53 protein-coding genes (2 of these 53 running past the window's edge) are annotated in these 57,022 nt (G+C 69.9%); 39 read left to right on the top strand and 14 right to left on the bottom strand.

What is annotated here, in order from left to right; translation table 11 throughout:
- The 4 genes from uvrB to ACIQD6_RS24765 form a co-directional block, all read left to right on the top strand.
- On the top strand, positions 1-1,474 hold the 3' portion of the coding sequence (gene uvrB / locus ACIQD6_RS24750) for an excinuclease ABC subunit UvrB (RefSeq protein ID WP_401885829.1). 656 nt of this gene lie to the left of the window's left edge; 1,474 of the gene's 2,130 nt are visible here — the last part of the coding sequence; its start codon lies off the left edge, out of view; the stop codon is at positions 1,472-1,474.
- Positions 1,475-1,625: 151 nt separating this feature from the next.
- A complete protein-coding gene (locus tag ACIQD6_RS24755) occupies positions 1,626-2,240 on the top strand; it encodes a TerD family protein (protein WP_401885832.1) in 615 nt (204 codons plus the stop codon).
- A gap of 269 nt (positions 2,241-2,509) precedes the next feature.
- Positions 2,510-4,474: a TerD family protein gene (locus tag ACIQD6_RS24760; protein ID WP_401885833.1), complete on the top strand. Its 1,965-nt coding sequence runs from the start codon at positions 2,510-2,512 to the stop codon at positions 4,472-4,474.
- Between the two features lie 222 nt (positions 4,475-4,696).
- Positions 4,697-5,683, top strand: a complete 987-nt coding sequence (locus ACIQD6_RS24765) for a TerC family protein (RefSeq protein WP_401885835.1) — start codon at positions 4,697-4,699, stop codon at positions 5,681-5,683.
- A 137-nt stretch (positions 5,684-5,820) separates the two neighbouring features.
- Here the strand turns inward: ACIQD6_RS24765 and ACIQD6_RS24770 are convergent, their stop codons facing one another.
- On the bottom strand, positions 5,821-6,474 hold the full coding sequence (locus tag ACIQD6_RS24770; RefSeq protein ID WP_401885838.1) for an MBL fold metallo-hydrolase: 654 nt from the start codon (positions 6,472-6,474) through the stop codon (positions 5,821-5,823).
- A 43-nt stretch (positions 6,475-6,517) separates the two neighbouring features.
- The gene (locus ACIQD6_RS24775) at positions 6,518-7,219 is read right to left on the bottom strand and encodes a maleylpyruvate isomerase family mycothiol-dependent enzyme (RefSeq protein ID WP_401885840.1); all 702 of its coding nucleotides are present in this window, start codon (positions 7,217-7,219) and stop codon (positions 6,518-6,520) included.
- Between the two features lie 230 nt (positions 7,220-7,449).
- Between ACIQD6_RS24775 and uvrA the strand changes: the two genes are divergently transcribed.
- Together uvrA and ACIQD6_RS24785 are read left to right on the top strand one after the other, a co-directional pair.
- A complete protein-coding gene (gene uvrA, locus ACIQD6_RS24780; RefSeq protein WP_401885842.1) occupies positions 7,450-10,440 on the top strand; it encodes an excinuclease ABC subunit UvrA in 2,991 nt (996 codons plus the stop codon).
- 55 nt (positions 10,441-10,495) lie between these two features.
- Complete coding sequence (locus tag ACIQD6_RS24785; RefSeq protein WP_401885844.1) at positions 10,496-11,380, top strand: alpha/beta fold hydrolase; 885 nt, start codon at positions 10,496-10,498, stop codon at positions 11,378-11,380.
- 94 nt (positions 11,381-11,474) lie between these two features.
- Here the strand turns inward: ACIQD6_RS24785 and ACIQD6_RS24790 are convergent, their stop codons facing one another.
- The gene (locus ACIQD6_RS24790; RefSeq protein WP_401885847.1) at positions 11,475-12,692 is read right to left on the bottom strand and encodes a cytochrome P450; all 1,218 of its coding nucleotides are present in this window, start codon (positions 12,690-12,692) and stop codon (positions 11,475-11,477) included.
- Between the two features lie 45 nt (positions 12,693-12,737).
- Positions 12,738-12,935 carry a ferredoxin gene (locus ACIQD6_RS24795; RefSeq protein WP_401885848.1) on the bottom strand — a complete coding sequence of 66 codons (198 nt, stop codon included), beginning with the start codon at positions 12,933-12,935 and terminating at the stop codon, positions 12,738-12,740.
- 174 nt (positions 12,936-13,109) lie between these two features.
- On the opposite strand from ACIQD6_RS24795, the gene ACIQD6_RS24800 reads away from it, so the two are divergent.
- The 15 genes from ACIQD6_RS24800 (at position 13,110) to ACIQD6_RS24870 (ending at position 30,954) form a co-directional block, all read left to right on the top strand.
- Positions 13,110-13,595 carry a MarR family winged helix-turn-helix transcriptional regulator gene (locus tag ACIQD6_RS24800; protein WP_401885850.1) on the top strand — a complete coding sequence of 162 codons (486 nt, stop codon included), beginning with the start codon at positions 13,110-13,112 and terminating at the stop codon, positions 13,593-13,595.
- A gap of 233 nt (positions 13,596-13,828) precedes the next feature.
- A complete protein-coding gene (locus tag ACIQD6_RS24805) occupies positions 13,829-14,257 on the top strand; it encodes a Rieske (2Fe-2S) protein (protein WP_401885853.1) in 429 nt (142 codons plus the stop codon).
- A gap of 115 nt (positions 14,258-14,372) precedes the next feature.
- A complete protein-coding gene (gene uvrC / locus ACIQD6_RS24810; protein ID WP_401885855.1) occupies positions 14,373-16,442 on the top strand; it encodes an excinuclease ABC subunit UvrC in 2,070 nt (689 codons plus the stop codon).
- A complete protein-coding gene (gene rapZ / locus ACIQD6_RS24815; protein ID WP_401885858.1) occupies positions 16,435-17,391 on the top strand; it encodes an RNase adapter RapZ in 957 nt (318 codons plus the stop codon). Before uvrC ends, rapZ begins: the two co-directional genes overlap by 8 nt.
- Positions 17,388-18,422, top strand: coding sequence for a uridine diphosphate-N-acetylglucosamine-binding protein YvcK (yvcK, locus tag ACIQD6_RS24820; protein ID WP_401885861.1), 1,035 nt, complete (start codon positions 17,388-17,390; stop codon positions 18,420-18,422). Before rapZ ends, yvcK begins: the two co-directional genes overlap by 4 nt.
- Positions 18,413-19,402 (top strand): DNA-binding protein WhiA, encoded by a 990-nt coding sequence (whiA, locus tag ACIQD6_RS24825; RefSeq protein ID WP_401885863.1) that lies wholly within the window; start codon positions 18,413-18,415, stop codon positions 19,400-19,402. The genes yvcK and whiA overlap by 10 nt, the downstream gene beginning before the upstream one ends.
- A gap of 252 nt (positions 19,403-19,654) precedes the next feature.
- A complete protein-coding gene (locus ACIQD6_RS24830) occupies positions 19,655-22,645 on the top strand; it encodes a M14 family zinc carboxypeptidase (protein WP_401885865.1) in 2,991 nt (996 codons plus the stop codon).
- Between the two features lie 263 nt (positions 22,646-22,908).
- The gene (gene gap / locus ACIQD6_RS24835) at positions 22,909-23,913 is read left to right on the top strand and encodes a type I glyceraldehyde-3-phosphate dehydrogenase (RefSeq protein WP_401885868.1); all 1,005 of its coding nucleotides are present in this window, start codon (positions 22,909-22,911) and stop codon (positions 23,911-23,913) included.
- 124 nt (positions 23,914-24,037) lie between these two features.
- Complete coding sequence (locus ACIQD6_RS24840) at positions 24,038-25,249, top strand: phosphoglycerate kinase (protein WP_401885870.1); 1,212 nt, start codon at positions 24,038-24,040, stop codon at positions 25,247-25,249.
- Between the two features lie 7 nt (positions 25,250-25,256).
- A complete protein-coding gene (tpiA, locus tag ACIQD6_RS24845; RefSeq protein WP_401885871.1) occupies positions 25,257-26,051 on the top strand; it encodes a triose-phosphate isomerase in 795 nt (264 codons plus the stop codon).
- A gap of 197 nt (positions 26,052-26,248) precedes the next feature.
- Positions 26,249-26,485 carry a preprotein translocase subunit SecG gene (gene secG / locus ACIQD6_RS24850; RefSeq protein WP_401885872.1) on the top strand — a complete coding sequence of 79 codons (237 nt, stop codon included), beginning with the start codon at positions 26,249-26,251 and terminating at the stop codon, positions 26,483-26,485.
- Positions 26,486-26,656: 171 nt separating this feature from the next.
- Positions 26,657-26,992, top strand: a complete 336-nt coding sequence (locus ACIQD6_RS24855) for an RNA polymerase-binding protein RbpA (RefSeq protein ID WP_401885875.1) — start codon at positions 26,657-26,659, stop codon at positions 26,990-26,992.
- Positions 26,993-27,204: 212 nt separating this feature from the next.
- Complete coding sequence (pgi, locus tag ACIQD6_RS24860) at positions 27,205-28,857, top strand: glucose-6-phosphate isomerase (RefSeq protein ID WP_401885877.1); 1,653 nt, start codon at positions 27,205-27,207, stop codon at positions 28,855-28,857.
- Positions 28,858-28,861: 4 nt separating this feature from the next.
- The gene (locus tag ACIQD6_RS24865) at positions 28,862-29,359 is read left to right on the top strand and encodes a PH domain-containing protein (protein WP_401885879.1); all 498 of its coding nucleotides are present in this window, start codon (positions 28,862-28,864) and stop codon (positions 29,357-29,359) included.
- A complete protein-coding gene (locus ACIQD6_RS24870; RefSeq protein ID WP_401885882.1) occupies positions 29,356-30,954 on the top strand; it encodes a PH domain-containing protein in 1,599 nt (532 codons plus the stop codon). The genes ACIQD6_RS24865 and ACIQD6_RS24870 overlap by 4 nt, the downstream gene beginning before the upstream one ends.
- A 201-nt stretch (positions 30,955-31,155) precedes the next feature.
- Here the strand turns inward: ACIQD6_RS24870 and pgl are convergent, their stop codons facing one another.
- From pgl to tkt, 5 genes are read right to left on the bottom strand one after another with little or no spacing between them, the layout of a single operon-like run.
- Positions 31,156-31,938 (bottom strand): 6-phosphogluconolactonase, encoded by a 783-nt coding sequence (gene pgl / locus ACIQD6_RS24875; protein WP_401885884.1) that lies wholly within the window; start codon positions 31,936-31,938, stop codon positions 31,156-31,158.
- Positions 31,935-33,095 (bottom strand): glucose-6-phosphate dehydrogenase assembly protein OpcA, encoded by a 1,161-nt coding sequence (gene opcA, locus ACIQD6_RS24880; protein ID WP_401885886.1) that lies wholly within the window; start codon positions 33,093-33,095, stop codon positions 31,935-31,937. The genes pgl and opcA overlap by 4 nt, the downstream gene beginning before the upstream one ends.
- Positions 33,092-34,624 carry a glucose-6-phosphate dehydrogenase gene (zwf, locus tag ACIQD6_RS24885; RefSeq protein WP_401885888.1) on the bottom strand — a complete coding sequence of 511 codons (1,533 nt, stop codon included), beginning with the start codon at positions 34,622-34,624 and terminating at the stop codon, positions 33,092-33,094. The genes opcA and zwf overlap by 4 nt, the downstream gene beginning before the upstream one ends.
- A gap of 4 nt (positions 34,625-34,628) precedes the next feature.
- Positions 34,629-35,747 (bottom strand): transaldolase, encoded by a 1,119-nt coding sequence (tal, locus tag ACIQD6_RS24890; protein WP_401885890.1) that lies wholly within the window; start codon positions 35,745-35,747, stop codon positions 34,629-34,631.
- Positions 35,748-35,781: 34 nt separating this feature from the next.
- Positions 35,782-37,857 carry a transketolase gene (gene tkt, locus ACIQD6_RS24895; protein ID WP_401885892.1) on the bottom strand — a complete coding sequence of 692 codons (2,076 nt, stop codon included), beginning with the start codon at positions 37,855-37,857 and terminating at the stop codon, positions 35,782-35,784.
- A 297-nt stretch (positions 37,858-38,154) separates the two neighbouring features.
- On the opposite strand from tkt, the gene ACIQD6_RS24900 reads away from it, so the two are divergent.
- The 3 genes from ACIQD6_RS24900 to ACIQD6_RS24910 all read left to right on the top strand — a co-directional run bounded on the left by ACIQD6_RS24900 (position 38,155) and on the right by ACIQD6_RS24910 (position 40,852).
- Positions 38,155-39,108, top strand: coding sequence for a heme o synthase (locus tag ACIQD6_RS24900; protein ID WP_401885894.1), 954 nt, complete (start codon positions 38,155-38,157; stop codon positions 39,106-39,108).
- Between the two features lie 102 nt (positions 39,109-39,210).
- Positions 39,211-39,576, top strand: a complete 366-nt coding sequence (locus ACIQD6_RS24905; RefSeq protein WP_401885895.1) for a hypothetical protein — start codon at positions 39,211-39,213, stop codon at positions 39,574-39,576.
- Between the two features lie 103 nt (positions 39,577-39,679).
- Complete coding sequence (locus tag ACIQD6_RS24910) at positions 39,680-40,852, top strand: amidohydrolase family protein (protein WP_401885896.1); 1,173 nt, start codon at positions 39,680-39,682, stop codon at positions 40,850-40,852.
- Here the strand turns inward: ACIQD6_RS24910 and ACIQD6_RS24915 are convergent.
- The 3 genes from ACIQD6_RS24915 to ACIQD6_RS24925 form a co-directional block, all read right to left on the bottom strand.
- The gene (locus tag ACIQD6_RS24915) at positions 40,841-41,827 is read right to left on the bottom strand and encodes a heme A synthase (protein WP_401885899.1); all 987 of its coding nucleotides are present in this window, start codon (positions 41,825-41,827) and stop codon (positions 40,841-40,843) included. The two genes, ACIQD6_RS24910 and ACIQD6_RS24915, sit on opposite strands and share 12 nt — an antisense overlap.
- 119 nt (positions 41,828-41,946) lie before the next feature.
- Positions 41,947-42,765 (bottom strand): ABC transporter permease, encoded by an 819-nt coding sequence (locus ACIQD6_RS24920; RefSeq protein WP_401885901.1) that lies wholly within the window; start codon positions 42,763-42,765, stop codon positions 41,947-41,949.
- Positions 42,762-43,745: an ABC transporter ATP-binding protein gene (locus ACIQD6_RS24925; protein WP_401885904.1), complete on the bottom strand. Its 984-nt coding sequence runs from the start codon at positions 43,743-43,745 to the stop codon at positions 42,762-42,764. The genes ACIQD6_RS24920 and ACIQD6_RS24925 overlap by 4 nt, the downstream gene beginning before the upstream one ends.
- A gap of 297 nt (positions 43,746-44,042) precedes the next feature.
- Between ACIQD6_RS24925 and ACIQD6_RS24930 the strand changes: the two genes are divergently transcribed.
- The 8 genes from ACIQD6_RS24930 to ACIQD6_RS24965 all read left to right on the top strand — a co-directional run bounded on the left by ACIQD6_RS24930 (position 44,043) and on the right by ACIQD6_RS24965 (position 50,741).
- Complete coding sequence (locus ACIQD6_RS24930) at positions 44,043-44,786, top strand: helix-turn-helix transcriptional regulator (protein WP_401885907.1); 744 nt, start codon at positions 44,043-44,045, stop codon at positions 44,784-44,786.
- Positions 44,783-46,204: a Fe-S cluster assembly protein SufB gene (sufB, locus tag ACIQD6_RS24935; protein ID WP_401885909.1), complete on the top strand. Its 1,422-nt coding sequence runs from the start codon at positions 44,783-44,785 to the stop codon at positions 46,202-46,204. Before ACIQD6_RS24930 ends, sufB begins: the two co-directional genes overlap by 4 nt.
- A gap of 116 nt (positions 46,205-46,320) precedes the next feature.
- On the top strand, positions 46,321-47,502 hold the full coding sequence (gene sufD / locus ACIQD6_RS24940; protein WP_401885912.1) for a Fe-S cluster assembly protein SufD: 1,182 nt from the start codon (positions 46,321-46,323) through the stop codon (positions 47,500-47,502).
- Positions 47,499-47,828: a non-heme iron oxygenase ferredoxin subunit gene (locus ACIQD6_RS24945; protein ID WP_401885914.1), complete on the top strand. Its 330-nt coding sequence runs from the start codon at positions 47,499-47,501 to the stop codon at positions 47,826-47,828. The genes sufD and ACIQD6_RS24945 overlap by 4 nt, the downstream gene beginning before the upstream one ends.
- A 7-nt stretch (positions 47,829-47,835) precedes the next feature.
- Positions 47,836-48,627, top strand: coding sequence for a Fe-S cluster assembly ATPase SufC (sufC, locus tag ACIQD6_RS24950; protein ID WP_401885915.1), 792 nt, complete (start codon positions 47,836-47,838; stop codon positions 48,625-48,627).
- On the top strand, positions 48,624-49,895 hold the full coding sequence (locus ACIQD6_RS24955; RefSeq protein ID WP_401885917.1) for a cysteine desulfurase: 1,272 nt from the start codon (positions 48,624-48,626) through the stop codon (positions 49,893-49,895). The genes sufC and ACIQD6_RS24955 overlap by 4 nt, the downstream gene beginning before the upstream one ends.
- A gap of 31 nt (positions 49,896-49,926) precedes the next feature.
- Complete coding sequence (sufU, locus tag ACIQD6_RS24960) at positions 49,927-50,406, top strand: Fe-S cluster assembly sulfur transfer protein SufU (RefSeq protein ID WP_401885920.1); 480 nt, start codon at positions 49,927-49,929, stop codon at positions 50,404-50,406.
- On the top strand, positions 50,403-50,741 hold the full coding sequence (locus tag ACIQD6_RS24965; protein WP_401885923.1) for a metal-sulfur cluster assembly factor: 339 nt from the start codon (positions 50,403-50,405) through the stop codon (positions 50,739-50,741). Before sufU ends, ACIQD6_RS24965 begins: the two co-directional genes overlap by 4 nt.
- Positions 50,742-50,858: 117 nt before the next feature.
- Here the strand turns inward: ACIQD6_RS24965 and ACIQD6_RS24970 are convergent, their stop codons facing one another.
- Positions 50,859-51,965 carry an oxidoreductase gene (locus ACIQD6_RS24970; protein WP_401885926.1) on the bottom strand — a complete coding sequence of 369 codons (1,107 nt, stop codon included), beginning with the start codon at positions 51,963-51,965 and terminating at the stop codon, positions 50,859-50,861.
- Between the two features lie 182 nt (positions 51,966-52,147).
- Here ACIQD6_RS24970 and ACIQD6_RS24975 point away from each other — a divergent pair, with 182 nt between their 5' ends.
- The 7 genes from ACIQD6_RS24975 (at position 52,148) to ACIQD6_RS25005 (ending at position 56,393) form a co-directional block, all read left to right on the top strand.
- Complete coding sequence (locus ACIQD6_RS24975) at positions 52,148-52,468, top strand: DMT family transporter (RefSeq protein ID WP_401885928.1); 321 nt, start codon at positions 52,148-52,150, stop codon at positions 52,466-52,468.
- Positions 52,468-53,004, top strand: coding sequence for a TetR/AcrR family transcriptional regulator (locus tag ACIQD6_RS24980; RefSeq protein ID WP_401885931.1), 537 nt, complete (start codon positions 52,468-52,470; stop codon positions 53,002-53,004). The genes ACIQD6_RS24975 and ACIQD6_RS24980 overlap by 1 nt, the downstream gene beginning before the upstream one ends.
- A 105-nt stretch (positions 53,005-53,109) precedes the next feature.
- On the top strand, positions 53,110-53,313 hold the full coding sequence (locus ACIQD6_RS24985) for a hypothetical protein (RefSeq protein WP_401885934.1): 204 nt from the start codon (positions 53,110-53,112) through the stop codon (positions 53,311-53,313).
- A 138-nt stretch (positions 53,314-53,451) separates the two neighbouring features.
- A complete protein-coding gene (gene dapD, locus ACIQD6_RS24990) occupies positions 53,452-54,441 on the top strand; it encodes a 2,3,4,5-tetrahydropyridine-2,6-dicarboxylate N-succinyltransferase (RefSeq protein WP_401885936.1) in 990 nt (329 codons plus the stop codon).
- A complete protein-coding gene (locus tag ACIQD6_RS24995) occupies positions 54,419-54,616 on the top strand; it encodes a hypothetical protein (RefSeq protein ID WP_401885938.1) in 198 nt (65 codons plus the stop codon). The genes dapD and ACIQD6_RS24995 overlap by 23 nt, the downstream gene beginning before the upstream one ends.
- Positions 54,617-54,807: 191 nt before the next feature.
- Positions 54,808-55,458, top strand: coding sequence for an SMI1/KNR4 family protein (locus tag ACIQD6_RS25000; RefSeq protein WP_401885941.1), 651 nt, complete (start codon positions 54,808-54,810; stop codon positions 55,456-55,458).
- A gap of 236 nt (positions 55,459-55,694) precedes the next feature.
- Positions 55,695-56,393, top strand: coding sequence for an antibiotic biosynthesis monooxygenase (locus ACIQD6_RS25005; RefSeq protein WP_401885943.1), 699 nt, complete (start codon positions 55,695-55,697; stop codon positions 56,391-56,393).
- Between the two features lie 153 nt (positions 56,394-56,546).
- Here ACIQD6_RS25005 and ACIQD6_RS25010 read toward each other — a convergent pair whose 3' ends face one another.
- Positions 56,547-57,022 carry the 3' end of an endonuclease/exonuclease/phosphatase family protein gene (locus tag ACIQD6_RS25010; protein WP_401885946.1) on the bottom strand. Its footprint extends 1,357 nt past the window's final position, so the window shows 476 of its 1,833 coding nt (coding positions 1,358-1,833); its start codon lies off the right edge, out of view; its stop codon occupies positions 56,547-56,549.

Here is a 57,022-nt window from a genome sequence, read left to right on the forward strand (position 1 = left end):
CGTCCGCATCGAGATGTTCGGCGACGAGATCGAGGCCCTCTCCACGCTGCACCCGCTCACCGGCGAGGTCATCAGCGACGACCAGGAGCTCTACATCTTCCCCGCCAGCCACTACGTGGCGGGCCCCGAGCGCATGGAGAAGGCGGTCAACGGCATCGAGCGGGAGCTGGAGTCCCGCCTGGCCGAGCTCGACAAGCAGGGCAAGCTGCTGGAGTCCCAGCGGCTGCGCATGCGCACGACGTACGACATCGAGATGATGCGCCAGATCGGCTCCTGCTCCGGTATCGAGAACTACTCGATGCACTTCGACGACCGTGACCCCGGCTCCGCGCCCAACACCCTCCTGGATTACTTCCCCGAAGACTTTCTGCTGGTCATCGACGAGTCGCATGTCACGGTGCCGCAGATCGGCGCGATGTACGAGGGCGACGCGTCCCGCAAGCGGACGCTGGTCGACCACGGCTTCCGGCTGCCGTCCGCGCTCGACAACCGCCCGCTGAAGTGGGAGGAGTTCCAGGGACGCATCGGCCAGACCGTCTACCTCTCCGCCACCCCGGGCACCTACGAACTCTCCCGCTCCGACGGCTTCGTGGAGCAGATCATCCGCCCCACCGGCCTCATCGACCCGGAGGTCGTCGTCAAGCCCACGGAGGGCCAGATCGACGACCTGGTGCACGAGATCCGCGAGCGCACCGAGAAGGACGAGCGCGTCCTGGTCACCACGCTCACCAAGAAGATGGCCGAGGACCTCACCGACTACTTCCTGGAGCTGGGCATCCAGGTGCGGTACCTGCACAGCGACGTGGACACCCTGCGCCGTGTCGAGCTGCTGCGCGAACTGCGCGCCGGGGAGTACGACGTCCTCGTCGGCATCAACCTGCTCCGTGAGGGCCTGGACCTCCCGGAGGTCTCGCTGGTGGCGATCCTCGACGCGGACAAGCAGGGCTTCCTGCGTTCCGGGACATCGCTGATCCAGACCATCGGCCGGGCCGCGCGCAACGTGTCGGGCCAGGTCCATATGTACGCGGACACGGTCACTCCGGCGATGGAGAGGGCCATCGACGAGACGAACCGCCGCCGGGAGAAGCAGATCGCGTACAACACCGAGCGCGGAATCGATCCGCAGCCGCTCCGTAAGAAGATCAACGACATCGTCGCGACCATCGCGCGCGAGGAGGTCGACACCGAAGCCCTGCTCGGTACGGGCTACCGGCAGACCAAGGACGGCAAGCCGGCCAAGGCCCCGGTGCCCGCACTCGGCGGGAAGGCCCCGAAGGCCGGCAAGGCGGGCGCGAAGGGCGCGGTGCTCACCGACCGCCCCGCCGCCGAACTGGCCGGAATCATCGAGGAGATGACCGACCGGATGCGGGCCGCCGCCGCCGAGCTCCAGTTCGAGGTGGCCGCGCGGCTGCGTGACGAAGTGAGCGAACTGAAGAAGGAATTGCGGCAGATGAGGGAGGCGGGACTCGCCTGACACACCGGGGCACCTGGTGTGTTGCAAGACCGACACAGAATCGGGCGTACCCTCCTGCGCCGTCGGCGCGACTGCGTAGGGTGCTGCGCAACCGCATTTGCGCAACCGCGTACGGACGGTTGCGGGGGAACCATTCGAGAGGGGACAGCGCGTGGCGGACGTATCCAAGGGCAGTACGCCCGGGGGCCCTGGGGTCAATCTGACCAAGGGACAGGCCATCAGCCTGGAGAAGAAGGACGGCGGCACTCTGACCGCCGTGCGCATGGGGCTCGGCTGGCAGGCCGCGCCGCGTCGCGGCCTGTTCGGCTCGCGCACCCGTGAGATCGACCTGGACGCCTCGGCGGTGCTGTTCGCCGACAAGCAGCCGGTCGACGTGGTCTTCTTCCGCCACCTCGTCAGCGACGACGGCTCGGTGCGGCACACCGGCGACAACCTGGTGGGTGGCGTGGGGCAGGGCGGCGACGACGAGGCGATCCTCGTCGATCTCCAGCGGGTCCCGGTCCATATCGACCAGATCGTCTTCACGGTGAACTCCTTCACCGGCCAGACGTTCCAGGAGGTGCAGAACGCCTTCTGCCGCATCGTGGACGAGACCAACAGCCAGGAACTGGCGCGCTACACGCTCGACGGCGGTGGCCAGTACACGGCGCAGATCATGGCGAAGGTGCACCGGGCGGGCGCGGGCTGGCAGATGACGGCCCTGGGCAACCCGGCCAACGGCCGTACGTTCCAGGACCTGATGCCGTCGATCCTGCCGCAGCTGTAGAGACGGCGTTTCGTTCCCGCGGACGTTCCGCGGGAACGCTCCGGCTCCCGGAGCCCGGACACGGCCGCACCAGGCCTTGGCCGCGCCCCGGCCCGGCCCAAGGCCGGTCGGGGCCGCCGGGAGCCGGAGCAGCGCGTCGTCGCCCGTCCGCGTCGTCCACCCCCTGACGTCACCGAACCCCGCGCCTCAGTGCCAGGGCTCCACCGGCATCTGAACACCGGCATCTGAACACCGACACGCTTGACCGAAGAGACGAGGGGACAGAGGCGATGACGGCCGAGCTGGTCCGGGGGCAGAATCACCCCTTGCCCCAGACCCGACTGGAGATCCGGGTGACGGCCGGGGCGCCGGTCATGGCCTGTGCCACGCTCGGTGACGCGCAGGGCGCCGTACGCGGCACCGAGTGGATCGCGCACCCCGGTTCTCCCGCCCTCCCGGGCATCGAGGTGTCCCGCCAGGCCGCGGTCCGTCTGCGCTTCCATGTCGATCTGGACGCCCTGCCCGAGCAGGTGCACCTGGTGCACGTGCTGCTCGCCCTCCCGGAGGGGAGCGGCGGACCCGACCGCTTCGGCACCACCGCGGCCCCCTTCGCCGCCGTCACCTCCACCGACGGCACAGAGATCGCCGGCTTCACCCTCACCGGTCTGGACGCCGAGTCGGCCGTCATCGCGCTGGAGCTGTACCGCAGGCAGGGCGGCTGGAAGGTCCGGGCCGTCGGCCAGGGCTACGCGGGCGGCCTCGCCGAGCTGTTCGGCGACCAGGGCCTGCCGCAGGCCCGCGCGCTCGCCGCCGGCATCCAGGACGCGGTGACCCGTCCCCTGGCCGGCCCGGCGCAGGTGCCCCCGCCGGGCGGGCCGGACAGCGCGCGGGGCAGGCCCGACGGCCTCCCGTCGTCCGCCGCCACCGCCTCCGCACCGTCCGCCGCCGCCGACCCCGTCCCGCAGTCACGGTCCCCCGAACCGGAACCCGCCGACGCGGTATCCGTACCGCGGTCGGCCGACGGATCCCGAGGAGCGGTCAACTACACGCACCCGGGCCGGCAGACGTCCGCACCCCCGACACCGCCCCCGGCCACGCCGCCCGCCAGGCCGGGTGAGCCGGCCCGTCCGGTCGCCGGCGACGCCACGGGCTGGTCCATGGACGAGCGCCTCTACAACCAGGTCTGGGGCATGTTCGAGGACCTGGCCCGCAGCGTCGCCGCGTACCGCAGCGCGAAGGACTTCGCCGAGTCCCGGATGGACCAGGAGCTGGACCGCGTCCTCTCCGATCCCCGTAACCGCGTCGGCGGAGCGGGCGACGCCGCGCGTGAGGCGGCCCGCGCCAAACACGACCAACTGGTCGGCCAGGCCCGTGAGGTCCTCGACCGTGACCTCGCGCAGCTCATGGCCGAGTCCGAGGTCGTCGAGCCCGCTCTGCCGCCCGCCTACGCCCGCTGGGACCACCCCGTCTGGCACGCCTACCGCGTCCCCGGGGAGGTCCCGATGGCGCTGCGCCTCGGTGACGTCCATCTCCCCGAAGGCCCGGATCTGCGGATCCCGATGCTGGTACGGCTGCCGCTGGAGCGCGGACTGTGGGTCGACAGCGGCCGGTCCGGCTCCGATGACGCCCTGATGATGGACGACGATCAGCTGCGCGCCCTGGCCATGGACGCCGCCGTCGCCCACGCCGGGCGCCTCCTCGCGGTCTATCCGCCCGGGGAGTTCACCGTCCAGGTGATCGACCCGGCCGGTTCCGCGGCCACCGCACTGGCCCCGCTGACCGCGTCCGGAATGCTCGACGAACCGCCCGCGGCCGGCGCGGGGGGAGTGGCGGCCGTCCTCGCGAAGCTCACCCAGCGGGTGGATCTGGTGCAGATGGCGGTGCGCGGCGGCGCCGCCGAATCGCTTCCGCCGGATCTGGACATCGCCGAACAGCTGCTGATCGTCAACGACTTCCCGCACGGCTTCGACGACCGCGCGGTGACACAGCTGCGCTACCTCGCCGACGAGGGACCGGCGGTCGGCGTGCACCTGCTGATGGTCGCCGACCGCGAGGACGCGCGCGCGTACGGACCGGTGCTGGACCCTCTCTGGCGGTCCCTGCTGCGTATCACTCCGGTCCCGGACGACCATCTGGCCGACCCCTGGGTCGGCCATCTCTGGACGTACGAGCCCCCGATGGTGCCGCGGGGCAGCCGGGTGCTGCGCCAGGTCCTGGAGCAGGCGGCGTCCGCTCGCCGCTCCTGGCGGCGCTGACATGCATACTCGGCAGCGCTTTACCTCTCTCTTTACCTTTCTTTGGTGTTTCCTGTACTGTTCCTTTTAGCGGAGGGGAGTATTCCCACATCGCGACGTGCCCGTCAATACGGACCGCCATCGGTCCCGGGGCGTCGACCCGTGAGCGGCAGAGCCGCCCGGGTGGAAGAGACCTCCGGCAGCGACGACGCTGATCAGTAGCCGTACGAAGCCGGAGGAACAGTGGACGTCTCCTTGAACCTGTGGGTGCTGACCATTCTTGGTCTCAGCGCCCTCATCGCCGTCGACTTCTTCATCGGGCGCAAGCCCCATGACGTGTCGACGAAGGAAGCCGGCATCTGGACGGTCGTCTGGATCGCCCTCGCCGCGCTGTTCGGCCTCGGCCTGATGCTGTTCGGGTCGGGCCAGGCGTCCGGCGAGTTCTTCGCCGGCTTCGTCACCGAGAAGTCGCTCAGTGTCGACAATCTCTTCGTCTTCATCCTGATCATGGCGAAGTTCTCGGTGCCCTCACACCTTCAGCAGCGCGTGCTGCTCATCGGTGTGCTGATAGCGCTGGTGCTCCGCGCGGCCTTCATCGCGGCCGGCGCCGCGATCATCTCCAGCTTCTCGTGGGTCTTCTTCATCTTCGGCGCGTTCCTGATCTACACCGCCTGGAAGCTCATCCAGGAGGCGCGCTCGGACGACGACGAGGAATGGGAGAAGGACCGTCTGCTCAAGTCCGTCGAGCAGCGCTTCGGTGTCGCCGACAAGTACCACGGCACCAAGCTCTTCATCCGTGAGAACGGCAAGCGGATCCTGACCCCGCTCATGGTGGTCATGATCGCCATCGGCACCACCGATGTGCTGTTCGCACTGGACTCCATCCCCGCGATCTTCGGCCTGACCCAGGACCCGTACATCGTCTTCACCGCCAACGCCTTCGCCCTGATGGGGCTGCGGCAGCTCTACTTCCTCATCGGCGGACTGCTGAAGAAGCTGGTGCACCTCAGCTACGGCCTGTCGGTCATCCTGGGCTTCATCGGTGTGAAGCTCGTGCTCCACGCGCTGCACGAGACCGGGGTGCCCGTGCCCGAGATCTCGATTCCGGTCTCGCTCGCGGTCATCTGCGGCGTCCTGATCGTCACCACGATCACCAGCCTGGTCGCGTCCAAGAAGCAGGCGGAGCGCGAGGCGGCCGAGAAGGACGAGAAGAGCAGCATCGAAGTCTGATCGGAGCGGTACCCGCGTGCGGGGCGAGTGGCAGCGTGCCACCCGCCCCGCACGTGTGTGTCCGGACCCGTTCGCGCCTCAGGTGTCCGCTCCGGCCGCGTACGAGGCAGGTGCGAGGCAACGGGGAAGTCTGCGGGTCACCAGCCTCGGGCGCGCCACTCCGCGAGGTGCGGGCGCTCGGCGCCGATGGTGGAGTCGTTGCCATGGCCCGGATAGATCCAGGCCTCGTCCGGCAGGGCCCCGAAGATCTTGGTTTCGAGTCCGTCCATCAGGCTGGCGAAGTCCGCCGGACCCGCTGTCTTCCCGGGGCCGCCGGGGAAGAGGCAGTCGCCGGTGAAGACATGCGCGTGGTCGTGCGGGTCCTCGTAGACCAGGGCGATCGAGCCCGGGGTGTGGCCCACCAGGTGCAGGGCGGTGAGCTCGATCTCTCCGACCCGGACGATGTCCCCGTCCTCGACCAGGACATCGGTCGCGACGGGGATGCCCTCGGCGTCGTACCGGCCCGCGTACGTACGGGCGCCGGTGGCCGCCACGACCTCGGCCAGGGCCTGCCAGTGGTCGCCGTGGCGGTGGGTGGTGACGACGGACGCGAGGCCGTCGTCACCGACCAGGGTCAGGAGGGTCGAGGCGTCGTTCGCCGCGTCGATCAGCAGCTGCTCGCCGGTGGCCCGGCAGCGCAACAAGTAGGCGTTGTTCTCCATCGGCCCGACGGCGACCTTGGAGATCATCAGGGCAGGTAGCTCGTGCACATCCGCCGGTCCGTCGACCTTCACCGCTCCGCTGTACGTCATGCGGTTCAGCCTATAGCGGGGGCAGTACGGGCAAGGCGTACGCCTAGAGCGCGGGCAGTACGGGCAGAGGTCCGCCGCCGGAGCACTCCAGGGCGGTCCCCTCGCGGCGGCCCGCGAGCCAGCCCATCAGGTCCGCCGCCGGGCCCGTGACCGAGAGCCGCGTGCCCTCCTCAGTGCCCTCCGCGCGCCCGGTGTGCCATACACGTCCGTCCGGTGTGCCGAGGGTCAGCGACGGGATGTCGGGGTTGCCGGAGAAGCGCTCCGCGAGGAAGGCGATCTCGCGGAGTGTGAACTCCTCGGACAGATCCTCGAGGTCGCGGTCGAGCCCCAGATCGACATGGTGCAGCTCGACCTCGATCAGCCGCCGGAACGGAAGCCGCGCCGCCACATCCGTGACGCCGTTGCGCATCGTGACGACACGGTTCCAGTCGGCGGGCACGGCCGCGGAATGCTGGAAGCGGTCGGCGGTGTTACGTACATCGGCGAGGTGGACATCGAGGCCGCGGGGAGCGTCCCGCTCGATGTCGGCGTCGCGGGTCGCGGCGTCCGGATACATCGGCCGGCCTTCGAGGACATTGACCAGAGCGTCCGCGTTCCGGGCGATATGGGCCAGCACGTGGCCCCTGCTCCAGCCCGGAAGCCGTGACGGCGCGGCGACGGCCGCGTTGTCCAGCAGGGCGGCCGCGCCGAGAAGCCGATCCGTCGCCTCACGTACAGATGCCAGGTCGTGCACATGGTCGATCATGACGCCGACGATAGCCCCGCCACTCGTTCGGGTGAAGGCGGCAGAGGGCCGCCGTAAATCGAATGTGCGTGCTATAGGGTCGGGAGAGGCATCCTGGCATGTAGGCAAAGTTGGCCCGGCAAGACCGGGCCGGGCAATCCACCGCTTGGCAATCCATCGCTCTGGCGACCCCCCTGGTCTGGTGAAGGGGGCTCCGCCCCTGCTTCTCTTTCAGAAAGGTGCGGACCGGCGTGGCCGACCGTCTCATCGTCCGTGGCGCGCGCGAGCACAATCTCAAGAACGTCTCGCTCGACCTCCCCCGTGACTCCCTCATCGTCTTCACCGGGCTTTCCGGGTCGGGCAAGTCCTCTCTCGCGTTCGACACGATCTTCGCCGAGGGCCAGCGCCGGTACGTGGAGTCGCTCTCCTCGTACGCCCGGCAGTTCCTCGGCCAGATGGACAAGCCGGACGTCGACTTCATCGAAGGTCTCTCCCCGGCTGTCTCCATCGACCAGAAGTCGACCTCGCGCAACCCGCGCTCGACGGTCGGCACGATCACCGAGGTGTACGACTACCTCCGGCTGCTCTTCGCCCGGATCGGCAAGCCCCACTGCCCCGAGTGCGGCCGGCCGATCTCCCGGCAGTCGCCGCAGGCCATCGTCGACAAGGTGCTGGATCTGCCCGAGGGCAGCCGCTTCCAGGTCCTCTCGCCGCTGGTCCGCGAGCGCAAGGGCGAGTTCGTCGACCTCTTCTCCGATCTTCAGACCAAGGGCTACAGCAGGGCCAGGGTCGACGGGCAGACCATCCAGCTCAGCGAGCCGCCCACGCTCAAGAAGCAGGAGAAGCACACCATCGAGGTGGTCGTCGACCGCCTCACGGTGAAGGACAGCGCCAAGCGCCGGCTGACCGACTCGGTCGAGACCGCTCTGGGGCTCTCCGGCGGCATGGTCGTGCTCGACTTCGTCGATCTCCCCGAGGACGACCCCGAGCGCGAGCGGATGTACTCGGAGCATCTGTACTGCCCGTACGACGACCTCTCCTTCGAGGAGCTGGAGCCCCGCTCCTTCTCCTTCAACTCGCCCTTCGGTGCCTGCCCCGACTGCACGGGTATCGGTACGCGCATGGAGGTCGACCCGGAGCTGATCGTTCCGGACGAGGAGAAGTCCCTGGACGAAGGCGCGATCCACCCCTGGTCCCACGGCCACACCAAGGAGTACTTCGGACGGCTGATCGGCGGCCTCGCCCAGGCCCTCGGGTTCCGTACGGACATCCCCTGGGCCGGGCTGCCGCAGCGCGCCAGGAAGGCCCTGCTCCACGGCCACAAGACCCAGGTCGAGGTCCGCTACCGGAACAGGTACGGGCGGGAGCGCGCCTACACCACCCCCGCCTTCGAGGGGGCCGTCTCCTTCGTCAAGCGGCGTCACACGGAGGCCGAGAGCGACGCCAGCCGGGAGCGCTTCGAGGGCTATATGCGTGAGGTGCCCTGCCCGACCTGTGAGGGCACCCGCCTCAAGCCGATCGTCCTCGCGGTCACGGTCATGGAGAGGTCCATCGCCGAGGTCTCCGCTATGTCGATCAGCGACTGCGCCGACTTCCTCGCCGAACTCCGGCTGAACGCCCGGGACAAGAAGATCGCCGAGCGGGTCCTCAAGGAGGTCAACGAGCGGCTGAAGTTCCTGGTCGACGTCGGCCTGGACTACCTGTCGCTGAACCGCGCGGCGGGCACCCTCTCCGGCGGTGAGGCGCAGCGCATCCGGCTCGCCACCCAGATCGGTTCGGGCCTGGTCGGTGTGCTCTACGTCCTGGACGAGCCGTCCATCGGCCTGCACCAGCGGGACAACCACCGGCTCATCGAGACCCTGGTCCGGCTGCGGGACATGGGGAACACCCTCATCGTCGTGGAGCACGACGAGGACACGATCAAGGTGGCCGACTGGGTGGTCGACATCGGCCCCGGCGCGGGTGAGCACGGCGGCAAGGTCGTGCACTCCGGCCCCTTGAAGGGCCTGCTGGCCAACAAGGAATCGCTGACCGGCCAGTATCTCGCCGGCAAGAGGAACATCCCGACGCCGGACATCCGCCGGCCCGCCGACCCGGCACGGCAGCTCACCGTGCACGGCGCCCGGGAGAACAACCTGCGCGACATCGACGTGTCGTTCCCGCTGGGTATGTTCACGGCGATCACAGGCGTCTCGGGCTCCGGCAAGTCGACGCTGGTCAACGACATCCTCTACACGCACCTGGCGCGCGAGTTGAACGGTGCGAAGTCGGTGCCGGGACGGCACACCCGGGTCGACGGCGACGACCTGGTCGACAAGGTGGTCCATGTCGACCAGTCGCCCATCGGCCGTACGCCCCGGTCCAACCCGGCCACGTACACCGGGGTCTTCGACCATGTCCGCCGGCTCTTCGCCGAGACGATGGAGGCGAAGGTCCGCGGCTACCTCCCCGGGCGCTTCTCCTTCAACGTCAAGGGCGGCCGCTGCGAGAACTGCTCGGGCGACGGCACCATCAAGATCGAGATGAACTTCCTGCCGGACGTCTACGTCCCGTGCGAGGTCTGCCACGGAGCGCGCTACAACCGGGAGACCCTGGAGGTCCACTACAAGGGCAAGTCCATCGCCGAAGTGCTGGACATGCCGATCGAGGAGGCCCTGGACTTCTTCGAGGCCGTCCCGACGATCTCGCGCCACCTCAAGACCCTCAACGAGGTCGGCCTGGGGTATGTCCGGCTCGGTCAGTCGGCGCCGACCCTCTCGGGCGGCGAGGCACAGCGCGTGAAGCTGTCGAGCGAACTCCAGAAGCGCTCCACGGGCCGTACGGTCTACGTCCTGGACGAGCCCACGACTGGTCTGCACTTCGAGGACATCAGCAAGCTGATCAACGTGCTGTCGGGGCTGGTCGAAAAGGGCAACACGGTGATCGTCATCGAGCACAACCTGGACGTCATCAAGACGGCGGACTGGGTGATCGATATGGGTCCCGAGGGGGGTAACGGAGGCGGTCTGGTCATCGCGGAAGGCACCCCGGAGCAGGTCGCCGGGGTCCCGGCCAGCCACACCGGGAAGTTCCTGCGGGACATTCTCGACGTCGAGCGGATCAGCGACGCGACGCCGGCGAAGAAGGCCACGACCCGGAAGACGGCGGCCAAGAAGGCAGCCACGACGGCCGTGGCGAAGACGGCCGTGAAGAAGACCACGGCGAAGACGGTGGCGAAGAAGACAGCGGCGCGCCGGTCCTGAGCCGACGCCCCGTCAGGGGCTGTCCCGTCCGTCCCGGGCCCGGCACAATTCCGGGATGGACGAGACAGCCGAGGCGGCGAAGACGGGCACGACGGCCGAGACGGTGCTGACGGACGACGGGATACGGCTCTGGGCCGCCCGGACGGCCGCCGGGGCGGGCGAGCCCGTGGTCTTCTGCCACGGCGGGCCGGGCGTCTGGGACACCCTGGAGGAGCCGGCCGCCCTGCTGCCGGGCAGCCAGGTGTTCCGCTGGGATCAGCGCGGCTGCGGCCGTTCCCAGCGCTCCGGGCCGTACGGTGTCGACCGCTCGGTGGCCGATCTCGACGCCGTACGGCGTCACTTCGGCCTGGACCGGATGGCGCTGCTCGGCCACTCCTGGGGCGCGCGGCTGGCCCTGAGTTGTGCCCTGGCCCACCCCGGCCGCGTCAGCCGGCTGATCTATGTCTCCGGTACGGGCATCGACACCGACGCCACCTGGCACCCGGTGTACAAGGACGCCTTCCTGCGGCAGCTGGGCGGACACCGCGAACGCTGGGAGGAACTCCGTGCCCGGGGTGACGACCGTACGGAGGCGGAGAACCGGGAGCTGGCGGTCCTTCAGTGGTCGGTGGATTTCAGCGACCGGGACCGCGCCCTGGAGTACGCCGAGGCCATGGCGACCCCGTGGTTCGGCGTCAACTACGAGTGCAACGCCACCATCGGCGCGGAGTTGAGGCGGAGCCCGGCCGCCGACGGGATACGGGACCGGTGCGCGGCGCTGCGCGTACCCGTGCTGATCGTGGACGGGGAGCGTGACATCCGGCCCCGGTGGGCGGTGGACTCGCTGGAGAGGGCGCTTCCCGACGTGACCAGGACGACCCTGGCCGGTGCCGGGCACTTGCCGTGGACGGAGGACCCGGAGGGCTTCCGCGCGGCGACAGGTGCTTTTCTGATGTCCTGATGCCCCACGCCTCATGGGAGCGGTGCGGCGGGAAACGGGTGCCGGTCGTCTCCCACCGCACCGGATCCGGCGCCGTGACTACGACGTGCCGCGGCTACCAGGCGACGGGCAGTTCGTGGACGCCGTAGACGAGCATGTCCTCCTTGAAGCGGAGTTGGTCGTCGGGGACCGTGGTGTGCAGCTTCGGGAAGCGGCGCAGCAGGGCCGGATAGGCGAGTTGGAGCTCGGCACGGGCCAGGTTCTGGCCCAGGCACTGGTGGGTGCCGTGGCCGAAGGCCATATGGCGCCGCGCCTCGGGCCGGTCGATGTCGAGACGGTCGGGGTCGTCGAAGACGCTCTCGTCACGGTTCGCCGCGTCGTTGGCCAGAATGACCCCCTCACCCGCGTGGATGACGGTTCCCGCGATCTCGGCGTCCTCGATGGCCACCCGGCGGCGCCCGCTGTGGGTGATGGTGAGATAGCGCAGCAGTTCTTCCACGGCGGTGGCGATGCGCGCGGGGTCGTCGCTGTCCCGGACGACGGCGAGCTGCTCGGGGTGGTGCAGGAGGGCGAGTGTGCCCAGGGCGGTCATGTTCGCGGTGGTCTCGTGTCCCGCGACGAGCAGCAGGACCGCGTTCTCCACCAGTTGCCTCCGGCTGAGTTCGCCGGTGCGCATACGTTCCACGACCAGCGCGCTGAGCAGGTCGTCGGCCGGATCGCTGTCCTTGACGGTGATCAGGGCGCTGAGGTAATCGGCCAGTTCCCCGGCGGCGTCCCTGCTCTGCTCCGGGGTGCTGTCCAGGGTGACAAGCGCGCGGGCGGCGCGCTGGAAGAGGCCGTGATCCTTGTCGGGGACTCCGAGAAGCTCGCTGATGACGAGCGAGGGCATGGGCAGGGCGAAGGCCCGGACCAGGTCGGCCGGAGGCCCGGCCGCTTCCATGTCGTCGAGGAGGATGTCGATGATCTGCTGGATGCGGGGCTTCATCGCGGCGATGCGCTTGACCGTGAAGTGGGCGGTGAACATACGCCGGTTGCGGTTGTGATCGGGATCGTCCTGCGTGATGAAGGGCGGAGTCGCGGTGCGCCGCGTCGCGCTGACCCCCGCACTCTGGCTGGGGTGGCCGGGGCGGGTGGCGTCGGCGCTGAACCGCGTGTCGGCGAGCACGGCGCGCTGGTCCTCGTACCGGGTGAGGATCCAGGCCACCTGCCCGTTCCACAGCCGGATCGGCGAGACCGGCGCTTCCTTGCGCATCGTCGCGTACTGCGGGGGCGGATCGAAGGGGCAGCCGGACGCCCGGCTGAGGGGAAAGGTGGGGATGGCCGTCTCGGTCATGAAGCGTCCTCCAGACAGCGGTGAGGGGGTGTGTGGCCGCGCGGGTCAGGCGTCGTGCACGTCGATCGCCGCCGCGGGGCAGAGGGCGGCGGCCTCACGCGCACGGTCCAGGGCGTCGGCGGGCGGCGTGGCGTCGAGCAGCACGACGACGCCGTCCTCGTCCCGCTGGTCGAAAAGGTCGTCGGCCGCCAGTACGCACTGACCGGCTCCGCAGCACTTGTCCTCGTCGATCGCGATACGCATAGAGCTCTCCCAACGGGATCGGTTCCGTGTCGAGGATATTAGTTACCTTAAGTACTTTTTAGCCTGGGTGGGTGTATGAGGCAAGTACTTCTTCGGCCATCTCGCCATCTCGCCATCCCGCCATCTCTCCACGCGGCCGACGGCGGCGGGGGAGCGGTCGGGCATGATGGGCCGGTGGACGATTCACCTGCTCGCGAAGCCGACGGCATCGCCGAATTGCAGGCCCTGCTGAGCGCGCTCGCCTATGACCTCACCCGGCCCCGGTCCCACGAACTGCTCGTCGCGATGGCCGGGATGCCCGTCGACCGCGCGGGTCTCGCCCTGCTGCGGGTGCTGGTGGACGAGGGTGAGCCGATGCGTATCGGGCGGATCGCGGAGCGACTGGGGGTCCGTACCCCGCACGTCACGCGACAGGTCCGGGAGCTCGAACGGCAGGGCCTCGTCGTCCGCGTCGAGGAGGCGGCGGACCGGAGGGCGCAGCGGATCACCCCCACGGTCCGGGGGCTCGACACCCTCGCGCGGGTCGACCGGGCGGCCCAGGCCATGCTCACGGAGAGCCTCGCCGGGGTGACCGCGCATCAGATCGGCGACGCGATCGAAGTGCTGCGCCGGATATCCGGTCATCGCCGGGGGAGGCAGGCCGGGGAGCCGCCGGACTGATCAGGCGGACCGATCCGGCGGATGATCAGGCGGGCTGATCAGGCGGGCCGCCGAGGTCTGCCGGCCGCCCAAGGCTCCGCTTCTCCGGGACGGCGGCCCCGTAAGGCATCCGAAGACTGCCTCGAAGGCTTACCGGCACCCTCGGCGGGCCGCCGGAAAGCCGCCGGAACGGCCCCGGTATCGTCACGTATGTCACCGACGCTCCAGCGACACCTCTGACCCGTGGAGACACCATGCCCGGTCCGTCCGCCCCTCGCCGTACCGTGCTGAAGGGGGCCGCGCTCGCCGGTGCGGCAGGACTGGGAGCGGCGGCCTGCTCCACCGAATCCAAGCTGGGCCACGCCGACACCCCCACACCCACCGCCTCGGTCGACCTCGGTCCCTCGGACGCGGTCCCGGTCGGCGGCGCCAAGCTCTACCGGGAACAGCGTCTGGTGGTGAGCTGCCCGGCGAAGGGGGAGTACAAGGCCTTCAGCGCGCAGTGCACCCACGCGGGCTGCCTCCTGGAGAAGCTGGAGGGCACCGTGGGTGACTGCCCGTGTCACGGCAGCAAGTTCGATGTCACCACCGGCAAGGCGCTCCACGGCCCGGCCACCGTCCCGCTGCCCGAGGTACCGGTCACCGCCGAGGACGGCAAGCTCGTCGCGGGGCCCAAGAGCTGAGTGCCGGTCCCAAGGTCCGAGCGCCGAGCGCCCAGCCCCTGAGTGCCGGTCCCGGGACCTGAGGGGTGGGATCCGCGGGGCCGCACTGTCGGTCCTCGACAGTAGGGTGGACGGCATGGCCGACCCCTCCAGTTACCGCCCCAAGCCGGGACAGATCCCCGACTCGCCGGGGGTCTACAAGTTCCGCGACGATCACCGCCGGGTGATCTACGTCGGAAAGGCGAAAAGCCTGCGTCAGCGGCTCGCCAACTACTTCCAGGACCTGGCGGGTCTGCATCCGCGTACCCGCTCCATGGTCACCACGGCGGCCTCCGTCGAGTGGACCGTCGTCTCCACCGAGGTCGAGGCGCTTCAGCTGGAGTATTCCTGGATCAAGGAGTTCGACCCCCGCTTCAACGTCAAGTACCGCGACGACAAGAGCTATCCGTCGCTCGCGGTGACGATGAACGAGGAGTTCCCGCGCGTCCAGGTCATGCGCGGCGCCAAGAAGAAGGGCGTGCGCTACTTCGGCCCGTACGGACAGGCCTGGGCCATCCGCGAGACCGTCGATCTGATGCTCCGTGTGTTTCCTGTACGGACGTGCTCCGCCGGGGTGTTCAAGAACGCGGTACGGACCGGCCGTCCCTGCCTCCTCGGCTACATCGGCAAGTGCTCGGCCCCCTGCGTCGGCCGGGTCACCCCGGAGGAGCACCGCGAACTGGCCGAGGAATTCTGCGACTTCATGGCCGGCCGCACCGGTACGTACATCCGCCGCCTGGAGCGGGAGATGAAGGCGGCGGCCGAGGAGATGGAGTACGAGAAGGCGGGCCGGCTGCGTGACGACATAGGCGCGTTGCGCCGCGCGATGGAGAAGAACGCCGTCGTGCTCGCCGACGCCACCGACGCCGACCTGATCGCCGTCGCCGAGGACGAGTTGGAGGCCGCCGTACAGATCTTCCATGTCCGTGGCGGCCGGGTCCGCGGCCAGCGCGGCTGGGTCACCGACAAGGTCGAGGCCGTGGAGACGGCGGGCCTGGTCGAGCACGCGCTTCAGCAGCTGTACGGGGAGGAGCGCGGCGACGCCGTCCCCAAGGAGGTGCTCGTCCCCGCCCTGCCGGAGGACACGGACGCCGTCACACAGTGGCTGAGTGAGCGTCGCGGCTCCCAGGTCTCCCTGCGGATTCCGCAGCGCGGCGACAAGAAGGACCTGATGGCGACGGTCGGGCGCAACGCCCAGCAGTCCCTGGTCCTGCACAAGACCAAGCGCGCCAGCGATCTCACCACCCGCTCCCGCGCGCTGGAGGAGATCGCGGAGGCCCTCGACCTGGACAGCGCGCCGCTGCGGATCGAGTGCTTCGACATCTCGCACCTCCAGGGCGACGACGTCGTGGCGTCCATGGTGGTCTTCGAGGACGGCCTCGCCCGTAAGAGCGAATACCGCCGCTTCCAGATCAAGACCTTCGAGGGCCAGGACGACGTACGGTCGATGCACGAAGTGATCAACCGGCGCTTCCGGCGCTATCTCCAGGAGAAGGAGAACACCGGGGAGTGGTCGGAGGAGGCCCGGCAGCAGGAACCGCGGGACCAGTCGCAAGAGCTGGACCAGCAGGACCAGCCGCAGGAACAACTGGAACAGCCCCGGCCGCTGCTCCCCGGCGAGTCCCCCCTGGAGGACGACGGCCGGCCCAAGCGCTTCGCCTACCCGCCCCAGCTGGTCGTCGTGGACGGCGGACAGCCCCAGGTCGCGGCCGCCAAGCGCGCTCTCGACGAACTGGGCATAGACGATGTCGCCGTCTGCGGTCTCGCCAAGCGCCTCGAAGAGGTCTGGCTTCCCGAGGACGACGACCCGGTGGTCCTGCCCCGCTCCAGCGAGGGCCTCTACCTCCTCCAGCGCGTACGCGACGAGGCGCACCGCTTCGCCATCACCTACCAGCGCTCCAAGCGGGCCAAGCGCGTCAGGAGCAGTCCACTGGACGAGGTCCCCGGGCTCGGCGAGACCCGGAAACAGGCACTCATCAAGCATTTCGGCTCGGTGAAGCGGCTGCGGCAGGCGACAATCGAGCAGATCTGCGAGGTTCCGGGCCTGGGCCGCAAGACGGCCGAGTCCGTCGTCGTGGCCCTGGCCGAGGCGGCCCCGGCCACACCCGCCGTGAACACGGCAACAGGAGAGATCATGGAAGACAACGGGGGCACCAGGCATGACTGAGCACGACCGGGACGGAGCAGGGCACGTGAGTACGGGCAGTACGGGCACCACCAAGGAGACCGGTGAGGCCGGTGAGACCGGCGAGGCGGCCATCCCCGAGCTGGTGATCATCTCCGGCATGTCGGGCGCGGGCCGCAGTACGGCGGCGAAGTGCCTGGAGGACCTCGGCTGGTTCGTCGTGGACAACCTGCCGCCCGCGCTGATCCCCACCATGGTGGAGCTCGGCGCCCGCTCGCAGGGCAACGTGGCGCGGATCGCCGTCGTGGTCGACGTACGGGGCCGGCGGTTCTTCGACAACCTCCGCGAGTCCCTCGCCGACCTCGACGCCAAGCAGGTCACCCGGCGGATCGTCTTCCTGGAGTCGTCCGACGAGGCGCTGGTCCGCCGGTTCGAATCCGTACGGCGCCCGCACCCGCTCCAGGGCGACGGCCGGATCGTCGACGGCATCGAGGCCGAGCGCGATCTGCTGCGCGAGCTGCGCGGCGACGCCGATCTGGTGATCGACACCTCCAGCCTCAACGTCCATGAGCTGCGCGCCAAGATGGACGCCCAGTTCGCCGGCGACGAGAAGCCGGAGCTGCGCGCCACGGTCATGTCCTTCGGCTACAAGTACGGCCTGCCGGTCGACGCCGACCTGGTCGTCGACTGCCGCTTCCTGCCCAACCCGCACTGGGTCCCGGAGCTGCGCCCCTTCACCGGGCTCAACGAGGAGGTGTCGGCGTACGTCTTCAACCAGCCGGGCGCCAAGGAGTTCCTCGACCGCTACACGGAACTGCTCCAGCTGATCGCCGCCGGATACCGCCGCGAGGGCAAGCGCTACGTCACGGTCGCCGTCGGCTGTACGGGCGGCAAGCACCGTTCGGTCGCCATGTCCGAGAAGCTCACCGCGCGCCTCGCCGCCGCGGGCATCGAGACCGTCATCGTCCACCGGGACATGGGGCGCGAGTGACCGGACGCACCTTCCGCATGCGCAGGCTGCGCCGGGGCGGCCCCGTACTGTCGGCGCGGGGTCGCGGCGCCCAGCCGAAGGTCGTCGCCCTCGGCGGCGGCATGGGGCTGTCCGCCTCCCTCGCGGCGCTGCGCCGGATCACCGGGGATCTGACCGCCGTGGTCACCGTCGCCGACGACGGCGGCTCCAGCGGCCGGCTCCGGGACGAGCTCGGAGTGCTGCCGCCCGGCGACCTGCGCAAGGCCCTGGCGGCGCTCTGCGGCGACGACGACTGGGGCCAGACCTGGGCGCGGGTGATCCAGCACCGGTTCCAGTCCCAGGGCGAGCTCCACGAGCACGCGGTCGGCAATCTGCTGATCGTCGCCCTGTGGGAGCAGCTCGGCGACCATGTCCAGGCCCTGGACCTGGTCGGCAAGCTCCTCGGCGCGCACGGCCGGGTGCTGCCCATGTCCGCCGTACCGCTGGAGCTCCAGGCGCTCGTACGGGGCCATGACCCGGCGCGCCCCGACGACGTGGAGACGGTGCGCGGCCAGGCGACGGTCGCGCTCACCCGCGGCGAGGTGCAGTCCGTACATCTCGTACCGAACGACCCGCCGGCGGTCCCCGAGGCCGTCGCCGCCGTGATGGACGCCGACTGGGTGGTGCTCGGCCCCGGCTCCTGGTTCTCCTCCGTGATCCCGCACCTGCTGGTGCCCGAACTGCTCGACGCGCTCCTCCAGACCAAGGCCCGCCGGGTCCTCTCCCTGAACCTCGCGCCGCAACCCGGCGAAACCAGTGGCTTCTCACCGCAGCGTCATTTGGAGGTTTTGGGGCGACACGCCCCTAAACTCGCCCTGGACGTGGTGCTGGCCGATGAGGCCGCCGTGCCCGACAGCGAGTCACTCGCCGATGCCGCCAAGCGGTTCGGTGCCGCGGTCGAGCTGGCGCCGGTGGCAGCGCCCGACAGTTCCCCGGTCCATGATCCGGAGCTGTTGGCAGCCGCGTACGACCGTATTTTTCGGATGCATGGAAGGATCGGCCCATGGCGATGACGCCAGCGGTGAAGGACGAGATCGCCCGCCTCCCCGTCACCCGGACGTGCTGCAGGAAGGCCGAGGTCTCGGCGATTCTTCGGTTCGCGGGCGGGCTGCACCTGGTCAGCGGCCGCATCGTGATCGAGGCGGAGCTGGACACCAGCGTCGCCGCGCGCCGGCTTCGCAAGGACATCCTGGAGATCTTCGGGCACAACTCGGAGCTGGTGGTGATGGCCCCCGGCGGGCTGCGCCGCGGCAGCCGTTACGTCGTACGGGTGATTACCGGCGGCGATCAGCTGGCCCGGCAGACCGGTCTGGTCGACGGCCGGGGGCGCCCGATCCGCGGCCTGCCCCCGCAGGTCGTCTCCGGTGCCACCTGCGACGCGGAGGCGGCCTGGCGGGGCGCGTTCCTGGCGCACGGCTCGCTCACCGAGCCCGGCCGGTCCTCCTCGCTGGAGGTGACCTGCCCGGGTCCCGAGGCCGCCCTCGCGCTGGTCGGCGCGGCCCGCAGACTCCAGATCGCCGCCAAGGCCCGTGAGGTGCGCGGGGTGGACCGCGTGGTCGTACGGGACGGGGACGCCATCGGCGCCCTGCTGACCCGGCTCGGCGCGCACGATTCGGTGCTGGCCTGGGAGGAGCGGCGGATGCGCCGCGAGGTCCGCGCCACCGCCAACCGCCTCGCCAACTTCGACGACGCGAACCTGCGCCGCTCCGCCCGTGCCGCGGTCGCCGCCGGAGCCCGGGTGCAGCGCGCGCTGGAGATCCTCGGCGAGGAGGTGCCCGAGCATCTCGCCGCCGCGGGCCGGCTGCGCATGGAGCACAAGCAGGCCTCGCTGGAGGAGTTGGGCGCGCTCGCCGACCCGCCGCTCACCAAGGACGCGGTCGCGGGCCGGATCCGCCGACTGCTGGCCATGGCCGACAAGCGGGCGCAGGATCTCGGGATTCCGGGTACGGAGTCCAATCTCAGCGAGGAGTTGGCCGACGGTCTCGTCGGCTGAGCCGTCGCCCCGGCCCGTACCGCCGTGCCGACGCCCGTCCGCTTACCCGGCCCGTACCGATGAGCGAGCTCCGTACGTATACGGCGCCCTCCCGGACCGCCGCGCCCCGTGCTCAACTGCCTGCCGCCGACGCCCTACAGGCGTCGGCGGCAGGCGTTTTGCGTGGCATTCGAGGCGCCCTTGACACGATCATGAAGGGTCGTGAGCCTGGCGTCTGTCCACGGACAAGCCAGACAACAGCAAGGGGCGCACATGAGACGAAGAGCGGGATCGATCCTCGCGGCGGGCGCGTTACTGCTGGGCGGAATGACGGCGGCGCCCGCCGCCCAGGCGCGGGAGCCCGAGGCCCGGGCGGGGGGACTCGACGCCCAGGCGCCTGGGCCCGAGGCCCGACCGGGCGCGGACGCCGTGAAGGTCTTCGACGCCGAGGTCGTCAAGGAGCAGGTACCGCTGCTTCTCGCAGCCGGTCAGGACGCCCATGAACTGACCGAACGGGCAGCCGGGAAGGGGACCGCCAAGGTCGAGCTGTTCCTCACCGACACCCAGGCGCGCGCCCTGCGGAAGCAGGGCGTCGACGTCACCGAACGGAAGGTCTCCGCGGAGGCCGCGGCCCGGGTGCGCGCGGCGGGCGACGGCGTCTTCCGCCCGTACAGCGGCAAGGGCAATCTCCAGGAGGAGATCGTCAGCACCGGGCAGGCCAACCCCGGTATCACCAAGGTCGTCTCCCTCGGCAAGACGCTCAAGGGCCAGGACATCCTGGCCCTCAAGCTCAGCAAGGGAGCGCGGAAGACCGAGGACGGGGCCAAGCCGTCCGTGCTGTACATGTCCAACCAGCACGCCCGGGAGTGGATCACTCCCGAGATGACCCGCCGGCTGATGCACCACTTCGTGGACAACTACGGCAAGGACCGGCGGATCACGAAGATCGTCGACTCCACCGAACTGTGGTTCGTCCTGTCCGCCAACCCGGACGGCTACGACTACACCCACAGCGCGGACAGCGCCCGGCTCTGGCGCAAGAACCTCCGGGACGTCGACGGGGACGGGAAGCTGACCTCCGCCGACGGCGTCGACCTCAACCGCAACTTCGGCTACAAGTGGGGCTACGACGACGAGGGTTCGTCCCCCCGCTCCACCAGCGAGACCTACCGGGGCGCCGGCCCGGCCTCCGAGCCCGAGACGCGGGCGATCGACCGCTTCGAGAAGCGCGTCGGCTTCGACTACGGCATCAACTACCACTCCGCCGCAGAGCTGCTGCTGTACGGAGTGGGCTGGCAGGTCGCCACCCCGACCCCCGACGACGTGCTCTACAGGTCGCTCGCGGGCACCCCCGAGAACTCCGCGATCCCCGGCTACTACCCGCAGGTCTCCTCCGAGCTGTACACCACCAACGGTGAGGCCGACGGGCACGCGGCGAACGTCAACGGAACGATGATGTTCACCCCGGAGATGACCACCTGCCAGACCGCGTCGGGCCTCGACCCGGACGACGCGTGGGAGGCCCGGGACTGCCGGTCCGGCTTCAACTTCCCCGACGACGAGAAGCTGATCCAGGGCGAGTTCGCCAAGAACATCCCCTTCGCGCTGTCCGTCGCGGAGACCGCCGCGCATCCCGACCGGCCGTCCTCCTCGGTCGGTCTGACCGCCCCCGACTTCACACTCGACCCGTTCACCACCTCGTACGCGCGCGGTGAGGACCAGGAAGTCGCCGTCACCGCCCGGAAGTCGCTCCGCGACAAGGAGCTCAACTACCGCGTCAACGGCGGGCGTCCGCACGACAAGGATCTCCGGGCGTGGAAGGGCGGTGAGACGTACGGCGGCGAGGACAACCTGCACTTCGACCAGTACCGCGCCGAGATCGGGGACACTCGTCCGGGTGACACGGTCGAGGTCTGGTTCACCGGGCGGACCAGGTCCGGAAAGGCCACGTCCAGCGAGCACTTCACCTACACCGTGGCGCAGCGCCCCCGCGCCGACACGCTCGTGATCGCCGAGGAGGGCGCGCCCGCCCGGCAGACCACGGCGTACGTCGACGCCCTGCGCGCCCAGGGCCGTACCGCCGCCGTCTGGGACGTCGCCACCCGGGGCGCCCCGCACCCGCTGGGGGTCCTCGGCCACTTCTCCACCGCCGTCCACTACACGGGCGCCGCGGCCCCGGGCGGCCCCACCCAGCTGGCGCTGCGCGACTTCCTCAACGAGGGCGGCAAGCTGATCGAGGCGGGACGGCCGGCCGGCGGAAACGTCCAGGTGGGCCGAGCGCTGACCAATGACTTCAGTCAGTACTACCTGGGCGCGTACACGCGTACGTCCCACCCCGGCGCCACCGGCTTCACCGGCACCGGAGCGCTCGCCGGAGCGGCCGGGGCGCTCACCGCGGCGCCCGGCAGTCCGCTGAATCCGGCGGGTGCCTACACGGTCACCTCCGACACCCTGGACCCGGCGACGTATCCGCAGTTCAAGAGCGCCAAGGCGGGCACCTACACGGGCGCGGCGAATCCGTACGCCCCCTACGAGGGGCAGTGGATGGCGGCCACCGTCCACCAGGACGACGCCTGGCGCCGCCTCACCCGCACCGTCGACCTCACCGGTGTCGGCGCGGCCGACCGGCCCGAACTCCGCCTCGCGCTGAACTGGGACACCGAGCAGGGCTACGACCACGCCGTCCTGGAGGCCCACACCGCCGGGGCCGAGGACTGGACCACGCTCCCCGAGGCCGGTGGCGCGAGCGGTTCCACCGTCCCCGCCGAGTGCGAGGCCGGGTTCCTCCTCGACGACCACCCCTTCCTCGGCCACTACCTGACCCTCGGGAACGACGGCTGCGCCGCGACCGGCACCAGCGGTGCCTGGAACAGCCTCACCGGCAGCTCCGACGGCTGGAAACAGCTCGCCTTCGACCTGAGTGACTACGCGGGCACGAAGGTGGAGCTGTCGCTCAGCTACATCACCGACCCCGGCTCCGGCGGACGCGGTGTCTTCGCGGACAGCGCGCGGCTGGCCGTGGGCGGAGCGGAGAAGGAGTCCGAGGGCTTCGAGACCTCGCTCGGGGCCTGGACCACCCCCGGGGCGCCGCAGGGAAGCCCCGTCGTGACGGGGAACTGGGCGCGCTCCCAGGAGCTCTTCACGTCGTACGCCTCGGTCACCACGCGGGACACCGTGCTGCTCGGATTCGGCCTGGAGCACGTGCCGGACGCGACAGAGCGCGCGGCGCTGCTCGGCAAGGCGCTGCGGGCCCTGCGGCGCTGATCCCGCGCGTCTGGTATAAGACCGGCCGCCTCCCCATCGCCGGCCGGTCCAGGGCGTCCCGTACAGGGCGTCCCGGCCCTGTGACGCGGCGGTCCGTACCCGTATCAGCGGGTACGGATCGCCGGTCCGGACCACCGTGCGCACGCAGTACCGCCGGATGTCACCGGGTGGCCTGTGGAGATGTAGGGTCATAAGCGGTCGGGGACATCCCATACAACTCGCCGGCGTCGAACACCCGGCGTACCTAACGAGGAGATCGGTTCGTGACGATCCGCGTAGGCATCAACGGCTTTGGCCGCATCGGTCGTAACTACTTCCGCGCGCTGCTGGAGCAGGGTGCAGACATCGAGATCGTGGCTGTCAACGACCTGGGTGACACTGCGACCACGGCGCATCTGCTGAAGTACGACACGATCCTCGGCCGCCTCAAGGCCGAGGTGTCACACACCGCCGACACCATCACGGTCGACGGCCACACCATCAAGGTGCTCTCCGAGCGCGACCCGGCCGACATCCCCTGGGGTGAGCTGGGCGTCGACATCGTTATCGAGTCGACCGGCATCTTCACCAAGAAGGCCGACGCCGCGAAGCACATCGCCGGTGGCGCCAAGAAGGTCCTCATCTCGGCTCCGGCCTCGGACGAGGACATCACGATCGTGCTGGGCGTCAACGAGGACAAGTACGACGCGGCCAGCCACCACATCATCTCCAACGCCTCCTGCACCACGAACTGTGTGGCGCCGATGGCCAAGGTTCTCCTGGAGAACTTCGGCGTCGTCTCGGGCCTGATGACCACGGTCCACGCGTACACCAGCGACCAGCGCCTTCAGGACTTCCCGCACAAGGACCTGCGCCGCGCCCGCGCCGCCGCCGAGAACATCATTCCGGCGAGCACCGGCGCGGCCAAGGCCCTCGGCCTGGTCATCCCGGAGCTGGCCGGCAAGCTCAACGGCATGGCGATGCGCGTCCCGGTCCCGACGGGATCCGTCACCGACCTGGTCGTCGAGACCGAGCGTGTGGTGACCAAGGAAGAGGTCAACGCCGCGTTCCAGAAGGCCGCCCAGGGCGAGCTCAAGGGTTACCTGGACTACACCGAGGACCCGATCGTCTCCTCGGACATCGTCAACTGGCCCGCCTCCTGCACCTTCGACTCCTCCCTGACCATGGTCCAGGGCAAGAGCGTCAAGATCATCGGCTGGTACGACAACGAGTGGGGCTACTCCAACCGTCTGGTCGACCTGACCGTCTTCGTCGGCGGCCGGCTCTGAGACCAGGCCCCTGATTCAGGGCCGGTAGGCATCTCGATATGAGTGACAGGGCTCGGTCGGCGCATCTGTGGCGCTGTTCGAGCCCTGTTGGCCTGTTCAGACATCCCAAGGAGTCCAGCAGCAGATGAAGACGATCGACGAACTTCTCGCCGAAGGGGTCGGCGGCAAGCGGGTATTCGTCCGCGCCGACCTCAATGTGCCGCTCGACGGCACCACGATCACCGACGACGGCCGCATCCGCGCCGTCGAGCCGACGGTCGCCAGGCTCGCCGAGGCCGGCGCCCGCGTGGTCGTCGCCTCCCACCTGGGCCGCCCCAAGGGCGCCCCGGACCCCGCCTTCTCGCTCGCGCCCGCAGCCGCCCGCCTCGGTGAACTCCTCGGAGCCGACGTGGCGTTCGCGACCGACACGGTCGGCGACTCCGCCAAGTCCGTGGTCGCGGGCCTCGCCGACGGCCAGGTCGCCGTCATCGAGAACCTCCGCTTCAACGCCGGCGAGACCTCGAAGGACGACGCCGAGCGCGGCGCGTTCGCCGGCCAACTCGCCGAACTGGCCGACCTGTACGTGGGCGACGGCTTCGGCGCCGTACACCGCAAGCACGCCTCGGTCTTCGACCTGCCGGCCCGCCTGCCGCACGCCGCGGGCGGTCTGATCGCCACCGAGGTCGGCGTCCTGAAGAAGCTCACGGACGATGTCCAGCGGCCGTACGCCGTCGTGCTCGGCGGCGCCAAGGTCTCCGACAAGCTCGGTGTCATCGACCATCTGCTGGGCAAGGCCGACCGCATCCTGATCGGCGGCGGTATGGCCTACACCTTCCTGAAGGCGCAGGGCCACGAGATCGGCTCCTCGCTGCTCCAGGAGGACCAGGTCCCGGCCGTCCAGGAATATCTGAAGCGCGCCACGGAAATCGGCGTGGAGTTCGTGCTGCCGGTGGACGTGCTGGTCGCGGCGGAGTTCCCGGACCTGAAGACGAAGGCCCCGGCCCACCCCGCCACGGTGGCCGCGAACGCCATTCCGGCCGGACAGATGGGCCTGGACATCGGCCCGGAGACCGGCCGCCTGTACGCCGCCAAGCTCGCCGACGCCGAGACCGTCTTCTGGAACGGTCCCATGGGCGTCTTCGAGCACCCCGACTACGCCGAGGGCACCAAGGCCGTCGCCCAGGCGCTCGTCGACTCCTCGGGCTTCTCGGTCGTCGGCGGTGGCGACTCCGCCGCCGCCGTCCGGATCCTGGGCTTCGACGAGAAGGCATTCGGCCATATTTCGACCGGTGGCGGCGCGAGCCTCGAATACCTCGAGGGCAAGACGCTTCCCGGGCTCGCCGCACTGGAGGACTGACCTTTCCATGACCGCTTCATCCGAAAACGCCGCCCGCACGCCGCTGATGGCGGGCAACTGGAAGATGAACCTCAACCACCTCGAGGCCATCGCCCACGTCCAGAAGCTCGCTTTCGCCCTGGCAGACAAGGACTACGACGCCGTCGAGGTCGCCGTGCTGGCGCCCTTCACCGACCTGCGGTCCGTCCAGACCCTGGTCGACGGCGACAAGCTCAAGATCAAGTACGGCGCCCAGGACATCTCGGCGCACGACTCCGGCGCGTACACCGGTGAGATCTCCGGCCCCATGCTGGCCAAGCTCAAGTGCACGTACGTGACCGTCGGGCACTCCGAGCGCCGGCAGTACCACGCCGAGACGGACGAGGTCTGCAACACCAAGGTGAAGGCCGCGTACCGGCACGGCCTGACCCCGATCCTCTGCATCGGCGAGGGCCTGGACATCCGCAAGGCCGGTGAGCAGGTCTCCCACACGCTGAGCCAGCTCGACGGCGGCCTCGCGGACATCACGGCCGAGCAGGCCGAATCCGTCGTGATCGCCTACGAGCCGGTGTGGGCCATCGGCACCGGCGAGGTCGCCACCCCGGAGGACGCGCAGGAGGTCTGCGGAGCGATCCGCGGGCGGCTCGCGGAGCTGTACTCCCAGGAGCTGGCCGACAAGGTCCGGATCCAGTACGGCGGCTCGGTCAAGTCCGGGAATGTCGCCGCGATCATGGCGCAGCCCGATGTGGACGGCGCACTGGTGGGCGGGGCGGCGCTGGACGCCGACGAGTTCGTCAAGATCGTCCGGTTCCGCGACCAGTGAGTATGCGGTAGGACGGATCCGTCGTACCCTGGCGGGGGCCGAGAAGGCATGGTCCGGAACGCATGGCGTGACCATGTATTCCGGGGATGCCCGCCCGGCCCCCGTTGTCCGTTTTTCAGTCCTGTTTTCGCAGTTCTGTTTTTCGCAGTCCTGTTCAGTCCTGTCGGTCCTGTCAGTCCGAGGAAGTTGGTCCAGCCGTGGTTATGGGGTTCTCGATCGCCCTTATCGTCTTCAGCCTGCTGCTGATGCTGCTGGTGCTGATGCACAAGGGAAAGGGCGGCGGACTCTCCGACATGTTCGGTGGCGGAATGCAGTCGTCCGTCGGTGGTTCCTCGGTCGCCGAGCGTAACCTCGACCGCATCACCGTGGTTGTCGGCCTGTCGTGGTTCGCGTGCATCGTCGTCCTGGGTCTGCTGCTCAAGCTGGACAGCTGATCGTACGTACGGTACGGCGCCACGGGCGCGGCCTATCATGAGGGTCCGCGCCGGGCGGCAGGGGGTAACTCCCTTCACTGGACGCGCGTTGGGCCTTACGTAGACTGGGGCGCCCGGCAGCGGAGCTGCCTATCGATGCTTTGCGGCACCATCACGCAGGGAGTTACGACCGTGGCAAGTGGCAACGCGATCCGGGGAAGCCGGGTCGGAGCGGGGCCGATGGGTGAGGCCGAGCGTGGCGAGTCCGCGCCCCGCCTGCGCATTTCCTTCTGGTGCTCGAACGGGCACGAGACGGTGCCGAGCTTCGCCAGTGACGCGCAGGTTCCGGAGACGTGGGACTGCCCGCGCTGCGGATTCCCGGCCGGTCAGGACCGGGACAGCCCGCCGGCCCCGCCGCGTACGGAGCCGTACAAGACCCACCTCGCCTATGTGCGGGAGCGGCGCAGCGACGCCGACGGCGAAGCGATCCTCGCCGAAGCACTCGCCAAGCTGCGCGGCGAGATCTAGAGACTTCCGGCCGGATACCTGACAGGTGTCCGGCCGTACCGTTTCCGCCCATGGCGTTTCCGCCAATTCCCGTGTCCGGGCTCAACACCCCCGCCCTGCCTGCCGCCGGGCCCTTCGCGCTCGCCGCCGCCTCGCCGGTCACCCTGATCAATTAGGTTGGACAGGCAGCAGGGCATGCGTACAGGCACGAGTGGAAGTGGGCTGATCTCCGAATGAACGCAGCAGGCCGTACCAGGCTCAACCGGATGCCTGAGTGGAGCGCGCTGGGCAAGCACCGCGAGCAGCTGGGGCAGACGCATCTGCGGGAGCTGTTCGCCGGCGACCCGGCGCGTGGCACCGGCTACACCCTCCAGGTCGGTGACCTCTACCTGGACTACTCCAAGCACCTGGTGACCGACGAGACGCTGGCGCTGCTGCGCGAGCTGGCCGCGGCGGCCGGGGTGGCGGAGCTGCGGGACGCGATGTTCCGCGGCGAGAAGATCAACACCACCGAGGACCGCGCGGTGCTCCACACCGCGCTGCGCGCCCCGCGCGACGCCGTCATCGAGGCCGACGGGGAGAACGTCGTGCCGGCGGTGCACGCCGTCCTCGACAAGATGAGCGCCTTCGCCGGACAGGTCAGGTCCGGCGAGTGGACCGGCCACACCGGCCGGCCCATCAAGAACGTGGTCAACATCGGCATCGGCGGCTCCGACCTCGGCCCGGCGATGGCGTACGAAGCGCTCCGGTCCTTCACCGACCGCGAGCTGACCGTCCGTTTCGTCTCCAACGTCGACGGCGCCGATCTGCACGAGGCCGTACGGGACCTGGACCCGGCCGAGACGCTGTTCGTCATCGCGTCCAAGACCTTCACCACCATCGAGACCGTCACCAACGCGACGTCCGCGCGCGACTGGCTGCTGACCGGGCTCGGGGCCGGCCAGGAGGCGGTCGCCAAGCACTTCGTGGCGCTCTCCACGAACGGCGAGAAGGTCTCCGAGTTCGGTATCGACACGGCCAACATGTTCGAGTTCTGGGACTGGGTCGGCGGCCGCTACTCGTACGACTCGGCCATCGGCCTCTCGCTGATGATCGCGATCGGACCCGACCGGTTCCGCGAGATGCTCGACGGCTTCCACCTCGTCGACGAGCACTTCCGTACGGCGGCGCCGGAAGACAACGCGCCGCTGCTGCTCGGGCTGCTGGGTGTCTGGTACGGGGCGTTCTTCGACGCCCAGTCGCACGCGGTCCTGCCGTACAGCCACTACCTGTCGAGGTTCACCGCGTACCTCCAGCAGCTGGACATGGAGTCCAACGGCAAGTCGGTGGACCGGGACGGCAATCCGGTGGACTGGCAGACCGGACCCGTCGTCTGGGGCACCCCGGGCACCAACGGCCAGCACGCCTACTATCAGCTGATCCACCAGGGCACCAAGGTCATCCCGGCGGACTTCATCGGCTTCGCCCGGCCGGTCGACGACCTGCGGCCCGGTCTCGTCGCGCAGCACGACCTGCTCATGGCCAACTTCTTCGCGCAGACCCAGGCGCTCGCCTTCGGCAAGACGCCGGAGGAGGTACGGGCCGAGGGCGTGCCCGAGGAGCTGGTGCCGCACAAGACGTTCCTCGGCAACCACCCGACCACCACGATCCTCGCCGGGACGCTCACCCCGTCCGTCCTGGGCCAGCTGGTCGCGCTGTACGAGCACAAGGTGTTCGTCCAGGGCGCCATCTGGAACATCGACTCCTTCGACCAGTGGGGCGTCGAGCTCGGCAAGGTCCTCGCCAAGAGGATCGAGCCCGTCCTGACCGGCGACAAGGCCGGCGATCAGCTGGACGGATCGACCGCGGCGCTGGTCTCCGCCTACCGCTCGCTGCGAGGACGCTGAACCGATGGCACCGGGGGAGCGGCGGCTCCGGCCGCCGAAGAACACGCTGGACAAGCGCGCCACCACCTGGTGGCGCACGCAATGGCTGCTGCTCACGGCGGCTCCGGTGGTGCCGCTCGCCGTGCTGGGGGCTCTCATAGCCCCGGTGCGGCTGTGGCTGCTGGGGCCCGCCGTCGGGCTGGCGGTGATCGGGCTGGCCTGTGCGGCGCTGATACCGGCGTGGTGGTACAAGGTGCACCGCTGGGAGGTGACGGACGAGGCGGTCTACGTCCGTACCGGCTTCTTCTGGCAGGAGTGGCGGATCGCGCCGATGTCCCGCATCCAGACCGTGGACACCGTGCGCGGTCCGCTGGAGCAGATGTTCAAGCTCTCCACCGTGACCGTCACGACCGCGTCCTCCAAGGGCGCGGTGCGGATCAAGGGGCTCGACCATGAGCTGGCGGCGGAGCTGGCCGGGCAGCTGACCGATATCACCCAGGCCACTCCGGGGGACGCCACATGAGCGAGCCCGCCGTGGCCCCGGACCTCTCGGCCGGGGAGTGGCGCCAGGAGCCGGGACCGGAGGGGGAGTGGCGGCGGCTCGACCGGCGCACCCTCCTGGTCACCGCGGTGGTCATGACCGGGGTCGTCGTGGGCGCCGGGGTACCGACCACCCTCGGCCTGGCGGGCGGCATGCCGTTCTGGCAGGCACTCGCCTGGGTGCTGGCCGGAGCGCTGCTGCTGATCGCCTGCGGGACCGGCGGGGAGTACGTCCGCTGGCGCCGCACCCGCTACCGCATAGGGCCCGAGCGCGCCGAACTGCACACGGGCCTGGTCCTGGTCAAACGCCGTTCGCTGGCCCGCGAGCGGATCCGCAGCGTCGACCTGACAGCCCACCTCCTGCTCCGGATCCTCGGACTGGTGAAGGTGCGCATCGGCACCGGCGAGCAGTCCGGCGGCGAGTCCACACTGGAACTCGACCCGGTCACCCGGGCCGAGGGGGAACGACTCCGTACGGAACTGCTCGACCGCACCCCCGAGTCACCGGGCGCGTACCGCGAAGGCACGCTGGCCGTTCTCGATCCCGGCTGGATCCGGTACGCGCCGGTCTCCTTCCTCACCCCGGTGCTCGGCGGCGCGGCGGCCGGCGGTCTGGTACAGGCCAGCGAATGGTTCGGTGCGCAGGCGCGGCTGTTCGGCTGGGTGGCCGACCTCTTCCGGGACACCTCGGTCCTCTCGGCGGTCCTGATCCTGCTGGGCGGGACGGGGCTCGCCGGGGTCGTCGGCGCGCTCGGCCTGTGGATCGAGATGTGGTGGAACTACCGGCTGGAGCGCGAGCCGGGCGGCACCCTGCGGGTCCGGCGCGGACTGTTCACCTCCCGCTCGGTCTCCGTCGAGGAGCGCCGGCTGCGAGGCGTGGAGGTGGTCGAGCCACTCGGCGTCCGGCTGTCCGGCGCGGCCAGGGTGGACGCGATCGCCACCGGTATCGCCCACGACGACGAGGAGCGGACCGAGAACAAGACCCTGCTGCCCGTGGCGCCGCGCGCGGTGGCGGATGAACTGGCGGCCCAGGTCCTGCGCGAGTCCGTGTCGCCGACGAACGCGGTCACCCTGACCCCGCATCCCCGCGCGGCCCGAGGGCGCCGACTGCGCTGGTCCGTGGCCTGCGCCCTGTCGCCGGTCGTGATCCTGACGGTCCTCGGCCTGCTGCTGCCCGACGCCGCGCGCACGGTTCTGCTGTGGTGTGCGGCGGTCTGCGCCCTGGTCCTGCTGCCGGTGGCCGTCCTGCTCGCGCTCGACGCCTACCGCAACCTGGGCCATGGCCTCAGCGGCGAGTACCTGGTCACCCGCTCGGGCTCCATGGGCCGCACGACGGCCGCCCTTCAGCGCGACGGCGTGATCGGTTGGACGGTCAAACAGTCCGTCTTCCAGCGCCGCGCGGGCCTGCTGACCCTGACGGCGACGACCGCCGCGGGCTCGGGCGCGTACCACGTACGTGACGCGGCCCAGGGCGAAGGTCTCGCCTTCGCGGCGGAGGCCGTGCCCGGTCTGCTGGAGCCGTTCCTGATGAGCGAGCAGGACCCTCCTGGTCACGGACCGGGAACAGGGCGGGTATGACGGCATGTCAACTACCAGCCGTCGAGACCCGCTCGGCCGTGGCGCGGCTGGAGGCCGAGGCCGACCAGATCATCCTCTGATCCTCTGGCAGGGGGCCGGTTACCGGTCCGGCCGAGAGGCCGAAGGCCCGGACCGCCCGTCAAAGCAACGGGGCGGTCCGGGCCTTCGGCCACTCCGGCGACCGGCCGGAGTGACACGACGTCAGGCGGAGGCCGGCGGGTAGAGGTCGCGGGGCAGCGCCGAGGCCGCCGCCGCGTCCAGCAGCCACAGCGTGCGGCTGCGACCGTACGCGCCCGCCGCCGGGGCCTGGATCTCACCCGCGCCCGACAGAGCGATCTCCGCGGCCTTCGCCTTGTCCTCGCCCGCCGCCAGCAGCCACACCTCGTGGGCCGCGCGGATCGCCGGCAGCGTGAGGGAGATACGCAGCGGTGGCGGCTTCGGGGCACCGTGCACCGCGACCACCGAGCGCTCGGTCTCCCGTACGCCCGGCAGTTCGGGGAAGAGCGACGCGACATGGGTGTCCGGTCCGACGCCCAGCATCAGCACGTCGAAGGTCGGCACCGGACCGTGGTCCTCCGGGCGCGACGCGGCGGCGAGTTCGGTGGCGTACGCGGCTGCCGCCGCCTCCACGTCACTGCCGTACGGACCGTCCGAGGCCGGCATCGCATGCACCCGTGACGGGTCCAGCGGCACCGAGTCGAGCAGCGCTTCCCGGGCCTGGGTGATGTTCCGCTCCGGGTCGCCCTCGGGGAGGAAACGCTCGTCGCCCCACCACAGATCCAGCCGCGACCAGTCGACCGCGTCCCGGGCGGGCGCCGCGGCCAGCGCGGCCAGCAGACCGTTGCCGTTGCGTCCGCCCGTCAGGACGACCGAGGCGGAGCCGCGGGCGGCCTGGGCGTCCACGACCTTCGTGATCAGCCGGGCCGCCGCGGCCTGCGCCATCAGCTCCTTGTCGCGGTGGACGACAAGCTGCGGAGCACTCACTTCTGCTCCGTCCGCTTGGCCACGGTGGCCGGGGTGACCCGCTCCAGGGCCGACGCGTCGGTCCTGGAGGAAGCGGACGCCGACCCGGAAGCAGTCCCCGACGCGGACCCGGAGGCAGTCCCGGACGGAGACCCCGCCGACCCTGACCCGGCAACAGACCCCGACGCGGAGGCCGAAGCCGAGCCCGAGGCCGCGGACGGCGTCCTCTCGAAGGCGTCCTTCGCGTCCGCCGCGTCACCCAGCCGGTGCACACCGAACCGCAGCGCCGACGCGTAGGTGTCGTCCGGGTCCAGCCGGCGCAACTCCTCCGCGATCAGCTCCGAGGTCTCCCGGCGCTTCAGCGCCACCGCCCGGTCCGGCTGTCCCTCGATGGAGAGCGTCGCCAGCGAGCCGTCGGCCCGGTCCAGCTCGATCGGGCCGCAGGTGGTCGCCATCCGTACGGCCGTGAGACCGGGACCGGACGAGACCGCGCGCCTGACCGGCACCTCCAGCCGGTCCGCGAGCCACATGGCGAGCAGTTCGCAGCTCGGGTTGTGCGCCTCGCCCTCCACCTCGACCGAGGTGACCGCGCAGTCCACCTGGTCCAGGGCCGCCGCGACCATCGAGCGCCACGGTGTGATCCGGGTCCAGGACAGATCCGTGTCGCCCGGGGTGTACGCGTCGGCGCGAGCCGTCAGTTCCTCGACGGGGTGCTCGGCGGCGTACGTGTCGGTGACCCGGCGCTGCGCCAGCCTGCCCAGCGCGTCCCTGGCCGGGTTGACCGGGGCGTTGACCGGCCACCACACGACGACCGGGGCGTCCGGCAGCAGCAGCGGCAGGACCACCGACTGGGCGTGGTCCATGACCTCGCCGTACAGCCTGAGGACGACCGTCTCGCCGGTGCCCGCGTCCGCGCCCACCCGTACCTCGGCGTCGAGGCGGGCCTTGGCCCGGTCGCGGGGCGAGCGCGAGATCCGCTTGACGACGACGAGTTTGCGCGACGGGTGCTCGCGGGACGCCTCGTTGGCGGCCTTGAGCGCGTCGTACGCGTTCTCCTCGTCGGTGACGATGACCAGCGTGAGGACCATGCCGACGGCGGGGGTGCCGATGGCCCGGCGCCCCTGCACCAACGCCTTGTTGATCTTGCTGGACGTGGTGTCCGTAAGGTCGATCTTCATGGCCGGCGCCAGCTCCGTCCGTCTCGTGCGAGCATTTCGTCCGCCTCGGCCGGACCCCAGGTCCCGGACTCGTACTGCGCGGGCTTGCCGTGCTTGTCCCAGTAATCCTCGATCGGGTCGAGGATCTTCCAGGACAGCTCGACCTCCTCCACCCGCGGGAAGAGATTCGAGTCGCCGAGCAGCACATCGAGGATGAGCCGCTCGTACGCCTCGGGGCTGGACTCCGTGAAGGACTCGCCGTACGCGAAGTCCATCGAGACGTCCCGGACCTCCATCGAGGTGCCGGGCACCTTCGAACCGAACCGCATGGTCACGCCCTCGTCCGGCTGGACGCGGATGACCAGGGCGTTGTGCCCCAGCTCTTCCGTGGCCGTGTGGTCGAAGGGGGAGTGCGGAGCGCGCTGGAAGACGACCGCGATCTCGGTGACCCGGCGGCCCAGGCGCTTGCCGGTACGGAGGTAGAAGGGGACTCCCGCCCAGCGGCGGTTGTCGATCTGCAGCTTCACCGCGGCGTAGGTGTCGGTCTTCGACTTGGAGTCGATACCGTCCTCCTGGAGATAGCCGACGGCCTTCTCGCCGCCCTGCCAGCCCGCCGCGTACTGCCCGCGGACCGTGCCCTCCCCGAGATCCTTCGGCAGCTTCACCGCGCCGAGGACCTTGGTCTTCTCCGCGGCCAGCGCATCGGCGTCGAAGGAGGCGGGCTCCTCCATCGCGGTCAGCGCGAGCAGCTGGAGGAGGTGGTTCTGGATGACGTCACGGGCGGCGCCGATGCCGTCGTAGTACCCGGCCCGGCCGCCGATGCCGATGTCCTCGGCCATGGTGATCTGGACATGATCGACGTACGACCGGTTCCAGATCGGCTCGAAGAGGGTGTTGGCGAACCGCAGCGCCAGGATGTTCTGGACGGTCTCCTTGCCCAGGTAGTGGTCGATCCGGAAGACCTCGTTGGACGGGAAGACCTCGTGGACGACCTTGTTGAGCTCCTTCGCGGAGACCAGGTCGTGGCCGAACGGCTTCTCGATGACCGCGCGGCGCCAGGAGCCGTCCGTCTGGTCCGCGAGACCGTGCTTCTTGAGCTGCCGGACGACCTGCGGGAAGAACTTCGGCGGTACGGAGAGATAGAACGCGAAGTTGCCGCCGGTGCCCTGCACCTTGTCGAGGTCGGCGATCGTCGCCTTCAGGTTCTCGAACGCCTGGTCGTCGTCGAAGGTGCCCTGGACGAAGCGCATCCCCTGGATGAGCTGCTGCCAGACCTCCTCACGGAACGGCGTACGCGCGTGTTCCTTGACGGCGTCGTGCACTTCCTGCGCGAAGTCCTCGTCCTGCCACTCGCGGCGGGCGAAGCCGATGAGGGAGAAGCCCGGGGGCAGCAGCCCACGATTGGCGAGGTCGTAAACCGCAGGCATCAGCTTTTTGCGGGACAAATCGCCCGTGACGCCAAAGATGACCAGGCCCGACGGCCCCGCGATACGCGGGAGCCGTCGGTCCGCGGCGTCACGGAGCGGGTTCGCTCCGTGGGTTGCGGTCAAGGGTTCAGCCCTCCGAAGGAGCGAGGCGCTTGAGCTCCGCCTCCGTCGACTTGAGCAGGTCGGTCCAGGCGGCCTCGAACTTCTCGACGCCTTCGTCCTCCAGCTGCTGGACGACGTCGTCGTACGAGACTCCGAGCTTCGCGACGGCCGCGAGGTCGGCGCGCGCCTGGTCGTACGTACCGCGCACGGTGTCACCGGTGATCCGGCCGTGGTCGGCGGTGGCTTCGAGGGTGGCCTCCGGCATGGTGTTCACCGTGTGCGGGGCGACCAGCTCGTCGACGTACAGGGTGTCCTTGTACGCGGGGTCCTTGACGCCGGTCGAGGCCCACAGCGGACGCTGCTTGTTGGCCTGAGCGCGGTCCAGGACCTCCCAGCGCTCCGAGGAGAAGACCTCCTCGTACGCCTCGTACGCGAGCCGGGCGTTGGCCAGGGCCGCCTTGCCGCGGGCCTCCTTGGCCTCGGCCGTGCCCTGCGCGTCGAGCCGCTTGTCGATCTCGGTGTCCACGCGGGACACGAAGAAGGACGCCACCGAGTGGATCTTGGAGAGGTCCAGGCCCAGGGCCTTGGCCTTCTCCAGACCCGCGATGTAGGCGTCCATGACCTCGCGGTAACGCTCCAGCGAGAAGATCAGCGTGACGTTGACGCTGATGCCCCGGCCGATGGTCTCGGTGATCGCCGGCAGCCCGGCCTTGGTCGCCGGGATCTTGATGAGCGTGTTCGGGCGGTCCACCAGCCAGGCGAGCTGCCTGGCCTCGGCGATGGTCGCCCGGGTGTTGTGCGCCAGGCGCGGGTCGACCTCGATGGAGACCCGGCCGTCCTGGCCCTGCGTCGCGTCGAAGACCGGGCGCAGGATGTCGGCGGCGTCACGGACGTCCGCCGTCGTGATCATGCGGATGGCTTCTTCGACGGTGACCTTGCGGGCGGCGAGGTCCGTGAGCTGGCTGTCGTAGCCGTGCCCGTCGGAGATCGCCTTCTGGAAGATCGACGGGTTGGTGGTGACGCCCACCACGTGCTGCTGGTCGATCAGTTCGGCGAGGTTGCCGGACGTGATGCGCGTGCGCGACAGGTCGTCGAGCCAGATCGCGACGCCTTCGTCGGAGAGGCGCTTGAGTGCGTCTGTCATGAGGTTTGCATCTCCTACTGTTCGTATATCGGCGTCAGCGCGCCACGGCCGCGAGAGATTCCCGGGCGGCGGCGGCCACGGCGTCAGCGGTGAAGCCGAACTCGCGGAAGAGGACCTTGGCGTCGGCGGAGGCGCCGAAGTGCTCCAGGGACACGATGCGGCCGGCGTCGCCGACGTACCGGTGCCAGGTGAGCCCGACACCGGCCTCGACCGCCACGCGGGCCTTCACGGAGGGCGGCAGGACGCTGTCCTTGTAGGCCTGGTCCTGCTCCTCGAACCATTCGACGGACGGCATCGAGACCACCCGGGCCGGGATGCCCGCGGCCTGGAGCTGCTCGCGCGCCTCGACGGCGAGCTGCACCTCGGAGCCCGTACCGATCAGGACGACCTCGGGGGTACCGCCGTCGGCCTCGAACAGGACGTAACCGCCCTTGGCGGCCTCGTCGTTGGCCTCGTACGTCGGCACACCCTGGCGGGTCAGCGCCAGACCGTGCGGGGCGCCCTTGTCGTGGCGCTTGAGGATCTCGCGCCAGGCGATCGCCGTCTCGTTGGCGTCGGCGGGGCGGACGATGTTCAGCCCCGGGATGGCGCGCAGCGCGGAGAGGTGCTCGACCGGCTGGTGGGTCGGACCGTCCTCGCCCAGGCCGATCGAGTCGTGCGTCCACACGTACGTGACGGGCGCCCGCATGAGCGCGGCGAGCCGGACGGCCGGGCGCATGTAGTCGGAGAACACCAGGAAGGTGCCGCCGTAGATACGGGTGTTGCCGTGCAGCGCGATGCCGTTCATCGTCGAGCCCATGGCGTGCTCGCGGATGCCGTAGTGCACCGTGCGGCCGTACGGGTCCGCCCCGGGCAGCGGGTTGCCCGCCGGGAGGAACGACGACGTCTTGTCGATGGTGGTGTTGTTCGAACCGGCGAGGTCGGCGGAGCCGCCCCACAGCTCGGGGATGACCTCGCCGAGCGCCTGGAGCACCTTGCCGGACGCGGCACGCGTCGCCACGGCCTTGCCGGTCTCGAAGGCGGGGAGCTTGTCCTCCCAGCCGGCGGGCAGTTCACCCGCGCGCACCCGGTCGAAGGTGGCCGCGCGCTCCGGGTTGGCCGTACGCCACGCGGCGAACGCCTTCTCCCACTCGCCGCGCGTCTCACGGCCGCGGTCGAGCGCCTCACGCGTGTGCGACAGGACCTCGCCCGCGACGTCGAAGGACTTGGCCGGGTCGAAGCCGAGGACCTTCTTGGTGGCCGCGACCTCTTCGTCGCCGAGCGCCGAGCCGTGCGCGGCCTCGGTGTTCTGCGCGTGCGGGGCGGGCCAGGCGATGATCGAGCGGGCCGCGATGAACGAGGGGCGCTCGGTCTCGGCCCGCGCCGCCAGCAGCGCCTCGTGCAGCGCCCGCGGGTCGAGGTCGCCGTCGGGGGACTGCTCGACGCGCTGGACATGCCAGCCGTAGGCCTCGTACCGCTTGATGGTGTCCTCGGAGACGGCGGTCTCCGTGTCACCCTCGATCGAGATGTGGTTGTCGTCCCACAGCAGGACCAGGTTGCCGAGCTTCTGGTGGCCGGCCAGCGAGGACGCCTCTGCCGAGATGCCCTCCTGGAGGCAGCCGTCGCCGGCGATGGCCCAGATGGTGTGGTCGAACGGTGAGGTGCCGGGCGCGGCGTCCGGGTCGTACAGGCCCCGCTCGTAGCGGGCGGCCATCGCCATGCCCACGGCGTTCGCGACACCCTGCCCGAGCGGGCCGGTGGTGGTCTCCACGCCGACGGTGTGTCCGTACTCCGGGTGGCCCGGGGTCTTCGAACCCCAGGTGCGGAAGGACTCCAGGTCTTCGAGCTCCAGGCCGTAGCCGGCCAGGAAGAGCTGGATGTAGAGGGTCAGGGACGAGTGGCCCACCGAGAGGACGAACCGGTCACGGCCGGTCCACTGCGCGTCGGCGGGGTCGTGCCGCATCACCTTCTGGAAGAGGGTGTACGCGGCGGGGGCCAGGCTCATGGCCGTACCAGGATGGCCGTTGCCGACTTTCTGTACGGAATCCATGGCCAGGACGCGGGCGGTGTCAACAGCCCGCTGGTCCAATTCGGTCCACTCGAGGTCTGTGGTGGTCGGCTTGGTGCTCACCCTGAGTCAGGGCTCCTCTCCACATGTCGAATCCCGGTGTCTGAGGTCGCACCGGTTCGCTGTCGAGCCTACCCGCAGCACCAGCCATCGTTCCGAGTGCGTTTCCAGGGTGCGGCGCCCTTGTGGACTTCGCCTCCCGGCAGGTGTACGCACCGTGTCGGGAGGGCGTTCAAAGCGGTCTGACCCGACCACACCCCCGCGAGGAACGGCATCTGGGCAACGTCTAGAGTGGCGTGGTACGCGCAAGTCTTTACCGGGCCTTCACGCCTGGAGCTTGCTGGGATTTCTCTGTCAGGGGTGTACGTGACAGCCGTCGAGTCCCGACCCGCAGGGGTCGTTCCGACTCCGAACTCGGGGGGCCATCGGCCGTTCGGGGCGCGCGTCAAAGCATTTGTGATGCTGACCAAGCCGCGGATCATCGAGCTGCTGCTCATCACCACGGTTCCGGTGATGTTCCTGGCCGCGCAGAGTGTGCCCGACCTGTGGCTGGTGCTGATCACCTGCGTCGGTGGTTATCTGTCCGCCGGCGGCGCGAACGCGCTGAACATGTACATCGACCGTGACATCGACGCCCTGATGGACCGCACCTCCCAGCGTCCCCTGGTCACCGGCATGGTCTCGCCGCGCGAGGGGCTGATCTTCGGCCTCGCGCTGGCCGTGATCTCGACGCTCTGGTTCGGCTTCCTCGTCAACTGGCTGTCCGCGGCCCTCGCGCTCGGCGCGCTCCTTTTCTATGTCGTCGTCTACACGATGATCCTCAAGCGCCGCACCTCCCAGAACATCGTCTGGGGCGGTATCGCCGGCTGCATGCCGGTACTGATCGGCTGGTCCTCCGTCACGAATTCGATGGACTGGGCCCCGGTCATCCTCTTTCTCGTCATGTTCTTCTGGACGCCGCCGCATTACTGGCCGCTCTCGATGAGGGTCAAGGAGGACTACGCGCGCGTGGGCGTGCCGATGCTTCCGGTCGTGGCGTCCAACCGTGTCGTGGCCCGCCAGATCGTCCTCTACAGCTGGGTGATGGTCGGCGTCTCGCTGCTGCTGACTCCGCTGGGTTACACCGGCTGGTTCTACACGACGGTGGCGCTGCTGGCCGGCGGCCTGTGGCTCTGGGAGGCACACGGCCTCCACTCGCGGGCCAAGGCCGGCGAGGTCGGCGGCAAACTCAAGGAGATGCGGCTCTTCCACTGGTCCATCACCTATGTGTCGCTGCTCTTCGTGGCGGTGGCGGTGGATCCCTTCCTGCGGTAGCAGGTAACGGACTCTTCGACGGGCGGGGTACGTGGTCCTCAGTGGTCGAGGCCACGTACCCCGCCCGTCGCCCGTTTCTCTACCCGTCGGTAGCATCCAGTCATGGCAGAGACCCAGCAGGTTGAGCAGCGGGACGAGAACAAGGCACTGGCCCGGCAGGCGGCGCGCGCCGAACGCAGGGCCGCCCGGCTGGCCAAGCAGATCGGCGCCTTCGCCGGACGCCACGGCGGAGCCGAGGGACAGCTCGCGTACATCGGACAGGCCGGCACCCGCATCGTGCTCGTCGGCGAGGACGGCAGCTGGGGCGATCTGGTCGCCCCCACGCACGCCCTCGCGCGCGCCGCCGCCGAGAAGGCCGGGCTCACACTGCACGACTCCTTCGACGGGGAGTTCGCCGCCAAGGTGAGTACCGGACCGTACGAATGGAGCCGCATGGCCGGGATCCAGCTCGGCGGCCGCGAGGTCTGACGCGAGGTCCGAAAAGCGCCACCTGATCAGAACTCACCCGTTAGGACTGTAGGAGCAAGCGGTACGGTCCCAGGCCCTGTCCGGACCTAGACGGGAATCGGCGATGATCGAAGCAGCGTCCCTGGTGGACCAGTGCTGCCACGGTGTGCTCCGTACGGAACTGGGTCTCGGCACCTTCGAGGCCCAGCTCGGCCGGGTGCCCGGACCGGCCGCCCCGGGCACCACCTTCTTCGACACGCAGACCGGGTTCGCGGTGCGGCGCTGGTGCCCGCCGCTGCTCGGGCTCGATCCACACTGCTCGCCGGCCCGCTATCTCGCCCGCCGCCGGGAACTCGGCACCCTCGAAGTCGCCGGACGGCTCCTGCGATCCACCGGGATCTCCACCTATCTGGTGGACACCGGAGCGCCCGGCGACCTGACCCGGCCCGACGAACTGGCCGTGGCGGGGCAGGCCGCCGCCCATGAGATCGTCCGGCTCGAACCGCTCGCCGAACGGGTCGCCGATGTCTCCGGATCCGTCGCCGGCTTCCTCGCGGGCTTCGCCGAGGCCGTACACACCGCCGCCCGCTCGGCCGTCGCCTTCAGCTCCGTCGCCTTCACCCCGGTCGACGGGAACGGTCTCGGGAACGGGGACGGGGCCGTGGCCGGGTACGGTCTCGCGGCGGCGCCCGATCCGCCGGGGCCCGGAGAAGCGCGCGGCGCGGCGGGACGCTGGCTGGCCGGGCGCCGGACCGGGAGCCCGCCCACCGATCCCGTACTGCTGCGCCATCTGCTCTGGACGGCGGTCGCCTCGGGGCTGCCGCTGCATCTGCACACCGGCGCCCCCGGCGCGTACCGGACGGCCGGTCACGCCGATCCCCTGCCGCTCACCGGTTTCGCGACGGCCACGGCCGGGCTCGGCACCGCCCTCGTCCTGTCGGCGTCCCCTCCGTACCACCGGCACACCGCACATCTGACGAGCGTCTTCCCGCATGTGTACGCGGATCTGGGGTCCGCCCTCACACATACGGGGGCCGGAGCCTCGGCCGTACTGGCCCAGATGCTGGAACTGGCGCCGTTCGGGAAGCTGCTGTTCTCCAGCGGCGCGCGCGGGCTGCCCGAACTGCACGTGGTCGGGGCCCGGGTCTTCCGGGAGGCGCTGGCGCGGGTCCTGGGCGGCTGGGTCGCCGACGGGGCCTGGTCGCCCGGGGACGCCCGGCGCGTCGCCGGGATGATCGCGGCGGGCAATGCCCGCCGCCTCTACGGACTGTCGGACGGCGGGCCGTCAGACCGCTGACATCGCCTGGTCCGAATCCGAATCCGAATCCGACTGCGCGGGGATGTCCGCCGTGGTCCGGGCCCGCTCGCGCAGGCTCACCGCCAGCCGCAGGACGGCGATCCACATCAGGCTGGAGCCGAACATATGGGCGCCGACCAGGACTTCGGGGACATCGGTGACGAACTGTACGTAGCCGATGGCGCCCTGGGCGAGCAGTACCACCAGCAGGTCCCTGGCGCGCGCCCGGGTGTCGGCCGGCGCGTCCACCACGCGCAGCACCAGCCACATCGCCACGGCCAGCGCGCAGACGAGCCAGGCGAACGCGGCATGCACATGAGCGGCGTCGACCCAGTCGAACGGCATCCTGGGCACATCGCTGCTGTCGCCCGCGTGCTTGCCCGAGCCCGTCACCGTCGTGCCCACCGCGATCAGTGCCGCGGAGGAGCCGACCAGCGCCCAGGACAGCTTCCGCACCGGGCGCGGGACACGCGGCCGGGGGGTGCCGTCGCCCTCGCGGGTGCGCAGCCAGGTCAGGGTGGTGACGGTGAGCAGCACATTGGCGAGGAGGAAGTGCCCCGCCACGGTCCACGGGTTGAGGCCCGCCAGCACCGTGATGCCGCCGATCACGGCATTGCCCATCACGATCCAGAACTGGGACCAGGCGAGCCGGGTCAGCCCGCGCCGCCGCGGCTTGCCCGAGCGCGCCGCGATGATCGCCCAGCCGACGGCCGCGCTCAGCACGTACGTCAGCATCCGGTTGCCGAACTCGATCGCGCCGTGAATCCCCTGCTCGGGTGTGGCGAAGAGGCTGTCGTCCGTGCACTTGGGCCAGGTGTCGCAGCCGAGGCCGGAACTGCTCAGCCGCACCGCGCCACCGGTCACGATGATCACTACGGTCATCAGGACGGCGCTGAGCGCGGCACGCTGGAGCGTGCGGGGTGACGGTGTCCAGCGTTGGGCGATATATGCGAGGGGGGTCTGCACGGAAACCATCGTAGGACGGAGCTTGTGCAGCTTTTCACGAGGGGTGCGTGTGCCGAGTCCTGGCTGCCGAGGCCAGAACTCCCCCTTGGACCGACCGTCTTGGACCGACCGTCTTGGACCCACCGGTCTTACTCCCAGCGGAAGAGCGCGCCCGCCGCGCCGAGTCCGACCGCGGCCCAGACGGCGAGGATCCCGAGATCGCCCCACGGCATCGCGGCGCCGTGCTGGAGGATCTCCCGCAGTCCGTCGGAGAGCGCCGAGATCGGCAGCAGTCCGAGCACCGACCGGGCCGCGTCCGGGAACTCGTCCAGCGGCACGATCACCCCGCCGCCCACCAGGAGCAGCAGGAAGACCAGGTTGGCGGCGGCCAGGGTGGCCTCGGCGCGCAGGGTGCCCGCCATCAGCAGGCCGAGACCGGAGAAGGCCGCGGTGCCCAGCACGAGCAGGGGCAGTACGGCGAGCGGGTTGCCCTGGGGGGACCAGCCCAGCGCGAAGGCGATCACCGTCAGCAGCACGATCTGGAGCACTTCGGTGACCAGGACGGAGAGCGTCTTCGCGGTCATCAGGGCCCAGCGCGGCAGCGGTGACACGGCGAGCCGCTTGAGCACTCCGTACCGCCGCTCGAAGCCGGTGGCGATGGCCTGGCCGGTGAACGCCGTGGACATCACGGCGAGCGCGAGGACGCCGGGGGCGAGGAAGTCCACCGCCTTGTCCGTGCCGGTGTCGACGACGTCGACCGTCGAGAACAGTGCCAGCAGCAGGGACGGGATGATCACGGTCAGCAGCAGCTGTTCGCCGTTGCGCAGGAGCAGCTTCGTCTCGAACGCCGTCTGCGCCCCGATCATCCGGAGCAGCGGGGCGCCGCCGGGCGCCGGGGCGTACGTACCGGCGCCCGTACCTCCCCGGCGGGTGTCACGGGTGCCGCCGGTGCTCGTACCGGTGCTCATGAACGCAGCTCCTTGCCGGTCAGTTCGAGGAAGACGTCCTCCAGCGTGTGCCGCTCCACGGCGATCCCGTCCGCCATCACTCCGTGCTGCGCGCACCAGGAGGCCACCGTGGCCAGCAGCTGCGGGTCGACCGTGCCGGTGACCCGGTACACGCCGGGCGTCAGCTCGGCCGCCTCGGTGCCGTCGGGCAGTGCCTTCAGCAGGGAGCCGAGGTCGAGCCCGGGGCGTCCGGTGAAGCGCAGGGTGTTCTCCGCGCCCCCGTGGCACAGCTCGTCGGGGCTGCCCTGGGCGATGACCCGGCCGGCGTCGATGATCACGACATCGTCGGCCAGCGTCTCGGCCTCGTCCATGAAGTGCGTGGTCAGCACCACGCCGACGCCGTCGGCGCGCAGCTCGCGGACGAGTTCCCAGGTGGAGCGGCGGGCCTGCGGGTCGAGCCCGGCGGTGGGCTCGTCCAGGAAGACCAGCTCGGGGCGGCCGACGACGGCCAGGGCCAGCGCGAGTCGCTGCTGCTGCCCGCCGGAGAGCCGCCGGTAGGTCGTACGGCCGCAGCCGCCGAGGCCGAGCCGTTCCGTCAGCGCGTCCACGTCGAGCGGGTTCGCGTGCAGCCGGGCCATGTGGCGCAGCATCTCTCCGGCGCGCGCGCCGGAGTACACGCCGCCGGACTGGAGCATCACGCCGATGCGCGGGCGGAGCCGGGCGGCGTCGGCGACGGGGTCGAGTCCGAGCACGCGCACGGTGCCGGCGTCGGGTGTGCGGTAGCCCTCGCAGGTCTCGACCGTGGTGGTCTTGCCCGCCCCGTTGGGGCCGAGGACGGCGGTGACCGTACCGGCGCGTACCACCAGGTCCAGGCCGTCCACCGCGGTCTTCGTCCCGTAGCGTTTGACCAGGCCCCGGACCTCGACGACCGGCTCTCCGGAGCCCCGGCCCGCGGCGGACCCGCTTTCGGGCAGGGGGGCACCCGCGATGTCGCTGTACATGCCGGGAAGTCTAGGCAGCCCCGCGGCCCTTTCGGCCCGCGGGGCCCAAGGGCCGCTCACGCCCCCGGGCGGGCCGCTCGCTCGTACGAAAGGGAGCGCCCGCCTCTCCCCCACGTGCGACCCGCACGCCCGGAAAAGGGGCGCGCGGGCACCGGACGTGCGGCTCCCGTGCGCCGCGCGCGGGGCTCCTACGCTGCACGAACGCCCTTTCTTAGGTAACCCTAAGTGATAAAGCGCACCACTGGTGGCTGCGGACCGTGGTTGTCACGGCCGAAGGAATTACGCAACAATGGCGTTGTGAAATACGTTGGCGAGGCTCCTCAGGAGGAACTCGCGACCGGTGAGCACTCCACTCGCAACCGGGTCGCGCGCTCCGTCCTGGACCACGGTCCTTCCACCGTTTCCGAACTGGCCGGGCGCCTCGGACTCACCCAGGCGGCCGTCCGCCGCCATCTCGACGCACTCGTCGCGGATTCCGTGGTGGAGCCGCGTGACCAGCGGGTGTACGGCTCGCGTGGACGCGGTCGGCCCGCCAAGGTGTTCGCCCTGACCGACTGTGGCCGGGACGCCTTCGACCAGTCCTACGACCAGCTCGCCGCCGACGCCCTGCGCTGGATCGCGCGGACGGCCGGCGACGGGGAACTGGGCGAGGCGGCCGTCACCGCCTTCGCCCGCGCACGGATCGCCGCCCAGGCCGAGGCCTACCGCGAAGCGATCCAGTCCGCCGAACCCGACGAACGTACCCAGGCACTCGCCAAGGCGCTGAGCACCGACGGGTACGCTGCTACGGCTCGTAGCGCGCCGAACCGGCAGGGCGAGCAGCTCTGCCAGCACCACTGCCCGGTCGCGCACGTGGCGGAGCAGTTCCCCCAGCTGTGCGAGGCGGAGACCGAGGTCTTCTCCCAGCTGCTCGGAACGCATGTGCAGCGTCTGGCCACCATCGCTCATGGCGACGGGGTCTGCACGACCTTCATTCCCCGCGCCACCTCACAGACCACTCATCACGCATCTGAAAGCACAGCCGGGAGGAACCCCGCATGACGCTCCCCACAGAGACTGCCCACCCCGAACTCGAGGGCCTGGGTACGTACGAATTCGGCTGGGCCGACTCCGACGCCGCCGGCGCCGCCGCCAAGCGAGGCCTTTCCGACGCTGTCGTCCGTGACATCTCGGATAAGAAGAACGAGCCGGAGTGGATGCTCAAGCTCCGGCTCAAGGGCCTGCGGCTGTTCGACAAGAAGCCCATGCCGAGCTGGGGCTCGGACCTGTCGGGCATCGACTTCGACAACATCAAGTACTTCGTCCGGTCCACCGAGAAGCAGGCCGCTTCCTGGGAGGACCTGCCGGAGGACATCAAGAACACGTACGACAAGCTCGGTATCCCGGAGGCGGAGAAGCAGCGCCTGGTCGCCGGTGTCGCCGCCCAGTACGAGTCCGAGGTCGTCTACCACCAGATCCGTGAGGACCTGGAGGAGCAGGGCGTCATCTTCCTGGACACCGACACCGCGCTCAAGGAGCACCCGGAGCTCTTCCAGGAGTACTTCGGCACGGTCATCCCGGTCGGCGACAACAAGTTCGCGTCGCTGAACACGGCCGTGTGGTCCGGCGGATCGTTCATCTACGTGCCGAAGGGCGTGCACGTCGACATCCCGCTCCAGGCCTACTTCCGTATCAACACGGAGAACATGGGCCAGTTCGAGCGGACGCTGATCATCGTCGACGAGGACGCCTACGTCCACTACGTCGAAGGCTGCACCGCCCCGATCTACACCTCGGACTCGCTGCACAGCGCCGTGGTCGAGATCATCGTCAAGAAGGGCGGGCGCTGCCGCTACACGACCATCCAGAACTGGTCGAACAACGTCTACAACCTGGTCACCAAGCGCGCCGTGGCCTACGAGGGCGCGACCATGGAATGGGTCGACGGCAACATCGGCTCCAAGGTCACCATGAAGTACCCGGCCGTCTACCTGATGGGCGAGCACGCCAAGGGCGAGACCCTGTCCATCGCCTTCGCGGGCGAGGGCCAGCACCAGGACGCCGGCGCCAAGATGGTCCACATGGCCCCGCACACCTCGTCGAACATCGTCTCCAAGTCGGTGGCGCGCGGTGGCGGCCGTACCTCGTACCGCGGTCTGATCGAGATCGGCGAGGGCGCCGAGGGCTCCAAGTCCAATGTGCTCTGTGACGCGCTGCTGGTGGACACCATCTCGCGGTCCGACACCTACCCGTACGTGGACGTCCGCGAGGACGACGTGTCCATGGGCCACGAGGCGACCGTCTCCAAGGTCTCCGAGGACCAGCTCTTCTACCTGATGAGCCGTGGTCTGACCGAGTTCGAGGCGATGGCGATGATCGTGCGCGGCTTCGTCGAGCCGATCGCCAAGGAGCTGCCCATGGAGTACGCGCTGGAGCTCAACCGGCTGATCGAGCTGCAGATGGAAGGCTCCGTCGGCTAGTGCCGGTGCTGGTGCCGAGACCGGCACCAGCACGGGCCCGTCCCGTCCCGACGCGCCTTTCCCCGGGCAGCGACCGATTCCTTACGCAGAGGCAGAGAGAGAGCACGACGACAGCCATGGCTGAGGCTCAGAACATTCCGGTGGGTTCCACCACCGCCGGTTCGATCGCGGTGGCCGCCGAGTCGACCGTCGCCACGCGCATGAGCGCGTCCCCCTCCTTCGACGTCGCGGACTTCCCTGTCCCGCACGGTCGTGAGGAGGAGTGGCGGTTCACGCCGCTGGAGCGGCTGCGCGGTCTGCACGACGGCACCGCCGTCGCGGCGGACGGCGGCGTCACGGTCGAGGTGACGGCCCCCGAGGGCGTCACCGTCGAGACCGTCGGCCGCGACGACGCCCGGATCGGCAAGGCCGGTACGCCGGTGGACCGGGTCGCCGCCCAGGCGTTCTCCTCGTTCGAGAAGGCCTCGGTCGTCTCGGTGCCCAAGGAGACCGTGCTGAGCGAGCCGGTCCGGATCACCGTCCAGGGCCAGGGCGGGACCGCCTACGGTCACCAGATCATCGAGCTCGGGGCCTTCGCCGAGGCCGTCGTGGTCATCGACCACGCCGGCGACGGAGTGCTCGCGGCCAATGTCGACTACCTGATCGGGGACGGCGCCAAGCTGACCGTCGTCTCCGTCCAGGACTGGGACGACAAGGCCGTCCACGTCGCCCAGCACAACGCGCTGGTCGGCCGCGACGCCTCGTTCAAGTCCGTCGTCGTCACCTTCGGCGGCGATGTCGTACGGCTGCACCCGCGCGTGCGGTACGCGGGCCCCGGCGGCGAGGCCGAGCTGTTCGGCCTCTACTTCACCGACAAGGGCCAGCACCAGGAGCACCGCCTCCTGGTCGACCACAACGCCCCGCACTGCAAGTCCAACGCCGTGTACAAGGGCGCCCTCCAGGGCGACGACGCGCACGCCGTATGGATCGGTGACGTCGTGATCCGGGCTTCGGCCGAGGGCACCGACACCTACGAGATGAACCGCAACCTCGTTCTCACGGACGGCGCGCGGGTCGACTCCGTGCCGAACCTGGAGATCGAGACCGGTGAGATCGCCGGCGCCGGTCACGCCTCGGCCACCGGCCGCTTCGACGACGAGCAGCTCTTCTACCTGATGGCCCGCGGCATCCCGGAGGCCGAGGCCCGCCGTCTGGTGGTCCGCGGCTTCTTCGCCGAGCTGGTCCAGCAGATCGGACTGCCCGACGTCGAGCAGCGCCTGCTCGCCAAGATCGAGGCGGAGCTGGAGACAGTCTCATGAGTGGGCCGGCGACCTTCGTCCGCGCCTGTGGACTGGGAGAGCTGGAGGACGACACCCCGAAACGGGTGGAGCTCGACGGCGTTCCCGTCTCCCTCGTCCGTACCGAGGGCGAGGTGTTCGCGATCAACGACATCTGCTCGCACGCGAACGTGTCGCTGTCGGAGGGCGAGGTGGAGGACTGCATGATCGAATGCTGGTTGCACGGCTCCAGCTTCGACCTCCGTACCGGCAAGCCGTCCGGCCTTCCCGCGACGCGCCCCGTCCCCGTATACCCCGTCAAGATCGAAGGGGACGATGTGCTCGTCTCCGTCACCCAGGAGTCCTGAGTCACCCATGGCAACGCTTGAAATCCACGACCTGCACGTCTCCGTCGAGGCCGAGAACGGCCCCCGCGAGATCCTCAAGGGCGTCGACCTGACCGTCAAGCAGGGCGAGACGCACGCCATCATGGGCCCCAACGGCTCCGGCAAGTCGACTCTCGCCTACTCCCTCGCGGGCCACCCCAAGTACACGATCACCGGTGGCACCGTGACCCTGGACGGCGAGGACGTCCTGGAGATGACCGTCGACGAGCGCGCCCGCGCCGGTCTCTTCCTCGCGATGCAGTACCCCGTCGAGGTCCCCGGCGTCTCCGTCTCCAACTTCCTGCGCACCTCGGCCACCGCCGTGCGCGGCGAGGCCCCCAAGCTGCGTACCTGGGTGAAGGAGGTCCGGGAGACCATGGAGCGTCTCCAGATGGACCCCGCCTTCGCCGAGCGCAACCTGAACGAGGGCTTCTCCGGCGGCGAGAAGAAGCGCCACGAGATCCTTCAGCTCGAACTGCTCAAGCCCAGGATCGCGGTGCTCGACGAGACCGACTCCGGTCTCGACGTGGACGCGCTGCGGGTCGTCTCCGAGGGCGTCAACCGCGTCCGCGAGTCCGGCGAGGTCGGCACCCTGCTGATCACGCACTACACGCGGATCCTCCGCTACATCAAGCCCGACTTCGTGCACGTCTTCGCACAGGGCCGCATCGCCGAGTCCGGCGGCGCGGAGCTGGCCGACAAGCTGGAGAACGAGGGCTACGAGGCATACGTGAAGGGTGGCCCCGTAAGCGGAGTGAACTCAAAGGAGGACGTCGCGTGACACAGCTGCCGGGCCTTCTCACCTCGTCGGATCAGCTGCTCGACGAGGCGATCCGCAAGGATTTCCCCATCCTCGACCGGGTGATCCATGACAAGAAGCTCGTGTACCTGGATTCCGCCGCGACCTCGCAGAAGCCGCGCCAGGTACTCGACGCGCTGAACGAGTACTACGAGCGGTACAACGCGAACGTCCACCGCGGTGTGTACACGATCGCCGAGGAGGCCACGGCGCTGTACGAGGGTGCCCGCGACAAGGTCGCCGCCTTCATCAACGCGCCGAGCCGCGACGAGGTGATCTTCACCAAGAACGCCTCCGAGTCGCTCAACCTCGTGGCCAACATGCTCGGCTGGGCCGACGAGCCCTACCGGGTGGACCACGAGACCGAGATCGTCATAACGGAGATGGAGCACCACTCCAACATCGTGCCGTGGCAGCTGCTCGCGCAGCGCACGGGCGCGAAGCTGAAGTGGTTCGGCATCACCGACGACGGCCGCCTCGACCTGTCCAACATCGACGAGATCATCACCGAGAAGACGAAGATCGTCTCCTTCGTGCTGGTCTCCAACATCCTGGGCACGCAGAACCCGGTCGAGACGATCGTCCGCCGCGCGCAGGAGGTCGGTGCGCTGGTCTGCATCGACGCCTCGCAGGCCGCCCCGCACCAGGTGCTCGACGTACAGGCGCTCCAGGCCGACTTCGTGGCCTTCACCGGCCACAAGATGGTCGGCCCGACGGGCATCGGTGTGCTCTGGGGCCGGCAGGAGCTGCTGGAGGACCTTCCGCCGTTCCTGGGCGGCGGCGAGATGATCGAGACCGTGTCGATGCACTCGTCGACGTACGCCCCGGCGCCGCACAAGTTCGAGGCGGGTACGCCCCCGATCGCGCAGGCCGTCGGCCTCGGCGCGGCCGTGGACTATCTCTCCGCGATCGGCATGGACAAGATCGCCGCGCATGAGCATGTGATCACCGAGTACGCGGTGAAGCGCCTGCTACAGGTCCCCGACCTGCGGATCATCGGTCCGGAGACGGCCGAGGACCGTGGCGCCACGATCTCCTTCACGCTGGGCGACATCCACCCGCACGACGTGGGCCAGGTGCTGGACGAACAGGGCATCGCCGTCCGGGTGGGACATCACTGCGCACGGCCGGTCTGCCTGCGGTACGGAATTCCCGCGACCACGCGAGCGTCTTTCTATCTGTACTCCACTCCGGCCGAGGTCGACGCACTGGCCGAGGGGCTGGAGCACGTCCGTAACTTCTTCGGATGAGGACTTGAGAGGCTGATGTGAGGGGCTGTCCGTGAAGCTGGATTCGATGTATCAGGACGTCATCCTGGACCACTACAAGCACCCGCACGGGCGCGGTCTGAGGGACGGCGACGCCGAGGTGCACCACGTCAATCCGACGTGTGGTGACGAGATCACACTGCGTGTGCGGTACGAGGGTTCGCGGATCGCGGACGTCTCGTACGAGGGCCAGGGCTGCTCGATCAGTCAGGCCAGCGCGTCCGTGCTGAACGACCTCCTGGTCGGCAAGGAGCTGGCCGAGGCCCGGCGGATCCAGGACACCTTCCTGGAGCTGATGCAGTCCAAGGGCCAGCTCGAACCGGATGACACGATGGAGGAGGTGCTGGAGGACGCGGTCGCGTTCGCCGGCGTCTCCAAGTACCCCGCCCGGGTCAAGTGCGCCCTGCTCAGCTGGATGGCGTGGAAGGACGCGACGGCCCAGGCTCTGGGTGACGACGCGACGGGTGACAGCGCGACGAAGGAGACGGCATGAGCGAGAACGAGACCGTGACGATGAAGCCGGCCTCCGAGGAAGAGGTCCGCGAGGCTCTGTACGACGTCGTCGACCCCGAGCTGGGTATCGATGTCGTGAACCTCGGCCTGATCTACGGCATCCACATCGACGACTCGAACATCGCCACCCTGGACATGACCCTGACGTCCGCGGCCTGTCCGCTGACCGATGTGATCGAGGACCAGGCGAAGGCGGCGACGGACGGGATCGTCAACGAGCTCAAGATCAACTGGGTCTGGATGCCGCCGTGGGGCCCGGACAAGATCACGGACGACGGCCGCGAGCAGCTGCGGGCGCTGGGCTTCAACGTCTGAGCGCACGTTCCTGTACCGAAGCGTCTGAGCGCGCATTGCGTATGCCGAGGGCCCCACGACCGGGATGGTCGTGGGGCCCTCGGCGTTGTGCGCGGCCCCGGAGAGACGGTCAGGCGGTCAGGCGGGCCGGGTGGCTGCCGCCTCGGCCAGGGCGGGGGCCAGGTTCTCCTTGCGGATGCGCTGGTCCACGTAGAGCAGGTTCAGTACGAGCGGCGGGAACGTCGCCGAGAAGATCTGGCTGATCAGCTGCCCGAACATGATCACCAGCAGGTAGCCGCTCACAGCCGCGACGATCTGGCCGGCGGTCGGATCGTCGGCGAGGGCCGATGTGTCGATCATGTCGGGCAAGCCGGCCGTGAGGCTGAGCACTTGCTGGATGAGCGACCCGGCGAGGCCCGCCATCAGGGCGGCCAGCAGCGAGGTGGCGAAGATCCGCCACCAGGCGCCGCGCACCAAGGCGACTGACCGGCGCAGGGACGCGACCGGGCCCTGTGACTCGATCACGGCGATCGACGGGGCCAGGCTGAAGCGGACCCAGAGCCAGACCGCCAGAGGGCCGAGTACCAGCAGGCCGAGGAAGCCGAGCGGGATCAGCCAGACCGCCCAACTCGCGTCGCCCAGGGTGAGATAGGTGACCAGGGCGCCGCCGAAGCCCAGGACGAACAGGGCGGCCGGGATGAAGCCGATCAGCCCGCTGAGGGCAACGGTGCCGAGCACCGCGGGAACCCGCGCCGATGCCCTACGCCAGACCGCGCCGACGGTTGTCGGCCGGCCCAGGACGGCCTCCTGGGCTATCGCCGGGCAGGCGGCCTGGATCAGTGCCGAGGCGGCCAGCAGCGTCAGCATGCCGACGAGCCAGAGGCAGCCGAACGCGATCAGCGGGGGCCTGATGTCGTCCCAGGACGGATCCGCGTTCCCGGCCGGGTCGATGACCCGCGACAGGTGGTCGCCGACGGCGGCGTACGCGGTCCAGGCCGCGGCCGCGAGTACCAGGGCGGCGGCGCCGTACGCCATGGCGGCCAGGCCGAAGAGCTGCTTCCAGTAGCGGCCCATCGTGGCGAAGGTGCCGGTCAGTATGTCGCTCGTGCTGAGCGGGCCCAGGGGTATCACTCCGGGTTTGGGCGGCTGAGGAGGCGGCGTCCAACCGGCATAGCCGTACGGACCGTTGTCGTAGGGGCCGTCCCCGTACGGTCCGTTCCCGCCCCACCCCGTGCCCTGCGTCACCGCTGTGCTCCGTTCGCCGTCGTGTCGTCAAGTGTCGTCACGTGTGGTCACGTGTCGTTCGTCGTGTCGTTGTCATGTCTTTGTCGTCCTGGTTCGGACGGCACACCGTAACCGGTCGGCGGGGGGCCGTGGTGATCAGGCGCTGTGTACGGTCGTACCTATCGATGTGTACACTCGTACGCATGGGATATGGACTGCTGGCCGCCGCGATAGCGGCGGAGGTGGCCGCGACGACGGCCATGAAATACAGCGAGGGCTTCACGCGCCTGTGGCCCTCGCTGCTGACCGTGACCGGGTACGTGCTCGCCTTCGCTCTGCTCGCGCAGACCCTCAAGACCATTTCCATAGGCACCGCGTACGCGGTCTGGTCCGGTGCGGGGACGGTGGCCGTCGCGATCATCGGGATTCTGTTCATGAACGAGTCGGCGAGTATGGTCAAACTGGCGGGAATTGCCCTGGTGGTCGTGGGCGTCGTCGTACTCAACTTCGGAGGGGCCCACTGATGAGCCGTCGTTACGACCCCGAGCGGCGCCAGCGGATCATCGATGCCGCGATCCGGGTGGTGGGCCGGAGCGGTATCGCGGGGCTGAGCCACCGCACGGTCGCCGCCGAGGCCGATGTGCCGCTCGGCTCGACCACGTACCACTTCGCCTCCCTGGACGAACTGCTGGTCGCCGCGTTGCGACAGGCCAACGAGGGGTTCGCGACGGCGGTACGGGAGAGTGGCGCGCTCGCCGACCCCGGGTGCGATGTCGCCGGGGAGCTGGCCCGGCTCACCGGGGAGTGGCTCGGCGGGGACCGTACCGGCGTGGAGCTGGAGTACGAGCTGTATCTCGCGGCCCTGCGCCGCCCCGCGCTGCGTCCGGTCGCCGCGGAGTGGTGCGGCGCGGTCGCCGAGGCGCTGGCGTCGCGCATCGACCCCGTCACCGCGCGGGCGCTGGTCGCACTGCTGGACGGGATATGTCTCCATGTGCTGCTGACGGACGCGCCGTACGACGCCGACTACACGCGTGTGATGCTGGCGCGGCTGATTCCGTGAGTGTTCCGCGGTGAGTGTTCCGCGGTGTTCCGTGAGTGTTCCGCGGGTGTCGGCTTGTCGGCGGCCCCTTCCCGGCCGCCCGGCGCGCGGCGGTAGGTTGTGCCGATGAACATCCCACCCCCGGGGCCCGAGATCACCTACGCCGAGTGCCGGCAGTGCGGAACGCTGATCGCCGGGCTGGACGGCCGTTACAGCTGTGGCGTCTGCGGCTGGGTCAACCACCACTCGGAGGGGCACGGCCCACTGCCGCGCGCGGAGGACGACGTCGATCACGAGGTGGGCGGCTCCGAGAGCAACAGACTGAGCTGAGGGCGCGGGTGGTGGCGTACAGCGCGTGGTGGCGTACAAACGTTGACGACGCGCGGCCGGTGGGGCGCGCGGCCGTTGCCGCGCCCGTCTCCTGAGACCGGTTCGCCCCGGTGCTGTCCGGCCCGTTAAGTTTTGGGCATGACCGACACGACTTCCCCCCGTACCACCGGCGCCGTCGCCGCCGGCCTCGCCACCCTCACCGAGGACGGCACCGTCCTCGACACCTGGTTCCCCGCCCCCGAGCTCTCCGCCGAGCCCGGACCGGCCGGCACCGAGCGGCTGACCGCCGAGCGTGCCGTGGAACTGCTCGGGGACGGTGCGGCCAAGGCCATCGGGCCCGACGCGCGTCGTGGGGTCGAGGTTGTCGCCGTCCGTACCGTCATCGCCTCGCTCGACGACAAGCCGCTGGACGCGCACGACGTGTACCTGCGTCTGCACCTGCTCAGCCACCGCCTGGTCGCGCCCCACGGCCAGAACCTGGACGGCCAGTTCGGGCTGCTCGCCAATGTCGCCTGGACCTCGCTCGGTCCGGTCGCCGTGGACGCGCTGGAGACCGTACGGCTCAATGCGCGCGCCGAGGGCCTGCACCTTCAGGTGACCTCGGTCGACAAGTTCCCGCGGATGACCGACTACGTCGCCCCCAAGGGTGTCCGGATCGCCGACGCCGACCGGGTACGGCTCGGCGCGCACCTCGCCGCCGGTACGACCGTGATGCACGAGGGCTTCGTCAACTTCAACGCGGGCACGCTCGGCACCTCCATGATCGAGGGCCGGATCTCCGCGGGCGTCGTCATCGGCGACGGCTCCGACGTCGGCGGCGGCGCGTCCACCATGGGCACGCTCTCCGGCGGCGGCAAGGAGCGCATCGTCATCGGCGAGCGCTGCCTGATCGGCGCCGAGGCGGGGATCGGGATCGCGCTGGGCGACGAGTGCGTGGTCGAGGCGGGGCTGTACGTCACGGCCGGTACGCGCGTCACGCTGCCCGACGGGCAGGTCGTCAAGGCGCGCGAGCTGTCCGGCGCGAGCAACATCCTCTTCCGCCGCAACTCGGTCACCGGCGCCGTCGAGGCCCGCCCGAACAACGCGGTGTGGGGCGGCCTCAACGATGTCCTCCACAGCCACAACTGACCCACGACCGGACCGCGCCACCAACTCTCCGTACGCACAGCAGCCCGTCGGCCGTCTCCCGGCCGGCGGGCTGCTGCGGTTCACGCACCGGCCTGCCCGGCGGCAGCCCAGCCGGTCGAGCAGCGTCTTCACGGCGACGGCGCGCGAGCGCCCGCATATCGGCATCGAACAGTGATCGGCCGCCCGTTCGGAATGCGGCAGGATGCCTCTCATGACGTCTCGTCTTCGCCCGGCGTCGCCGGTGGAGCGTAAAGATCTGCCCCCGTCCGGTGACGGTGCCCCGAACAACGGCGTGCTGGAAGGGGTTTCGGGGTAACCGTGGCCGGACTGTCAGTGGGGGCTGGTCCAATAGAGGACATGGAGGGCATGACGAACATGAACACCGAAAACGCCAATCGGGGCGATGCGGGGCAGGGCGATGCCGACCGAGGCGCGCCGGAGCAGGGTGAGCCCGACCGGGGTGAGCCCGACCGGGCGGAGCTGAAGGCGCTGCGTGCCGCCTTTCCGGCGGAGCGCTGCCTGCCGCCGCTGGGCTGGGACGCGGTCCGCGCCTTCGAGCGCGAGCAGGGGATCGTCCTGCCCGAGCCGTACCGCACGCTGGTCGCCGAGATCTGCGACGGATGCAGCGACGGGCCCGCCGACATCGACGGGCTGATACCCGTGGCCGCGCTGCCCGCCGACTGGGGCTGCGACCAGACGCAGCGGGTGCTGTCCGAGCCGTTCCCGCTCACCGAGGCGTGGGTGTGGGAGGACGACCCCCGGCCGTACGAGGAGATAGAGCCGCTCATCGACGCGGTCGCCAACTACGGGAGCGTGGTGCTGGGTACGGACGGCTGCGGGATGTACTGGCATCTGGTGGTCACCGGTCCGCACCGGGGCCGAATATGGAACATCAGTGACGTGGGCGCGGCGCCGTTCGGAGCGGCGTTCGGCCACACCACGGCGGACGAGGGGTTCGCCGGCTGGGTGGCGCACTGGGCCACCTCGCGGCGGTCGTGGTTCGACGTCGTCGTGTGACGGGGCGACTCCCGACTGTCTGACTGCGTGACGGACCGACGGACCGACGGGCATATGGGGTGACGGACCTACCGGTCTACGGGGTAGCGGGGTGACGGGGACGGGGTGACCGTATGGGGGAGTGACCGGGGAGGGCCGACGGCCGCCGCCACGGCCTGTTGACCTCAACCGCACTTCATCTTTGAGCATGGTGGCCTGAGGCGCACCGCGGGGGTGCGCTACGAGGAGGCACCGCCATGTCCGTACGGATCACCGACCTGCCCGAGATCACCCGGCCCGGCGTGGGGGTCGTCATGGCCAGTACCTGGCGCGTCGGCACGCCCGAGCGGCAGCGCGCCGCCGTCGAGGCCATCACCGGGGCCTGGCGGAGCCGTGAGTGGCCGGACGTCGGCCTGCTCTCGTACAGCGTCCTCACCGGCAACGACGGGGACACCCTGCTCCACTACTCGCAGTGGAGCGACGTGGAGGCGCACCAGGAGTTCGTCCGCACGTTCCGGGACGAGCGCAACGCGGAGATCGACGCGGCCGTACCGGGGATCGAGCGCGTCGGGCTGCGCTCGTACGAGCCGTACCGCGGCGAGGCCGGGGACGGGAGCGTGGTGCCGGGCTGTGTCGTGATCGTGGACGTCGAGTTCGACGGCCCCGACTCCGGGCGTCAGAAGAGCTGGGTCGATGCCGTCTTCGCGGCCCTCGGCAGTGACCCGGCCACGCCCGACGGTGGGCTCTCGGCGCACTTCCACGTCAGCACGGACGGGACGCGGGTGCTCAACTACGCGGAGTGGGCGAGCGAGGAGGCGCATGTCGCCGCGCTGGGTGCGCCCGGGGACGGGGTCGGTTCGGTCACCGACGAGTGGAAGCGGGTGCAGAGTTACCCGGGGCTGAAGGGCAGCACGGTGAGGCGGTACACCCCGGCGATCAGTCTCAGCGCCGGGTGAGAGGGGCTCCGGCGGACGCGTTCCGGATCCGCTTCGGAGGTACGGCGGAGCTGTTCCGGGTTCGCTCCGGCCCAGCGCGGTGGCCCGGTCGGGCGGGTGCCGTGAGAGCGGTGGCCCGGCCGTCGTGGGGTACGGCCGGACCACCGCGGCTTCTCAGGGGCGGAAGCGCAGCACCTGCGGGTCGTGGTCGCTGTTCTGCTCGGCGAACTCCGCGTTGATGTGCACGCTGTCGTAGTCGAAGGAGCCGGAGGTGATCGACGGGCTGGTCAGGATCTGGTCCAGGACCTGGGCATTGCCCTGGTAGACGTACGAGTAACGCTCGGCGGCCGGCAGGGACTTCACCGCCGGGTACAGCGCGCCGTCGGCGCTCAGCGCCTTCGCCGTACCGGAGAACTCGAAGTCGTTGATGTCGCCCAGGACGAGGACATCCGCGTCGCGCTGGACCGCGAGGATGTCCTTGACGAAGGTGTTCACCGTCCGCGCCTGCTGGAGCCGCTGGACCTCGGACGAGCGGTTCACCGGCTGGTGGTGCGAGGTCAGACTCTCGTCACCGCCCTTGGAGGCGAAGTGGTTCGCGACCACGAAGACCGGGCGCCCGCGGAAGGAGAACTCGGCGGCGAGCGGCTTGC

Origin of the sequence: Streptomyces sp. NPDC088400, assembly GCF_044753355.1 — a bacterium.
Classification (GTDB): Bacteria; Actinomycetota; Actinomycetes; order Streptomycetales; family Streptomycetaceae; genus Streptomyces.

Excerpts from the sequence above, each read along its gene's own strand:
- ACIQD6_RS24760 (WP_401885833.1), top strand. The coding sequence starts at position 2,510 with ATGACGGCCGAGCTGGTCCGGGGGCAGAATCACCCCTTGCCCCAGACC.
- ACIQD6_RS24770 (WP_401885838.1), bottom strand. The coding sequence starts at position 6,474 with ATGACGTACAGCGGAGCGGTGAAGGTCGACGGACCGGCGGATGTGCAC.
- ACIQD6_RS24775 (WP_401885840.1), bottom strand. The coding sequence starts at position 7,219 with ATGATCGACCATGTGCACGACCTGGCATCTGTACGTGAGGCGACGGAT.
- ACIQD6_RS24785 (WP_401885844.1), top strand. The coding sequence starts at position 10,496 with ATGGACGAGACAGCCGAGGCGGCGAAGACGGGCACGACGGCCGAGACG.
- ACIQD6_RS24790 (WP_401885847.1), bottom strand. The coding sequence starts at position 12,692 with ATGACCGAGACGGCCATCCCCACCTTTCCCCTCAGCCGGGCGTCCGGC.
- ACIQD6_RS24795 (WP_401885848.1), bottom strand. The coding sequence starts at position 12,935 with ATGCGTATCGCGATCGACGAGGACAAGTGCTGCGGAGCCGGTCAGTGC.
- ACIQD6_RS24805 (WP_401885853.1), top strand. The coding sequence starts at position 13,829 with ATGCCCGGTCCGTCCGCCCCTCGCCGTACCGTGCTGAAGGGGGCCGCG.
- uvrC (WP_401885855.1), top strand. The coding sequence starts at position 14,373 with ATGGCCGACCCCTCCAGTTACCGCCCCAAGCCGGGACAGATCCCCGAC.
- rapZ (WP_401885858.1), top strand. The coding sequence starts at position 16,435 with ATGACTGAGCACGACCGGGACGGAGCAGGGCACGTGAGTACGGGCAGT.
- whiA (WP_401885863.1), top strand. The coding sequence starts at position 18,413 with ATGGCGATGACGCCAGCGGTGAAGGACGAGATCGCCCGCCTCCCCGTC.
- ACIQD6_RS24830 (WP_401885865.1), top strand. The coding sequence starts at position 19,655 with ATGAGACGAAGAGCGGGATCGATCCTCGCGGCGGGCGCGTTACTGCTG.
- ACIQD6_RS24840 (WP_401885870.1), top strand. The coding sequence starts at position 24,038 with ATGAAGACGATCGACGAACTTCTCGCCGAAGGGGTCGGCGGCAAGCGG.
- tpiA (WP_401885871.1), top strand. The coding sequence starts at position 25,257 with ATGACCGCTTCATCCGAAAACGCCGCCCGCACGCCGCTGATGGCGGGC.
- pgi (WP_401885877.1), top strand. The coding sequence starts at position 27,205 with ATGAACGCAGCAGGCCGTACCAGGCTCAACCGGATGCCTGAGTGGAGC.
- ACIQD6_RS24865 (WP_401885879.1), top strand. The coding sequence starts at position 28,862 with ATGGCACCGGGGGAGCGGCGGCTCCGGCCGCCGAAGAACACGCTGGAC.
- ACIQD6_RS24870 (WP_401885882.1), top strand. The coding sequence starts at position 29,356 with ATGAGCGAGCCCGCCGTGGCCCCGGACCTCTCGGCCGGGGAGTGGCGC.
- opcA (WP_401885886.1), bottom strand. The coding sequence starts at position 33,095 with ATGAAGATCGACCTTACGGACACCACGTCCAGCAAGATCAACAAGGCG.
- tal (WP_401885890.1), bottom strand. The coding sequence starts at position 35,747 with ATGACAGACGCACTCAAGCGCCTCTCCGACGAAGGCGTCGCGATCTGG.
- ACIQD6_RS24905 (WP_401885895.1), top strand. The coding sequence starts at position 39,211 with ATGGCAGAGACCCAGCAGGTTGAGCAGCGGGACGAGAACAAGGCACTG.
- ACIQD6_RS24910 (WP_401885896.1), top strand. The coding sequence starts at position 39,680 with ATGATCGAAGCAGCGTCCCTGGTGGACCAGTGCTGCCACGGTGTGCTC.
- ACIQD6_RS24915 (WP_401885899.1), bottom strand. The coding sequence starts at position 41,827 with ATGGTTTCCGTGCAGACCCCCCTCGCATATATCGCCCAACGCTGGACA.
- ACIQD6_RS24920 (WP_401885901.1), bottom strand. The coding sequence starts at position 42,765 with ATGAGCACCGGTACGAGCACCGGCGGCACCCGTGACACCCGCCGGGGA.
- ACIQD6_RS24925 (WP_401885904.1), bottom strand. The coding sequence starts at position 43,745 with ATGTACAGCGACATCGCGGGTGCCCCCCTGCCCGAAAGCGGGTCCGCC.
- sufB (WP_401885909.1), top strand. The coding sequence starts at position 44,783 with ATGACGCTCCCCACAGAGACTGCCCACCCCGAACTCGAGGGCCTGGGT.
- sufD (WP_401885912.1), top strand. The coding sequence starts at position 46,321 with ATGGCTGAGGCTCAGAACATTCCGGTGGGTTCCACCACCGCCGGTTCG.
- ACIQD6_RS24945 (WP_401885914.1), top strand. The coding sequence starts at position 47,499 with ATGAGTGGGCCGGCGACCTTCGTCCGCGCCTGTGGACTGGGAGAGCTG.
- sufC (WP_401885915.1), top strand. The coding sequence starts at position 47,836 with ATGGCAACGCTTGAAATCCACGACCTGCACGTCTCCGTCGAGGCCGAG.
- ACIQD6_RS24965 (WP_401885923.1), top strand. The coding sequence starts at position 50,403 with ATGAGCGAGAACGAGACCGTGACGATGAAGCCGGCCTCCGAGGAAGAG.
- ACIQD6_RS24975 (WP_401885928.1), top strand. The coding sequence starts at position 52,148 with ATGGGATATGGACTGCTGGCCGCCGCGATAGCGGCGGAGGTGGCCGCG.
- ACIQD6_RS24980 (WP_401885931.1), top strand. The coding sequence starts at position 52,468 with ATGAGCCGTCGTTACGACCCCGAGCGGCGCCAGCGGATCATCGATGCC.
- ACIQD6_RS24985 (WP_401885934.1), top strand. The coding sequence starts at position 53,110 with ATGAACATCCCACCCCCGGGGCCCGAGATCACCTACGCCGAGTGCCGG.
- dapD (WP_401885936.1), top strand. The coding sequence starts at position 53,452 with ATGACCGACACGACTTCCCCCCGTACCACCGGCGCCGTCGCCGCCGGC.
- ACIQD6_RS24995 (WP_401885938.1), top strand. The coding sequence starts at position 54,419 with ATGTCCTCCACAGCCACAACTGACCCACGACCGGACCGCGCCACCAAC.
- ACIQD6_RS25000 (WP_401885941.1), top strand. The coding sequence starts at position 54,808 with ATGACGAACATGAACACCGAAAACGCCAATCGGGGCGATGCGGGGCAG.
- ACIQD6_RS25005 (WP_401885943.1), top strand. The coding sequence starts at position 55,695 with ATGTCCGTACGGATCACCGACCTGCCCGAGATCACCCGGCCCGGCGTG.